The 57,671-nt window shown below is 38.3% G+C and carries 44 protein-coding genes and 1 pseudogene (1 of these 45 running past the window's edge); 38 read left to right on the top strand and 7 right to left on the bottom strand.

What is annotated here, in order from left to right:
• The 5 genes from ABC255_RS17470 to ABC255_RS17450 form a co-directional block, all read left to right on the top strand.
• Positions 1-919, top strand: partial view of a carbohydrate ABC transporter permease gene (locus ABC255_RS17470; protein WP_412995434.1) — the 3' portion only. 32 nt of this gene lie to the left of the window's left edge; the window shows 919 of its 951 coding nt (coding positions 33-951); its start codon lies beyond the left edge, outside the window; the stop codon is at positions 917-919.
• A 14-nt stretch (positions 920-933) separates the two neighbouring features.
• Entirely contained in the window at positions 934-1,767 is an 834-nt protein-coding gene (locus tag ABC255_RS17465) for a carbohydrate ABC transporter permease (RefSeq protein ID WP_412995432.1), read from the top strand.
• Positions 1,768-1,809: 42 nt separating this feature from the next.
• Positions 1,810-2,688 (top strand): sugar phosphate isomerase/epimerase family protein, encoded by an 879-nt coding sequence (locus tag ABC255_RS17460; RefSeq protein ID WP_412995430.1) that lies wholly within the window; start codon positions 1,810-1,812, stop codon positions 2,686-2,688.
• Between the two features lie 21 nt (positions 2,689-2,709).
• Positions 2,710-3,816, top strand: a complete 1,107-nt coding sequence (locus ABC255_RS17455; protein WP_412995428.1) for a Gfo/Idh/MocA family protein — start codon at positions 2,710-2,712, stop codon at positions 3,814-3,816.
• 83 nt (positions 3,817-3,899) lie between these two features.
• Positions 3,900-4,985, top strand: coding sequence for a Gfo/Idh/MocA family protein (locus tag ABC255_RS17450; protein WP_412995426.1), 1,086 nt, complete (start codon positions 3,900-3,902; stop codon positions 4,983-4,985).
• A gap of 223 nt (positions 4,986-5,208) precedes the next feature.
• Here ABC255_RS17450 and ABC255_RS17445 read toward each other — a convergent pair whose 3' ends face one another.
• Positions 5,209-5,499 (bottom strand): hypothetical protein, encoded by a 291-nt coding sequence (locus ABC255_RS17445; RefSeq protein WP_412995424.1) that lies wholly within the window; start codon positions 5,497-5,499, stop codon positions 5,209-5,211.
• A 548-nt stretch (positions 5,500-6,047) separates the two neighbouring features.
• On the opposite strand from ABC255_RS17445, the gene ABC255_RS17440 reads away from it, so the two are divergent.
• The 3 genes from ABC255_RS17440 (at position 6,048) to ABC255_RS17430 (ending at position 13,586) form a co-directional block, all read left to right on the top strand.
• Positions 6,048-8,624: a lipocalin-like domain-containing protein gene (locus tag ABC255_RS17440; RefSeq protein ID WP_412995423.1), complete on the top strand. Its 2,577-nt coding sequence runs from the start codon at positions 6,048-6,050 to the stop codon at positions 8,622-8,624.
• Between the two features lie 48 nt (positions 8,625-8,672).
• A complete protein-coding gene (locus ABC255_RS17435) occupies positions 8,673-8,849 on the top strand; it encodes a hypothetical protein (RefSeq protein ID WP_412995421.1) in 177 nt (58 codons plus the stop codon).
• 567 nt (positions 8,850-9,416) lie between these two features.
• A complete protein-coding gene (locus ABC255_RS17430) occupies positions 9,417-13,586 on the top strand; it encodes a 5'-nucleotidase C-terminal domain-containing protein (RefSeq protein ID WP_412995420.1) in 4,170 nt (1,389 codons plus the stop codon).
• A 60-nt stretch (positions 13,587-13,646) separates the two neighbouring features.
• Here the strand turns inward: ABC255_RS17430 and ABC255_RS17425 are convergent, their stop codons facing one another.
• From ABC255_RS17425 to ABC255_RS17415, 3 genes are read right to left on the bottom strand one after another with little or no spacing between them, the layout of a single operon-like run.
• Positions 13,647-14,729 (bottom strand): Ger(x)C family spore germination protein, encoded by a 1,083-nt coding sequence (locus ABC255_RS17425; RefSeq protein WP_412995419.1) that lies wholly within the window; start codon positions 14,727-14,729, stop codon positions 13,647-13,649.
• Positions 14,719-15,804 carry a GerAB/ArcD/ProY family transporter gene (locus ABC255_RS17420; RefSeq protein WP_412995417.1) on the bottom strand — a complete coding sequence of 362 codons (1,086 nt, stop codon included), beginning with the start codon at positions 15,802-15,804 and terminating at the stop codon, positions 14,719-14,721. The genes ABC255_RS17425 and ABC255_RS17420 overlap by 11 nt, the downstream gene beginning before the upstream one ends.
• A gap of 21 nt (positions 15,805-15,825) precedes the next feature.
• Complete coding sequence (locus ABC255_RS17415) at positions 15,826-17,322, bottom strand: spore germination protein (RefSeq protein ID WP_412995415.1); 1,497 nt, start codon at positions 17,320-17,322, stop codon at positions 15,826-15,828.
• Positions 17,323-17,579: 257 nt separating this feature from the next.
• On the opposite strand from ABC255_RS17415, the gene ABC255_RS17410 reads away from it, so the two are divergent.
• The 12 genes from ABC255_RS17410 (at position 17,580) to ABC255_RS17355 (ending at position 33,904) form a co-directional block, all read left to right on the top strand.
• A complete protein-coding gene (locus ABC255_RS17410) occupies positions 17,580-19,412 on the top strand; it encodes a XylR N-terminal domain-containing protein (protein ID WP_412995414.1) in 1,833 nt (610 codons plus the stop codon).
• A 123-nt stretch (positions 19,413-19,535) separates the two neighbouring features.
• A complete protein-coding gene (locus ABC255_RS17405) occupies positions 19,536-21,113 on the top strand; it encodes a phytoene desaturase family protein (protein WP_412995412.1) in 1,578 nt (525 codons plus the stop codon).
• A 403-nt stretch (positions 21,114-21,516) separates the two neighbouring features.
• Positions 21,517-22,719, top strand: coding sequence for an acyl-CoA dehydrogenase family protein (locus ABC255_RS17400; RefSeq protein WP_412995411.1), 1,203 nt, complete (start codon positions 21,517-21,519; stop codon positions 22,717-22,719).
• A gap of 23 nt (positions 22,720-22,742) precedes the next feature.
• A complete protein-coding gene (locus ABC255_RS17395) occupies positions 22,743-23,720 on the top strand; it encodes a catechol 2,3-dioxygenase (protein ID WP_412995409.1) in 978 nt (325 codons plus the stop codon).
• 134 nt (positions 23,721-23,854) lie between these two features.
• Positions 23,855-24,673, top strand: coding sequence for an alpha/beta fold hydrolase (locus tag ABC255_RS17390; protein ID WP_412995408.1), 819 nt, complete (start codon positions 23,855-23,857; stop codon positions 24,671-24,673).
• 78 nt (positions 24,674-24,751) lie between these two features.
• Positions 24,752-25,219: a flavin reductase family protein gene (locus ABC255_RS17385; protein ID WP_412995406.1), complete on the top strand. Its 468-nt coding sequence runs from the start codon at positions 24,752-24,754 to the stop codon at positions 25,217-25,219.
• Positions 25,220-25,249: 30 nt separating this feature from the next.
• The gene (locus tag ABC255_RS17380; protein ID WP_412995405.1) at positions 25,250-26,104 is read left to right on the top strand and encodes an adenylyltransferase/cytidyltransferase family protein; all 855 of its coding nucleotides are present in this window, start codon (positions 25,250-25,252) and stop codon (positions 26,102-26,104) included.
• Positions 26,105-26,495: 391 nt separating this feature from the next.
• Positions 26,496-29,249, top strand: a complete 2,754-nt coding sequence (locus ABC255_RS17375) for a response regulator (RefSeq protein ID WP_412995404.1) — start codon at positions 26,496-26,498, stop codon at positions 29,247-29,249.
• A gap of 18 nt (positions 29,250-29,267) precedes the next feature.
• Positions 29,268-30,113 (top strand): CheR family methyltransferase, encoded by an 846-nt coding sequence (locus ABC255_RS17370; protein WP_412995403.1) that lies wholly within the window; start codon positions 29,268-29,270, stop codon positions 30,111-30,113.
• Positions 30,055-32,118: a PAS domain S-box protein gene (locus tag ABC255_RS17365; protein ID WP_412995401.1), complete on the top strand. Its 2,064-nt coding sequence runs from the start codon at positions 30,055-30,057 to the stop codon at positions 32,116-32,118. The genes ABC255_RS17370 and ABC255_RS17365 overlap by 59 nt, the downstream gene beginning before the upstream one ends.
• Before the next feature lie 38 nt (positions 32,119-32,156).
• Positions 32,157-33,098 (top strand): sugar ABC transporter substrate-binding protein, encoded by a 942-nt coding sequence (locus tag ABC255_RS17360; protein WP_412995399.1) that lies wholly within the window; start codon positions 32,157-32,159, stop codon positions 33,096-33,098.
• Between the two features lie 104 nt (positions 33,099-33,202).
• Entirely contained in the window at positions 33,203-33,904 is a 702-nt protein-coding gene (locus ABC255_RS17355) for a DUF6241 domain-containing protein (RefSeq protein ID WP_412995398.1), read from the top strand.
• 152 nt (positions 33,905-34,056) lie between these two features.
• On the opposite strand, the pseudogene ABC255_RS17350 reads toward ABC255_RS17355, so the two are convergent.
• Positions 34,057-34,931: pseudogene (locus tag ABC255_RS17350) on the bottom strand (DMT family transporter).
• A 395-nt stretch (positions 34,932-35,326) separates the two neighbouring features.
• Here ABC255_RS17350 and ABC255_RS17345 point away from each other — a divergent pair.
• The 8 genes from ABC255_RS17345 to melA all read left to right on the top strand — a co-directional run bounded on the left by ABC255_RS17345 (position 35,327) and on the right by melA (position 43,104).
• Positions 35,327-35,755: a YhfM domain-containing protein gene (locus ABC255_RS17345; RefSeq protein ID WP_412995397.1), complete on the top strand. Its 429-nt coding sequence runs from the start codon at positions 35,327-35,329 to the stop codon at positions 35,753-35,755.
• Between the two features lie 183 nt (positions 35,756-35,938).
• Positions 35,939-36,484, top strand: coding sequence for a DUF4865 family protein (locus ABC255_RS17340; RefSeq protein WP_412995395.1), 546 nt, complete (start codon positions 35,939-35,941; stop codon positions 36,482-36,484).
• A gap of 75 nt (positions 36,485-36,559) precedes the next feature.
• A complete protein-coding gene (locus ABC255_RS17335) occupies positions 36,560-37,483 on the top strand; it encodes a DMT family transporter (protein ID WP_412995394.1) in 924 nt (307 codons plus the stop codon).
• A 137-nt stretch (positions 37,484-37,620) separates the two neighbouring features.
• Positions 37,621-38,190 (top strand): pyridoxamine 5'-phosphate oxidase family protein, encoded by a 570-nt coding sequence (locus ABC255_RS17330; protein WP_412995392.1) that lies wholly within the window; start codon positions 37,621-37,623, stop codon positions 38,188-38,190.
• Between the two features lie 154 nt (positions 38,191-38,344).
• Positions 38,345-39,499 carry a YecA family protein gene (locus tag ABC255_RS17325; RefSeq protein ID WP_412995391.1) on the top strand — a complete coding sequence of 385 codons (1,155 nt, stop codon included), beginning with the start codon at positions 38,345-38,347 and terminating at the stop codon, positions 39,497-39,499.
• Positions 39,500-39,620: 121 nt separating this feature from the next.
• Positions 39,621-40,088, top strand: coding sequence for a DUF3291 domain-containing protein (locus ABC255_RS17320; protein WP_412995389.1), 468 nt, complete (start codon positions 39,621-39,623; stop codon positions 40,086-40,088).
• A gap of 478 nt (positions 40,089-40,566) precedes the next feature.
• Positions 40,567-41,460 carry an AraC family transcriptional regulator gene (locus tag ABC255_RS17315; RefSeq protein WP_412995388.1) on the top strand — a complete coding sequence of 298 codons (894 nt, stop codon included), beginning with the start codon at positions 40,567-40,569 and terminating at the stop codon, positions 41,458-41,460.
• A 138-nt stretch (positions 41,461-41,598) separates the two neighbouring features.
• Positions 41,599-43,104, top strand: a complete 1,506-nt coding sequence (melA, locus tag ABC255_RS17310) for an alpha-glucosidase/alpha-galactosidase (RefSeq protein ID WP_412995386.1) — start codon at positions 41,599-41,601, stop codon at positions 43,102-43,104.
• A 194-nt stretch (positions 43,105-43,298) separates the two neighbouring features.
• On the opposite strand, the gene ABC255_RS17305 is transcribed toward melA, so the two are convergent.
• Positions 43,299-43,904, bottom strand: coding sequence for a DUF6944 family repetitive protein (locus tag ABC255_RS17305; protein WP_412995384.1), 606 nt, complete (start codon positions 43,902-43,904; stop codon positions 43,299-43,301).
• Positions 43,905-44,338: 434 nt separating this feature from the next.
• On the opposite strand from ABC255_RS17305, the gene ABC255_RS17300 reads away from it, so the two are divergent.
• From ABC255_RS17300 to ABC255_RS17255, 10 genes are all read left to right on the top strand, one after another.
• Positions 44,339-45,643 carry an ABC transporter substrate-binding protein gene (locus ABC255_RS17300; protein ID WP_412995383.1) on the top strand — a complete coding sequence of 435 codons (1,305 nt, stop codon included), beginning with the start codon at positions 44,339-44,341 and terminating at the stop codon, positions 45,641-45,643.
• A gap of 95 nt (positions 45,644-45,738) precedes the next feature.
• Positions 45,739-46,614 carry a carbohydrate ABC transporter permease gene (locus ABC255_RS17295; protein ID WP_412995381.1) on the top strand — a complete coding sequence of 292 codons (876 nt, stop codon included), beginning with the start codon at positions 45,739-45,741 and terminating at the stop codon, positions 46,612-46,614.
• 16 nt (positions 46,615-46,630) lie between these two features.
• Entirely contained in the window at positions 46,631-47,518 is an 888-nt protein-coding gene (locus ABC255_RS17290) for a carbohydrate ABC transporter permease (protein WP_412995379.1), read from the top strand.
• A gap of 47 nt (positions 47,519-47,565) precedes the next feature.
• Positions 47,566-48,924 (top strand): glycoside hydrolase family 172 protein, encoded by a 1,359-nt coding sequence (locus tag ABC255_RS17285; RefSeq protein WP_412995377.1) that lies wholly within the window; start codon positions 47,566-47,568, stop codon positions 48,922-48,924.
• Between the two features lie 10 nt (positions 48,925-48,934).
• Positions 48,935-50,425 carry a glycoside hydrolase family 32 protein gene (locus ABC255_RS17280; protein ID WP_412995376.1) on the top strand — a complete coding sequence of 497 codons (1,491 nt, stop codon included), beginning with the start codon at positions 48,935-48,937 and terminating at the stop codon, positions 50,423-50,425.
• A gap of 76 nt (positions 50,426-50,501) precedes the next feature.
• The gene (locus ABC255_RS17275; protein ID WP_412995374.1) at positions 50,502-51,143 is read left to right on the top strand and encodes a YesL family protein; all 642 of its coding nucleotides are present in this window, start codon (positions 50,502-50,504) and stop codon (positions 51,141-51,143) included.
• Positions 51,140-52,108 (top strand): PfkB family carbohydrate kinase, encoded by a 969-nt coding sequence (locus ABC255_RS17270; protein WP_412995373.1) that lies wholly within the window; start codon positions 51,140-51,142, stop codon positions 52,106-52,108. The genes ABC255_RS17275 and ABC255_RS17270 overlap by 4 nt, the downstream gene beginning before the upstream one ends.
• Positions 52,109-52,310: 202 nt before the next feature.
• A complete protein-coding gene (locus ABC255_RS17265; protein ID WP_412995371.1) occupies positions 52,311-53,609 on the top strand; it encodes an ABC transporter substrate-binding protein in 1,299 nt (432 codons plus the stop codon).
• A gap of 33 nt (positions 53,610-53,642) precedes the next feature.
• Positions 53,643-55,394 (top strand): sensor histidine kinase, encoded by a 1,752-nt coding sequence (locus tag ABC255_RS17260; protein ID WP_412995370.1) that lies wholly within the window; start codon positions 53,643-53,645, stop codon positions 55,392-55,394.
• A gap of 23 nt (positions 55,395-55,417) precedes the next feature.
• Complete coding sequence (locus ABC255_RS17255) at positions 55,418-56,941, top strand: response regulator (RefSeq protein ID WP_412995368.1); 1,524 nt, start codon at positions 55,418-55,420, stop codon at positions 56,939-56,941.
• Between the two features lie 69 nt (positions 56,942-57,010).
• On the opposite strand, the gene ABC255_RS17250 is transcribed toward ABC255_RS17255, so the two are convergent.
• Positions 57,011-57,631, bottom strand: coding sequence for an NAD(P)-dependent oxidoreductase (locus ABC255_RS17250; protein ID WP_412995366.1), 621 nt, complete (start codon positions 57,629-57,631; stop codon positions 57,011-57,013).
• Positions 57,632-57,671: the final 40 nt, after the last annotated feature.

Raw genomic sequence — 57,671 nt, 5'->3', positions numbered from 1 at the left:
GCCTAACAATCAAATAAACATCACTGCTAAGAAAAGGCTGGGTAAATGGGGGGAATACAAAACTGGCTTTTTATTTGCATCACCTTGGATTATTGGTTTACTGGTCTTTTACGCAATTCCTTTGTTTTCATCCATTTATTTTAGCTTCACATCCTACAGTATCCTTCAGCCAGGTGAATTCATAGGCTTGGAGAATTACAAAAATTTAATGAATGATGAGTTATTTTGGAAATCCGTTTATAACACCGTTTACTTTGCTGTGTTTTATGTCCCATTAGGAATCATCTTTGGTGTGGCACTTGCTATGATGCTGAACATGAAAGTAAAAGGGATGGCCGTGTACCGAACCATTTTCTTCCTGCCAACTCTGGTTCCACATGTAGCATTGGCAGTTTTATGGATGTGGCTGTTAAATCCAGGGTTTGGGCTGGTAAACGGAATTTTAAGCTCGATCGGAATTGAAGGACCATCATGGCTTGGAAGTGAGACATGGTCGAAGCCCTCATTAATTCTCATGTCATTGTGGGGAATAGGGCAGGCAGTGGTCATCTATTTAGCGGGGCTGGGAGATATTCCGGAAGATTATTATGATGCAGCAGATGTTGACGGGGCGAACTGGTTCCAAAAAACCTTACATATTACTCTGCCTCTGTTAACACCGGTTATCTTTTTTAATTTGGTAATGGGAATTATTGGCGCCTTCCAGCAATTTACCCTGCCATACACATTGACACAAGGGAAAGGGACACCAGCCAATTCATTAACATTTTATGTCATGTATTTATATGATAACGGCTTTAAATTCTTTAAAATGGGCTATGCATCGGCCATGGCATGGGTTTTATTTGTGATTATTATGGCATTAACGGCCTTTGTATTTATTACATCAAAGCGATGGGTTCACTATCAAGGCAAATAAGGGAGGAGAAAAAAATGGATGGAACCAGGAAAAAGAAAGTAACCCGTTTTTCAGCACATTTGGTACTAATCATCGCATCATTTTTCTTTATGATTCCATTTATCTGGATGGTATCAACGTCATTAAAACCATTGACACAAGTATTTACGTTTCCGCCTGAATGGATTCCGAAACCTGTTAAGTGGAGCAATTATATTGATGCCATGAATTATATCCCATTTTTCACGTATTTAAAAAACACTATCATTATTACCCTGGTCAGTACCATTGGAGCAGTATTATCATGTCCGATTGTCGCCTATAGCTTTGCGAAACTAAAGTGGCCAGGAAGGAATATACTTTTTATCATTACCATTGGCGTCATGATGATTCCAGGGCAAGTAACGATGATTCCATTATTTTTACTGTTTGAAAAATTAGGGTTGGTGGGTACGCCTTATCCTTTAATCATCCCGGCATTTTTCGGAATCCCTTTTTACATCTTCCTGTTAAGGCAATTTTTTATGGGATTACCTGATAGTTTAAGAGAGGCTGCGAAGATAGATGGTGCCAGCGAGTTTAGAATCTATTGGCAAATCATGCTGCCGCTAGCAAAACCAGCGGTATTAGCCGTAGGACTATTTCAATTTATGGCTAGTTGGACAGACTTTATCGGTCCATTACTCTATTTAACCGATTCCGTTCAATACACTTTATCTCTAGGTTTGCAGCAATTCCAAAGTCAGAAGGGTTCTGAGTGGGGGCTCATGATGGCTGTCTCAACGATGATGACAGTTCCTGTTATTCTCCTATTCTTCTTTTTGCAAAAAACATTTATTAAAGGAATCACTTTTAGTGGAATTAAATAGGAATCTATTAATATCAATATAAATTAGTAGGAGGTTGTTTATATGAATAGAAAAATAGGAATGAGAATCTCGCCCAAAATCGGTGCGGAAGGAATGGAGTCTGTCGCAAGATTCGCGGCTAGTATTGGCCTGGATATTATCGATGTTCCCTTCTATAACCAAGAAGTGAAAGCTGTATTAGAAAATGCTGGGCTGGAAGTCGGATCCATTGATGGTGTTGGAGCCGTTGGCCGCACAAAACTCTTAAGCGAAGATGAGAAAAGTCGTGAAGAAGCAGTGAACGCTCTAAAAACTCAAATGACAGAAATTTCTGAGCTTGGCGGAAAAGTCATGTTTATGTGTCTGGTTCCGGACGATATTACGATGCCGAGAAAGAAAGCGTTTGAAATCTGGAAAGAAACCTTTCCTGCTATCGTGAAGCATGCGGAACAAGAAAACATTTATATTGCCTTAGAAGGGTGGCCGGGGCCAGCTCCGTATTATCCAACTTTAGGATGCACGCCAGAAATGCTTAGAGCGATGTTCAACGTAATTCCTTCTAAACATTTCGGGATCAATTATGATCCTTCCCACTTAGTAAGGCTAGGGATTGACCATTTAAGAGTATTGAGTGAATTTGGTGACAGAATTAATTATTGTCATGGTAAAGACACAGAAATTTTACATGATGAACAATATGAGTGCGGCAACATTGCTGCTACTTTTGGAGCAAACTATGATTTTTCTGAAGGACCATGGAGATACACCATTCCTGGGCAAGGAGATGTGGATTGGGCAAAGGTAGCGGTGCGTTTAGAAAAGGTCGGTTATCAGGGACCAATCAGCATAGAACTGGAAGATCATCGCTATTGGGGGTCTTTAGAGAAGGAGCAGCAAGGAATTATCAAAGCTAAAGAACATTTGGCTATTTATTTTAATTAAACACACAAGGAGGAATTGAAGATGACAAGAAAAGTGAAAGTAGCGATTGTTGGTTGTGGCGGTATCGCAAATGGAAAACATTTGCCAAGTTTATCTAAACTGAAGCATGTTGAATTAGTTGCCTTTTGTGACGTACTGATTGAAAGAGCTGAAAAAGCAGCGGCTGAATACGGAATTCCTGATGCAAAGGTTTATGAGGATTTTCGTGAGCTTATCCAGGACGAAACGATTGAGGTGGTTCATGTCCTTACTCCAAATGATTCCCATGCGGAAATATCTGTGGCTGCACTGGACTCAGGAAAGCATGTGATGTGTGAAAAGCCTATGGCAAAGACATCTGCTGAAGCGCGAACCATGGTTGAGGCGGCAAAGCGATCTGGTAAAAAGCTGACAATCGGCTATAACAATCGTTTCCGACCTGATAGCCAGCATTTACATCAAGTATGTGAACGCGGGGATTTAGGGGAGATTTATTTTGCGAAGGCGCATGCCATTCGCCGCCGTGCCGTTCCAACATGGGGTGTGTTTTTGGATGAAGATAAACAAGGCGGCGGCCCGTTAATTGATATTGGTACCCATGCCCTCGATTTAACATTATGGATGATGGATAACTATAAACCTAAATCTGTTATGGGTAACACTTATCATAAATTAAGCCAAAAGAAAAATGCGGCAAATGCATGGGGACCGTGGGATCCTGAAAAATTTACCGTTGAGGATTCTGCCTTTGGATTTATTACGATGGAAAATGGCGCTACCATTGTGCTCGAAGCAAGCTGGGCTTTAAACTCTCTAGATGAGGATGAGGCAAAATGCTCGCTTAGCGGAACAGATGGCGGAGCCGATATGAAGGATGGACTTAGAATCAACGGCGAAAGCTTTGGAAAGCTTTTTACTTCCAATATTGAACTCGGTGCTGGGGGAGTAGCCTTTTATGATGGAGATTCAGAATCAGATGCGGATCTAGAAGCAAGGCTTTGGATTGATACTATTCTCAATGACACAGAGCCTGTGGTAAAGCCAGAACAAGCATTTGTGGTGACGCAAATATTAGAGGCAATCTATGAATCTGCTAAAACAGGAAAAGCTGTTTACTTCCAAGAGAAATCTTCCTTTGTTACGAATTAAAGAAGTCGTCGCACTTACTGAACAATTTTATAAAGCGGCAGGCTATCAAGCTTATACTTCAGTAAAATAATGGAGGAAAGAAGATGCCAAATACTGTGAAGGTAGGAATTATTGGCAGCGGCGGAATTGCAGCTGCCCATGCTAGAGCCTATAAGCAAATGCCGGAAGTAAGGATTGTGGCTGTGGCCGATGTGATTCCAGGCAAGGCTAAGCGATTTATTGAAATGCTCGAATTAAAAGAGGCAATAGCTTTTGATGACCATCTCGAGCTGTTACATATGGATCTCGATGGTGTCAGTATATGTACTCCGAATGTTGCCCATCATAGCACAAGCATTGATTCCCTTAATGCGGGCAAACATGTGCTTGTGGAAAAGCCGATGGCTGTTACATTAAGACAGACGATAGAAATGGTGGAAGCATCCAAAAAGGCAGATAAAATCCTGACAGTTGGATTTCAACCAAGATATGATCCGAATATGAAAGCGGTAAAAGAAATCGTTCAATCGGGTGAATTGGGAAATGTCTACTATGTTCAAACAGGAGGAGGACGCCGGCGGGGAATGCCAGGAGGAACCTTTATCAATAAAGAATTAGCAGGTGCGGGTGCAATGGCGGATATCGGATGTTATTCGTTAGACCTGGCTTTAAATGCGCTTAGCTATCCTAAGCCCTTAACGGTATCTGCCTATACGTCTAATCATTTCGGAACAAATCCGCTATATCACAAGGAAGCGGATAAGTTTGAAGTAGAGGATTTTGGGGTGGCGATGATCCGATTAGAAGGCAGTATTGTTTTGAACTTTAAAATATCATGGGCCATGCATATGGACTCTCTGGGTCCAACTATCTTCCTTGGCACGAATGCCGGTTTGAAATTAACGCCAGCAGGCAGCGGACCAAAGAGCGGTGTATGGGACGGGGGAATCGGCTCGATCAGCTTATTCCATGATATTAAAGGCCACCATGTAGAATCTGCTATTCCTGTGCAAAATCATCAGTTAAATATTTTTTATGAAAAGGTACGCGACTTTGTTTTGGCGATTCAGAATGGTAACCCTGCGCCAATTCCTGGTGAACAAATTGTCATCAATCAAGCGATCATTGATGGGATTTTACGTTCGGCGGAACAGGGTTCTGAAGTGAAAATCTCCATTCCAGAATTTTAGTGAGCGGGCGCAAGAGCGGGCACAAGAGGGACGGTTCTCATGGTTCAACTGTGATTAACACAGGGTTAAAAAACCATTAGAACCGTCCCCTTTGCTCGCGTAAAAGAATAACAAGAGTAAACCCGGCATCTTTTTCGGTGCCGGGTTTGCCTTTATTGAAGAGAGCGCAAGAGGGACGGTTCTGATGGTTCAACTGTGATTAACACAGGGTCAAAAAAAACCATTAGAACCGTCCCCTTTGCTCCTGTTTTCTAAATGCCAATAGTGTTGTTTTCAATGAAGCGTAAGAACCAATCGCAGCATATCCATAGAACCACCCCATAAAAAGACCAGCTATAAGGTGGTGGCGATGGCTTATAAATACTGAAATGCTTAACCCGATAATAAGAGCGATTGTTGGAACATACTTTTTCTTCACTTTAAATAAAACTTTTATTAGTTGTGTAATCAACATCACGATAGGAACTGCGATCACTGCGTCCCAAAAGTTCGTATGGATTGTAGGAAAGTCCACACTAATACACCTACTCACCTTAGTATTTTGCTAAAACAATGAAAAACATATGACTCCAAAAAAAATTGTATAACATTAATATTTACAAGATTAGATTTTTTTATAAACGAATTTATTTTCAAGACAGGCAAAAAAACAACAACTTGTACGTTCATGTTTAATGATTAGTTCATAAAAGTTGTTCAACAAGTGCGTAGTTGACTATTGAGAATTTAATAGATTTATAGTATTGTTTAATAAGCAGTTAGTTTATTTGCTGCTATATGTAAGCGGTTTACTAATTGTAAGTACAACTTTTTTCTTAGAATGGAGGGGAGATAAGTATAAGTTAAGGAATTGGGGATAATTGGTCCGTATATTTGTGCAGCTTTGAAATTACATAAAAGATATTTTTCACTATAATATCTTAAAAACTAGGAAAGGATTACCTTTTGTATTCAGAATATTAGGTAAATTGAACTATAACTAATTGTATGTACTCTAGTATAAAAGTTTGGTAGAAGGGAATTTAATTATGATTGCGCTACCAAAGGAGGAGAAAGAACGAAATGAAGATTCAATTTAAAAGATTAATATTTATTTCTCTAGTATTGCTGTTGTTAATACCAAGCGGTGTCCTAGGGAAGAAGCAAGCAAGTAACACTAGTAATTCTGAGCCACTTGAGTTTAGAAATGCGTCTGTTCACGACCCTTCCATCATTAAAGATCCCAAAACAGGTACCTACTATGTGTATGGTTCACATATTGACGGTGCAAAATCAACAGACTTAGTAAATTGGGACAGATTTACGAATGGCTATACAACGCCAGATAATAAAGTTTATGGCGATTTGTCAGCAAACCTTGCTGAGTCCTTTAAGTGGGCTGGAGAAAATGATTCAGACAGCCGAGGCGGCTATGCCGTCTGGGCTCCGGATGTTTTTTGGAATAAACATTATGTAAATGATGATGGTACAAAGGGTGCCTATATGATTTACTATAGTGTGTCTTCTACTTATATCCGCTCTGCAATTGGGATAGCTGTGTCAAAAAATATTGAAGGTCCATTTAAATATGTCGACACCATTATGTATTCAGGATTTACCAACAAAGAAGCTTATGACCGAAATAGCGCTGTAAACAAGCACTGGGAGAATACGAATATCGCTGATCTTATTGAAGATGGTGTGATTGATGAAGTAAATCCAGATTGGTTTACAGCAAATGGAGACTACAATAATAAACTGTACACCAACGCAATTGACGCCAACATTCTTCAGGCTAAAAATAATAAGTTATATATGACATATGGCTCCTGGTCTGGCGGTACCTATATTTTAGAATTAGATAAGAAAACAGGGCTGCCAAAGTATCCAGGTAAAGATGGAAAAACAGAAGATGGCCGAATGGTTGATAGATATTTCGGCACAAAAATCGCTTCTGGCTACGGAAGATCGGCTGAAGGAACTTACGCTGTATATGATAAGGAAACTGGCTATTATTATCTATACATTACTTATGGCGGTTTAGCATCTGATGGCGGTTATCAGATGAGACAATTTAGATCAGAGAGTCCTGATGGTCCATATGTAGATGCTGAAGGTAATCCTGCAGTATTCCCAGAGACCTTTGATATCGGTGTAGGTAACTTCCCAAGTAGAGACGATCATAAAGATATCGGTAATAAAATGATTGGGAACTTCTTATTTAAAAGAGATCTTGGTGAAGCGGGCACTGGAATTGGTACAGGCTACCTTTCTCCAGGGCATAACTCATATCTAATTGACGAAGAATTAGGCAAGGAATTTATTGTTACTCATACTCGTTTCCCGCAGCAAGGGGAAATGCACGAAGTTCGTGTACACCAGACATTTAAGAACAGTGATCAATGGCCGGTGCCAACACCGTACCGTTATGCTGGTGAAACAATCGAAAAGGTGCCCGAGGTGGATGTAACTGGAGACTACAAATACATTAACCATGGTGAAGAAATTACAGGTAAACTAACTGAATCAACATGGGTAAAGTTGAACGAAGATCACACCATTTCTGGTGCTGTTACAGGTACATGGAAACTTTATGACAATTACCGAGCAGAATTAACAATTGATGATGAAGGTACTTATGATGGCGTCTTTATCCGCCAATATGACCCTACGTCTCAAAAGTGGGTGATGACGTTTAGTGCGATGTCAGATGAAGGAATTGTCATTTGGGGAAGCCATGTGAAAGCGTCCTCTAACGCAGAATTAGTAAATGCTATTAAACAAGAGTTGACTACGAGTTTCCCAGCTACTGTAATTAGTGATTTGACGCTGCCAACCGTTGCTACAAGGGGAGCGCAAATTAGATGGGAATCTTCTAATCCAGAGGCAGTTTCTGTTGATGGAAAGGTTACACGACCAAGTTCCGATTCGGAAAATGCGGTGGTTGATTTAACCGCGACGATTACATTAGGTGAAGCAACCGAAACATTACAAATAACTGTTACCGTGCAGAAAAAGGAACAAGGCGGCTTAGCAGCTTTCTACGACTTTAACGATGGATTGAAAGACACTTCTGGAAAAAAAGCGGACGCAACCGTAACAGGAGACCGGATAAATAACACAGGCGGACAAATTACGTTTGCCGAAGGTATTGCTGGACAAGCCGCTAAATTCGATGGAAATTCTGGACTTCGTTTAGATAAAGGTTTAATTACTGGTGATACGTACACTGTGTCATTATGGTTAAAGCCTGAACAAATCACTGAATTTACAACCTCTTTCTTTGGTGCAGAAACAGGGAACAATTGGATTAGTGTCGTACCAAAAACCGGATGGGGTAATACGATGGTTTGGTCACACAACGGTGACCAGTGGTATGATGCCGTAACGAATACAACCATACCTTTAAATCAGTGGTCACACCTTGCTTTTACGGTCAATGAAGGACAGGCTGTATTTTATATCAATGGTGTAGCCAAATATACAGGGACCAACTTCCCGAATGTATTTACCTCCATTGATGCGGAATTTGGTTTAGGTGTGAACTACTGGGATACACCTTTTAAAGGATTAATGGATGAAGTACGTGTGTATGATGGATTAGCCCTTCCGTCAGATCAAGTACAATCTCTTTACGAAAATCCTAGTCAAGCTGAATAGAATTTTGACCTATTAAAGGTGATACAATTTCTGTATCACCTTTTTGGATTGGATAAATTGGAAGACATAACAATCGAGGAGCATGAATATCCAGATTATAAGGTAAGTTTGATTGAGGTAACACCAGGGCAGGAGCAGAGGCATCTTACGGAGAGAATTAAGGCAGCAATTGAAAATCTTGTCAGGACCAGCCAATCCATATTGGAGATATTGGTCAATCGTTAGTTTATAGGTTATTAAGTAGGACTTTCTTATGAAGGTCCTTTTTTCTGTGAACATAAATAATGGTTGCTGCATGGGCATATTTACAATTTCATCAGCGAACCATACAGCTTCTACAAAAAAGTGTACAGTTTCTACACAAAAGCGTACAGTTTCTACAAAAAAGTGTACAGCTTCTACGTAAAACCATATAGTTTCTACAAAAAAGCGTACAGCTCCTACAAAAACCATAAAGTTTATTAAAAAAGCATACTGCCTCTAGCAAAATACTTATCTATAGTAGTATGGATGCAGGTAATTGTTCTTATTTAGGAATTATTGGAAAAATTGTATGATAGTAGTGTAATTAATATCTTTTCTTGTGTAAAGTTTATTGAGGTTTTGTATAGAAAGAGTGAAGATTTCGTTAAATAGAACGAATTTACTTAGGTAAATGGTATCTTAATTGTATATTTGTAGTACTTCCCAACATAAGAAAGGAGGAAAATTTCATAGATTTATAAAATATAGGAAGTTCTACTTTTTTTAGAGGTTTACTTTAATAGATTTATGGATTTAGGAGGGAAACTTATGAAGAGGCTTAGAAAACAGATACTTGCTTTAACGACAATGTTTGTCATGTTGATAGGTATGGTTATCCCATATCGGGCGCAAGCTGCTGAACCTATTACAGTTGCGCAGGCAATTGCCAATAATACAGGATCAGCAACAGTTGTAGGGTATATAGTAGGTTATACAACAAGTGGCAGTGGCGGGAAAGCTACATATGATTTTGAGGCGCCATTTGGAGCAGATACAAACTTCGCCATTGCAGATAGCCCTACAGAAAGAGACGCAACAAAAATATTACCTGTTCAACTGCCTACTAGCTTCCGTCCAACCTTTGGATTATTAACGAATCCCTCGATAGTAGGTAAACAGGTTTATGTTACTGGTTCACTTGAAGCTTATTTTTCAGTACCAGGTATAAAATCTCTAACTGCCATGTCGTTTGATGGCACAACGCCTCCTCCAGAAGAACCTCCTGTAACAGGCGAAACAGGATTGAAAATCCATGACATCCAAGGTCAATCTCATACCTCACCTTATAAAGATAAAAATGTAGTAGATGTCCCTGGGGTTGTTACTCAGGTAGTTGATAGCAGCAATTTCTACATGCAAGCCCCTAATCCAGATGACAATTCTAATACATCGGAAGGCATTCTCGTATACAAGCCAACTCACAATGTGGCTGTCGGGGATAATGTAACCGTATCGGGACTTGTAAAAGAGTGGGTACTAGATGGTTATGCCGAGAAGCTCCAAACAGATTTAGCGATGACAGAAATTAATGCCCAATCAGGTAAGGTTACAAAGGTTTCTAGTGGAAATGAACTTCCGAGTCCTTTGGTAATCGGTAAGGATGTAAATCCTCCGACTTCGGTCATTGACAACGATCAATTCGGAACATTCGACCCAGCGGAAGATGGCATTGATTTTTATGAAAGTCTTGAAGGAATGCTTGTTTCTATTGAAAATCCAACAGTAACAGGACCACAGAAATTTGGAGAGGTACCTGTAATTACGGGTAAAGTGGATAGTAAAGCATATACAAAAGAAGGAATTCCTCTTTTAACAAAAGAAAATCAAAATCCTGAGAAAATGCTTCTTCAGCTTGATGATCGCAGCTTTGTAACGAAAGCGGGTGACTCTTATGCTGGAACTGTCACAGGAGTGGTCAGCTATACGTTTAGTAACTTTAAGATTCTCACAAAAGCAGCTGATCTACCTGAACTTGTAGAAAGTGAAAGAACCAATGAAGTAACGACCATTCAAAAAGAGGAAGATAAACTATCAATTGCAGGATATAATATCGAAAACTTTGTAGCAACAGACACTGCTAAACGCGATAAGCTGGCGAAATCAATGGTAGAGAACTTAGGCTCTCCAGATATCATTGGTCTAGTTGAAGTGCTTGACGATAGCGGGGAAACGAATAATGGTATCGTCAAAGCGGATGCAAACTATAAGGCATTAAGTGAAGCAATCCAAGGTTTTGGCGGACCAACCTATGCTTGGACAGAAATCGCTCCAGTTGATGGAGAAGATGGTGGCGTACCAGGCGGAAATATCCGTGTTGGTTATCTTTACAATCCTGATAGAGTGACTCTAAACGAGGCACCTGAGGGAGATGCCACAACGGGTGTTGCTTATGAAAATGGTTCTCTTACCTTAAACCCTGGACGCATTGACCCGACGAATGCTGCATTCAACAGCAGCCGAAAGCCACTTGCAGCTGAGTTTACTTTCCAGGGCGAAGAAGTTATTGTCATTAACAACCACTTCAACTCAAAAGGTGGAGATGAGCCTTTATTTGGAAAAAATCAACCGCCGTACCTTGAAAGTGAAGCACAACGTGTGCAAATCGCAACTATCGTTAATAACTTTGTCTCTGACATCAAAGTAAAGAACGAAGACGCCAATGTCGTGGTATTAGGTGACTTAAACGATTTTGAGTTTTCTGCCCCACTAGCGGCATTAAAAGGGGATGATTTAACGAATTTAGTTGAAACCTTGCCTGCTTCTGAAAGATACACATACAACTATCAAGGAAATGCACAAGTATTAGATCATATTCTAGTATCCAATAACTTAGCTGAAGCGGCAAAACTCGATATCGTGAACTTTAACTCTCCATATATGGAAGAGCATGGACGCGCTAGTGATCACGATGCACTTTTGGCTCAATTAGATCTAGCCGTAGAAGAGGGCCCATTTACATTGTCCGTTCTTCATACAAACGATACACATGCATATGTGGAGCAATTCCCTAAGTTGATTACAGCTGTAAATGAAATGCGTTCTCAGAAGGAAAATAGCCTGTTGTTAAACGCAGGGGACGTGTTCTCGGGAACATTATATTTCAGACAATATTCAGGTCTAGCAGACTTGTATTTTATGAATCAATTAGGCTTTGATGCCATGACACTTGGAAATCATGAGTTTGATAAGGATTCGGCGACGCTAGCGAACTTCATCAGGCAAGCGAAATTTCCAGTTGTGTCTTCCAACGTAAATATGGCAGATGATGCTGACCTAGGGCCACTATTCAATACCTCAATCGGAGGAGGGAATGAACAAGGTGAAATTTTCCCAGCCATCATTAAAGAAGTGGATGGAGAAGAGGTAGGTATCTTTGGTTTAACAACAGAAGATACAGCGTTTCTAGCGAATCCAGGAGATAACATAGGTTTTGAAAATGCTGTTGAAAAAGCCATTCAAACAATTGAGATGCTTGAATCACAAGGTGTAGACAAAATTATTGCATTATCCCACTTAGGTTATCAACCAGATTTGGATTTAGCCGAACAGGTAGACGGCATTGATGTAATTGTAGGAGGACACTCCCATACAAAACTGGATGCACCAGTTGTTGTAGAAAAAGAAGAACCGACATTAATCGTCCAAGCAAATGAGTATTTAAAATACCTTGGTGTACTTGATGTAACATTCGACAAAAATGGTGTAATCGCGGATTACACCGGTGAACTAAAGGATGTAAATACGTATACAGAGGATGCAGCTGCCAAAGAGAAGGTGGCTGAGTATAAAGCTCCTTTAACAGAACTGCAAAAACAGGTGGTTGGAAATACATCCGTTGCGTTAAATGGAGTCCGTGAAGATGTTCGCAGCAAGGAGACCAATCTAGGAAACTTAATTGCAGATGGAATGGCAGCTAAAGCTAATGAGTTCATTCCAACGTATATTGCCATGCAAAATGGCGGTGGAATCCGTGCTTCCATTGATCAAGGAGATATCACGTTAGGAGAAGTGTTAACGGTTCTGCCATTCGGTAATAACCTAGTTACTCTTGACCTAACAGGTGAAGAAATACTTGCTGCATTAGAACATAGTGTGAGCGCACCTGGTGCAGGTGGTTTCATGCAGGTATCAGGATTAAAGTTCAAGTACGATCAAGCGAAACCTGTTGGTGATCGCGTCTGGCATGTCGAGGCTCTAACAGCTGATGGTTATGAAGAACTCCAACTCGACAAAATATATAGAGTAGCAACTAATGCCTTCACTGCGGACGGCGGCGATGGGTACGGCATGTTTAAAACAGCAAAGGATGAGGGACGTATTTCTGAGTTATACATTGTAGACTTTGAAGTGTTTACTTCCTATTTAGAAAAGGTAAATCCTGTTTCACCGGTAGTTGAAGGTAGAATCGTACAAGAAGTTGCGGACAGTACAGCTCCAGAAGCTCCATCTGTAAACGAAGTAACGGACCAATCGACACAGGTTACCGGAACGACAGAACCAGGTGCAAGTGTTGAAGTGTCTATTGATGGAACCCTTATAGGGTCAGCTCCTGCATTAGAAGATGGCAGCTTTGCAATCGAAATCGCTAAGCAGGATGCTGGAACACAACTTGCAGTTACTGCAACAGATAATGCAGGCAATGTTAGTAAAGAGACAGTGGTAACGGTTAAGGATGTCACAGCACCAAATGTCCTTCTTGTCGATGCTGTCATTCACAATGATACCTATATCACAGGCATAACAGAAGCCGGTGCAACGGTTAAGGTAATGCTGGGCAAAGTGGAACTAGGTACAGAAGTAGCAGATGCGTACGGTAAGTTTAAGGTATCTGTGCCGAAGCAAAAACACAAAAATATTTTAACCGTAACAGTTGCAGATGCTGCTGGAAATGTTAGTAAGGCAACGATTGTTGAGGTTTTAAAGAAAAACGAGAAGTAAGAAAGAGGCAGATTGCAGTTTGTGCAATCTGCTTTTTTAATAAGCAGCATTTCCAGATTGCTAATCTATGGATCCGGTTTGTACGATTTCCACATTTGCATTTACATGAATTTTCACGTTGGGATAATCCTCATTCCATTGTTTTTCATTAAATCCACGAAAATGTTCTTTATATTTTGCCCCTAAACCTAAAGGATCCACTTTATGCTTTTGAAATTGAGAGATGATACTTAATGCACTTTTTTCTATTTCTTTTTCAACCTGCTTTTGATATTTTTTTTTATCAAAAGCCTGCCTTTTCTTTTCTGAGGGAGCAAACTCTTGTAATTTTGTTTTCAATTTTAAGTTAATCGTAAATTCTGGTCTCCCATCTAGAATTTTCACTTTATATTTTGCATTTGAATCTAGTGTTTCAAGAACGACCTTATCACGATTAGCTAAGATAAATTGACGTAATCCAATATTGTTTATATCAACCAGTGCTTTAAAAATAAAAAAATCTTTCATTGGAAAAGATGTTACATAACGATCATCCTTAAAAATTGCGATGCCGGTAATCCTAATGTTATCGGCTTCCTTCTTAATTAATGGTAAATAAGGATCTTGTCCTATTTGAAAATATTGAAATAAAAAGGATTGTAAATTAGTTTGAGGAAGTAATCCCATTTTCATATTGTGCTCTAGCAATTCTTGGATATGAATGGAAACATTCTCATTTTTATATTTCTTCATTTTATATAATTGATTTGCATCGCCATCAACAATTGCCATTTGAACAAGGCTCCCAATGGCCGGATCACGATGTAAGGTATCTACAAAATCATTTATCCCTGTCTTTGCAATTTTTTTGCCATAAAGAGCTACACGAATCTGACCACTTACCAATGGATAGCGAGTTTCGTTATTTAAGATTGAACGAATCTCTTTACTGGATTTCCCTATAGCTGTTCTGACTTCTGTAGTAGAAGTTTTGTCTTTTTTAAAAATAGGAAATACAATCGTTCCCTTTATGTTCGATTTTTCACTCAGATCATACCCTACCCCCTGAGACATATCGATTTCATTGACAATGTTGGTAGGGAGAAAGGTGCACCCTGACAATAATAAAATAAGAAACAAACAAAACGCTGACCTATTCATCATGTTGCTTACCCCTTTTTAAAAAAGTTAAAACGAGTAAGAGTAGGGGGATATAGCCGTAAAACACCCATAAATTCATTTGAATGATTAATTTATTCAACATTTCTTTGAAGGAACCATTTAAATGACAAAGGATAACACTTAAAAGGCAAAGAAGGAGCAACGTATGCTTTTGCTTCCTGTTAAAAATTATCTTTAAACCTCTGCTGGAGCACCATAAAAAAAGTGCGATTAAAACACTAACGATAATCAAATACATGGATATATACAGGTATTCAAATCGTTCCAAGAAAGACAACGTAACTGTTTTTGTTAACGAAAGTTCTGGCCAAATTGTCGCTTTTAACTGATTTTCACTAAAAAAGGTAAAGGAAACAATAGCAGACATAGTATACAGTAAAGTAGTAAATAAACCACCTAAATGAGCAAATTTTTTTGAAGCTTCAGGATTTCTTATAAATGGATAGTACATCAACAATGCTTCGGTTCCCGCTAGTGTGTACATCGAGTTTTTGAGGGAATCTACCATATCCATGAAGGAATGATTCATAATCGGCAGCAAATTTGAAAAGTGTGCAATTTTTAACGGGAAGATAAAAAGTACAATAAGTAATATTTGTGGGAAAATAAACGATAGAAAAGACATGCCGACAATAACCCGAAATCCTCCAGAAACACAATAATATACTGAAAGTAAAATAATAGTCGAAAGTATCCATGAAGGCATGGTAGGAAACATCCATACTTGAATGATTTCAATAAACCCAATTAAAACAGAAACACTTGCCAACCAATAATAAATCATGAAAATTAAGCTAAGAAATTTGCCTAGTCCATTTCCAAAAATAGTGGTATGAACATTGATAATATCTCCATTGGTTTTTCCTAAAAGTTTGTACATAACCCAGATAAACGCTTGCACTAAACACCCGGCAGCTAATACACCAATCCAGGCATCATATCCTGCTTTCGCGGCAATGGTCCTTTGAAAACTTAAAATGCCAACACCAACCTGGGAATTGTAAATGATAAAGAAGACTAAATAGGGAGAAACTTGATGTCTAATATTAGCTTGCAAATTGTTTTTCCCCTTTACGATTTATTCATAAAAATCGTTCGCCGGCCCCGATTTTTTTCCTTTACCTGTTGATTTCCACTTCTTTTGAGGTCTCAAGGTTTTGGGGTTTTCTTTTTGCATGGAAAAAGGGAGCCTTATCCATAAATCCTGAAAGGAAGTATTCCGTATTGGATACTGGCTTAAATAAGGCCGACCAAGTGACGTTAACCGGAGTAAATGGATTTGTGTAAGCAGGAAGGCTAAAAACACCCCAAGCAAACCAAACCATTGGGCAAGAAAAATGACCGGAAACTTGATAAACCGAATCGTATTACTGAATTTATATACAGGTGACGTGTAGGAAGCCAAGGAGCCGAGTCCTACTAAAATAAGCAAAACATTGCTAGTTAATCCGGCTTCCACAACAGCTTGCCCGATTACTATGCCACCTACAACACCGAGGGATTGACCAATTTTAAGCGGCAGACGGATTCCTGCTTCTTTTACCATTTCAATCATTAATTCTAAAAAAAGAGCCTCTAAGAATGGTGCAAAAGGAACGGCTGCCCTTGAGCCTACAAGTGTTTCTAGTAAACGCGCCGGAATTAATTCATAGTGATAAGTCATAATGGCCACATACATAGGACTTATCATTGTCGAGATGAACATAGCTGCTAGTCGCAATAACCGAAAGAAATTTGAAAGGATCCAGGAATAGTTATAATCTTCCATGGCTATAAAAGATTCCATTAAGGTAACGGGGAGGATGACAAGATTCGGTGATCCATCTACTACTATAATAATTTTTCCCTCCGTGAGACCGGCAGCGACTCGATCTACCCTTTCCGTTGATATCGATTGTGGAAACAAGGAATTAGAATTGTCTTCAATCATCGATGCGATATAAGAGCTGTCCTGGATATGATCATATTGGATATCTGTTATTCTTTGGATGACCGTGTTTACATTTTCAGGATCAGCAATTCCATCTATGTAAAGTACTGCTACTTTTGTTTTGGATAGCTCTCCAACCTTCATTTCTTTGACTTGCAGTTCAGGAACAGGCAATCTTTTTCGAACCAGATTGATGTTAGTGTCTAATTCTTCAATAAATCCAACCTGCGGTCCTAGGGCCGAGGATTCCATTGTCGGTACGCCGACATCGCGAAATTTACTATTCGCAATATTGATTAATAAGCATTCTTCATCAAAACGGTGTTTTTGAATGGCCATATGTCCATTCAATATATTTTGGATGATTTCATTTGTATCCTTCGATAAAATAATTTCTTGAACAGGGATTCTACTTTTTAACTCATCTAATGGAATGTGTTCCTGTAAATAGGGCAGAACATCTTTATGTAAAATGTCTGATGAAATAAGGGTGCGATAGTATGAAATCCAAAAAGGCGCATCTTCTCTGAAAGAAGTATGTTCATGAATGAAATCATTCGATTGTGATAATCGTTCAAGCCAATTTGAATCGTTCCTTCTGTCGGAGCCCTCACCTTTGTCCTTTTCACTATTTTTTAAGTTCATCTTAATCCCTCAAAAATGTTTTTTCTAATTATGTGTAAAATGGGAAAATTTATTCTTACTTTCATTATTTTGGTAAAGGACCATAGAAAAAATACTCTATAAGACTCGTGATTTCTAAATATTCAAAAGAGTATGCTAGAATAAAAATAGAGTAAAAATCACTCAGATGTAAAAGTAAAAATATTGAAAATACACAGTGGTATGTGATAACTGTTCATTGTCCTAGTAAGCACAGACTAAGGGGTTGAGTAAAAATAATGAGTCTTAAGCAAATGCACATAAAGAATGCTTTTGAATTACCCAAAGAAAAAGTTGTAAATGAATTCTATGAACGAATTATTACCATCCCGATTGAAGCAAGAACAAATTTGAAGAATGAGCTCATTACGATGATTGGCGAGGAACGAACGAGAGGCGTGTTTATTCGCTACGGCTGGCATTGCGGTGTGAGTGACGCAGAAAAAGCAATGTCGCTGGAATGGGACGATCAGATAGATTTGGCATTAGCAGGTCCTAAATTTCACATGCTTCATGGATATTTAGATAAAGTGGAAATTTTAGATATGAGCTTTGATGAGCAAAAGAAATGCAATTTTATTAAAGTGCTTTGGATTAATACGTTTGAAGCCACTCAATATTTAAAAGCCAAAGGTCTAAGTCAAGAGCCTGTTTGTCATAACTTGTGTGGTTATGCAAGCGGTTACCTCTCAAAAGTTTTACAGCAGCCTATCCTTGTTAAGGAAGTTGAATGCCGTGCGATGGGCCACGAGCAATGCAAGTGTATTTGTATGCCAATTGAAAAATGGGGAGAACAAATTACGAGTGACCTAAGTTATTATCAAAACACTAGCATGATCAAGGAACTCGATGAAATAACAGCAAAATTAAAAATGGAGCGGGACCATTTAAGTAAAGCGAGTGATATACACCGGCAATTAATTGAGGAACTACTGTCAAACCAAGGTATACAAAAAGTGGTTGATATTTTATTTGAAACGACTGGATTAAACGTCTTTATTGAAGATGAATATAATCAAATTATTGTAAAATCAGGAAACCTTCCGGAGCAGCTTACTTTAAATAAATTTAGAGATTCGAACACTACATTTGTACGTTATTCCGAAAAGCTTTCATTGTTACGGACACCCATTTATTATGGACAACAAATTAAAGGCTATTGTTCTTTCGTTTACTCAGGTGACAATCACCCTAATGAGCTTGATTATATGATTATTGAAAATGCGGCCATAACGTCTTCGCTGATCTTATTCAATGAAAGTATTAAGGTTAATACGGAGCAAACGATTAAACGGAGCTTTTTAAATGATATCTTAGAAGGGCGATTAGCAAAGGAAGAAATGTATAAAATCGCCTATTATTTAGATTTCAATCCTTCTTCGACTTATTGGATGCTAACGTTGGAAGGATTTGTAAAGGAATCAAGTATTGAAAATGAATTAGCGTTTAATGAAGAAATGATTGGTCATATTCATCTGTTTTTGAAAGAACGCTCTATCAACTCGATCGTTTCACAAAAACTTAACAAAATCATCATACTAATTGAGTACCCAACTTTTGAAAAATTACATATAACACAGTCCTCATTTATAGATCAATTGTTAAGACATTGTTCACGGCGCTTCCCAAAATATAGGATCTCTGTTGGTGTCAGCTCAGTCATCCAGGAGTTTTCACAAACTGTCACGCTATACAATGAAACATTGGCAGCATTGCGTACCACAAACAATCGAAAAAATGTTTATTACTTCGAAGACCTGGGAATTGAAAGCGTTTTATTCCAATTGCAAGATGATGTGCTGATTGAGCGGTTCGTGAATCAACATATTGGCAGATTGTTAGAAGCAGATAGTAGTGAATTTGAGTTAATCAAAACGTTATACACTTATATAGATAATGGAAGCAGTATTAATAATACGGCAAAGGAATTATCGATGTCGATTAGCGGATTACGCTATCGCCTGACCAAAATTAGCGAGATTTTAAATCATGATCTTAATGACACACAATATGCCTTCACACTTTATCTAGCAATTAATATTTTAAAAGCTAAAGGGAAAATTGAGATTTAACCTGAAGGGCCTTCCCTAATGGTAGAGACGTCCTAAAATATTTTTATAATGTCCTGGATTTAGTACTTATTATCTAAAAACCATAATATCTTTTTACGTAGATATCGTAAAAGGAGAGATATGATGGATCAATTTGATGTAATTATTATTGGCAGCGGCCATAATGCGTTAATAACAGCTGCCTATTTAACACGGGCCGGGAGAAGTGTATTAGTATTAGAAAAAAATGATCGTCCAGGAGGATTTCTGCGTACAGAAGAGTTGACACTGCCAGGTTTCAAACATGATGTCTATGCTGCTGCTCATCCGCTTTTTACAACCGGACCAGCGTACGCAGACTTAAGAGAGGACTTAGAAGCACGCGGGCTTCGCTATTTAAATACAGACCTGCCGACGGGCGTTTCCATGGAAGACGGACGAACAGCGGTCCTTCCTTCTTCTTTTGAGGAGCTCATATCTGAGGCGGAACGGTTGGCACCTGGTGACGGTACAGCGCTGGCAGGAATGTTTGAACAGCTGAATCCTTATGTAAACGATGTTTTTGGGTTATTTAACATGGATCTTTCCAGCCCGGAAGCTGCACCTATCATCAAGCGTCTACTTCATCAAGATGGCGGCGTGGGTTATTCACCATTTGCAGCATCGCTCGTATCAACAGCCCGTAATACGGTTAGTTCGCTTAAGTCACCTGTGACGAGGGCGATGCTTGCTTCCTGGGTTACACACCTTGGCCGCACACCAGATGAGGTGGGAAGTGGAATATGGGTGCCGCTCACCGTGATGGCATTAATGGGCGGCGGAATGCCAACGCCGGAGGGTGGCAGTGAGAAGTTAGTTCATGCATTAGCTCAGCTGATCAAGGACCAAGGCGGGGAAATTCTTACAGAGATTCAGGCCGAGCGGATTTTAGTGGAAAATGGTCGGGCAGTTGGCGTTAGGACCACAAAGGGGAAAAAGTACCGTGCCAAACAGGCGGTGGTGGCCTCAACCACACCTGATCAGCTGTATCTCTCGCTATTGGCCGATACCGAAATATCACCACCACTGCGTGCGCAAGCAAAACAGTATCGATACGGCAGAGGATGTGTGCAAATTCATTTAGCTCTGAGTGAGCCGCCAAACTGGCCGGATAAGCGGTTTAACCGTGTCGGTCAGCCACATCTAACTGATGGGCTAGACGGATTTACCTTAGCCATTGCCCAAGGCGCAGCTAATCTGCTTCCGTCAAATCCGACCTTTACCGTTGACTGTTCGACAAACCTTGATCCTACGAGGGCACCTGCAGGGAAAGCCATTATGCGTATTCAAGTGCTGGAAGTACCAATAAGGCCAAGCGGGGATGCTGCAAATCTCATCGATGTGGGGGATGGGAAATGGTCGCATGATTTGACAGAGCGTTTTACAGAACGCGTGCTAAACGTTGTCAGCAAGCATATTCCAAACATCCCAAGTGCGGTCATCGGAAAATACGTGGTCACACCAGACACAATTGCGAAGTATAACCCGAATGCTGGTCCGGGGGATCCGTATGGTGGTGCACATGATTTAGGTCAGAGTTATCTTTTGAGACCATTACCAGGGCAGCCGGGCCATCAGACAGCAATAGCTAATCTGTATATGCTCGGGGCCGCAACTTGGCCAGGACATGGGGTAAATGGTGGATCGGGGTATATAGTGGCTCAGAAACTATTAACACAATAAAATTACAAATTATAGAATACAATCAAGAGTAAATGACTAGTAATCAATCCATCTTTTAATTTTTTTTAAAAAAGGCGTGTTGAATAATTGAATCGTACCAATTTTATTGTGGCCTTGCCCATTAACTTGTTAATGGACAAGGTTTTTTTGTTGTTAAAGATGAAAAAGGTTCATTTGCTTCATCCTTTTACAATAACAATTTAGCTAACATCCTTTAATTTAAAACGGATATACGCTATCCAATTAACTATACAAAGAAAATATTTAATAGGAAACGTGTTAAAAACAATCTAAATTCAATATTTTTCGTAGGTATATTTCAAATATTCTAAATATTATAATTCAAAACAGAAGCAGGTGCTTTATAAGAATTGAAAACGTTTACTTAAGAGGAGGAAGGTATATGGCAGTTAATCTTTTAGAAGTTAAAAAGACTCCTAACAAAGAGGAACTTCTTAAAAGGGCAAAGGAAGTTGGATTATTAGCTGAAAAATATGCTTTAAAGGCAGATCAAGATTCAAAGCTTCCAGATGAAGTGATTGAAAAAATTAAAGAAGCTGGTTTTCATAAGCTTATGCGGCCGAAAGCTTATGGCGGTCAATATTTGGATTACTTTACATTTGGTGAAATTATCCGCACAATCGCCAATCATAGTGTCGCTGCTGCCTGGTTAAGTTACTTCTTTGTGATTCATGAAACCTGGGTTGCCTTTTTGCCAAAAGAAAGCCGTGATGAATTATACAATCATGGTGGATTAATGGCAGACGTTTTTGCTCCTGTCGGGAAAGTTACAGATGATGGCGAAGGCTATCGCCTATCAGGTCAATGGAACTTCTGCAGCGGCGTGCTTTGGAGTGATTGGATTGGTTTAGGTGCAATTGCTAAGTTAAAAGATGGCACAGAGCCGGAATATTGTATGTTTATTGTGAATAAAGAGGAAGCGGAAATTATCCATAACTGGGATGCAATGGGCTTGCGAGGCTCAGGAAGTAACGCGGTAAAAGTTGATAACGTTTACATACGGCCGGATCGTATTTTCCATGCAACTCGAGTGATTAATGGTGCAGCTGCGGTAGATGGCAATTATGATAAGGACTATCAAATTTTCAATGTCCCATACATCCCATGGTTTTTGATGGGGTTCCAATTTATTCAGATTGGCGGCGTTGAACGATTAATTGAAATCTTCCAAGAAAAAACAGAAAACAGGATTCGCGTTTTCAACAATAATGCAAATGAAAAAGAAGCAGCTAGCAGCCAGCGCGTACTAGCGGAATTAAAACTTCAATTAAGCTCTTTAAAAGGCTTAGCAAATGAATATTGTGAGAAATTAACGTATTTCGAGCAAAATGGCATGACAACATTGGATGAAGAAGAACGTGAAAAATTGTTCGGGATCCGTGGGCACATAGCGAAGACGTCTTCAGAAATGGCTCTCCGTATTTTGCTCACTTTAGGTGGAAACTCCGTATTTAAAGGGCAGCCTACTGAATTATTTGTACGTGACCTAATGACAGCGGCTTCTCATCCGACGCACCATTACGAAGATGCAATGGCTTCATACGGCAAATCAATCTTTGGATTTAAAGGAAACCCAATTTGGTAAATTAAACTTTGGAGGGAATGGAAATGATGAAAGAACCTATTTTTGATGTCGCACATTTAGCACATATTGAAATTTATAGTCCGAAAGTAGAAGAGTCTGTGTGGTTTTTTAAAGAAATTTTAGGGATGGAAGAATCGCACCGACAAGGTGATTCTGTTTATATGCGTGCATATGAGGATTTTTATCATCATACATTGATCATTACAAAAAATGAGGAAGCGGGTCTTGGGCATGTTGCCTGGCGTGCCACTTCTCCGCAGGCGCTAGAACGTCGTGTACGAGAAATTGAAGCGACAGGTTATGGAACCGAGTGGATTCAAGGCGATATTGGTCATGGACCAGCGTATCAATTTACAACGCCAGATGGTCATAAAATGGAAATTCTTTGGGAGGTTGACTATTTCAAACCGACAGAAGAGCAAGCAACGCCACTTTTGAATCGTCCGCAAAAACGTCCGCGTCGCGGTGTACCAGTACGTCGCTTAGACCATGTGAATGTACTGGCGAAGGAAACAAATAAAAACGTTGAGTTTTTAGAAAATGCACTTGGATTTAAAGTGCGCGAACGGATTCTAAATGATGATAATACAGATGTTGCAGCATGGTTAAGTTCAAACTCATTAGTGCATGAAGTGGCGATCATGGGAGACGCGTTAGCTGAAAAGGGAAGACTGCACCATATTTGCTACTGGTACGGGTACCCTCAACATTTAATGGACGTGAGCGAATTATTGGTGGAACACGGCTATAAAATTGAAGCCGGCCCTGGTAAGCACGGTGTATCTCAGGCCTATTTCCTATATGTGATTGAACCTGGGGGCAATCGTGTCGAATTATTCGGAGACACAGGTTATCAAGTTTTTGACCCAGACTGGAAAACAGTTGAATGGAAAGGGAAGGATTTAGAGCATGCAATTATTTGGTACGGCTCTAACTTACCACAAGAGTTCTTTGAGTATGGAACACCAGTGAAGAAAAAGGAAGCTGCACCAATAAAATAATCGGTGTTTAGATTAGAAGGTGAGCCTTGGCTGTCAACGTACGTACAAGCCCACAATGAATGGAAACAAAAAGCGGGAGGAAGCTTTAATAGTTTCCTCTATCTTTTTTTAATAGATGGAAGGAGCAATCCGTTATGACGATTAGTTCAAAATATATGGATATTAGTGGAATCAACACCCACTATCATGAAGAAGGGGCAGGAGAAGAAAAAATTATTTTAATACATGGATCAGGGCCTGGTGTATCTGCCTTTGCAAACTGGCGCTTAATTTTTCCTCGATTAAGTGATTCCTACCATGTATTTGCACCAGATATTATCGGTTTTGGTAAAACTGATAAACTCCCTGATCACCAATATACCGTTGATTTATGGGTACAACATTTAATTAGCTTTATAGAATCTGTGTCTGATGAGCCTGTTCACTTAGTCGGCAACTCCATGGGCGGGGCATTAGCACTCCATGTTGCCTACCAAAGACCTGACCTTGTGAAAAAATTAATTTTAATGGGCAGTGTCGGCATCAAGCACCAAATTTCAGAAGGGTTAGAACGTGTTTGGGGGTATGAGCCAAGTTTGCAATCAATGCGAGAATTGATTGAATTATTTTCTTACGATGAAAAAGCAGCAAAGAATGAAGAATTAGTCCGTCTTCGCTATGAAGCTAGTATAGAACCTGAGGGGAAAGAGGCATTTTCGGCCATGTTCCCAGCGCCCCGCCAACAAAAACTGGACGAATTGGCGTTAAGTGATGAACAAATTCAAAGTATTAACGTCCACACACTATTATTCCATGGCTTGAATGATAGAGTTATACCAATTAAAGATACAAGCTACCGTCTAATTGAATTGCTTCCGCATGCAGAACTACACGTATTTAATGAGTGCGGGCATTGGACACAAATCGAAAAAACCGAGCCGTTCTTGGAGAATATTTTAAGATTTATTAAATGAAAAAATTTAATAAATCATTAGGCAGCTGGTAATTTCTATATGTCTACTATTATTAAATAATCTTAGGAGGTCACAGAGATGGATGATCGTCAATTTCGGACGGCAATGGGAAAATTCGCAACAGGGGTAACCGTGATTACCACAGAACTTGATGGAGATATACATGGGATGACGGCAAATGCCTTCATGTCAGTATCCCTTGATCCCAAGCTTGTTGTCATCTCAATTGGAGAAAAAGCGAAAATTTTAAATAAAATCAAGGAAAGCCGGATCTTTTCCGTGAACATTTTGGCTGCTGATCAACAAGAGCTATCAATGATTTTTGCGGGACAAATCAAGGAACCTCGCGATGTTGTTTTTGATCGTCTGGATGGAAAACCAGTGTTAGCAGGCGCGTGTGCACAGGTGGCTTGCGAAGTATCTACAGCACATCTTGAAGGAGATCATACACTGTTTATTGGAAAAGTAACCGATATTCGCCTTGAGGAAAAGGAACCTCTTGTTTTCTTTAACGGGAAATATCGTGAACTGGCTGGTATAAGCTGACCTTATCATTGGAACATGAAAGGAGACTGTATGAAAACCATCTATTTAAATAAGGGGAATTTGGCAGCTTATCAGGAGAGTGCAAGCTCAAATGTGATGGCACTTGGATGTTTTGACGGTCTCCATCTTGGCCATGTAAAAGTGATTCAATCTGCATTGCGGGAAGCAAAGGAAAGAAACGTACGACTTTCAGTTATGAGTTTCTTTCCTCACCCGAAAACGGTCATTGGGGAGAAGGCTTGTTTTCACTATTTAATGCCGCAGTCTGAAAAAGAAAAAAGGCTTAGTGAACTTGGTGTTGATATTTTTTATCTTGTGGAATTTGATAAAGACTTTGCTGGGTTGTCACCTCAAGCATTTGTTCAGGAATACCTCATCAAACTGGGTGTTATTCATGCAATAGCAGGATATGACTTTTCGTATGGTAGTCGCGGTGCAGGGAATATGAAAACATTGAAACAAGATTCCGGGGATCGGCTTGAAGTAACTACCGTCGGCAAGGTCGAATATAAAGGAGAAAAAATCAGTTCGACTCGTATCAGACAACAACTATTACATGGGCATGTCGAGGAGCTGCCAAATCTTATCGGAAAGTCTTACGAGATAAAATGTGTATGCGCCGGAACGGTATTAACACCCTATTCGAATTATACACTCCCTGCTCCAGGACGCTATGAAGTTACAGTGTATAATAACCGAAACTCTTTACGAACCGAAGTGGATGTAAACGAGAAAAGCATAATGATGACGAGAGAAAAGCAGATTCCATCATGGCTTGAAGGAAACATAACCATAATATGGAATCGGTTGGTGAAAGCTGAAAGGATCAATCGGGGGAGTTTTATTATAAATATACAAAGATCGAATCAAGTGCTTGAAGCCTAAGATCATTTACTTCAGGCAGAAAAAACAATAATTCTGTTGCCTCACTTACTGATTTGTATCCTGATTAAATGATGTGGATGCAAAACATCATAATAATAAGATCAATTAACGTTCCTACAATTTGTAAGGAACGTTTTATATTTCAAATTCAATCGAGTTTCATAATCATATTATGTTAACTAAAAACGCAGGAGGGACGGTTCTGATGGTTCCATTTTGTTTAACACTAGACAAAAAAAGCCAAGAGAACCGTCCCCATTGTTCGGTTTCCCTAAAATATCATATAGACGATAATAAGGATTTTAAGTATGATTAAAATTGAGAAAATTTTCACTAGTTTATTAATCTAAATAATTGTATCCATTGAATATTTGACAAATGAGGAGGATATATGAGATTTCGTACGAAGCTCTATACGAGCATAGGATCATTACTTTTGTTTATTACGATTATTGTGATGATCTTAATGAACATGCTTGAACAATCAACCGTTAAGATGAATGTTGTGATTAATGATTTAAATGAAAGAATCGAAATTGCTTCCACGATTAAAGATGAAACGTCCTTATCGTCAAATGTGTTAAATGCCTTGTTGAACAATCGTGAAGCAGCAATCAATTTGGACTTGACGAATGCTTGGGAAAATTCAAATGCAAGTTTACAAATTGCGATTGAATCACTGGAGAAAAAGGACACACAAGAGAAGTCTCAAGAACTCATTAGTAAATTTAAAAGCTTACATGAATCCTATCGAAATATGGGCGAGCAAGCGTTGATGGAAAGAAAAATCAATCCTAACGCTGAACTTACTCCTGCTTTTTTGACTGATTTGGAACGAACCAGTCAGAGGATGACTCAAATGACCGAACTGCTTCATGGTATACAAGAGCAAGGGTTGAAGAACGAACTGTTACGTTCAAAAGATACCTATAATTGGGCTGTTGAAAATATTTACATATACCTAGTCATTGGCTTAATCATCGGAATAAGTTTTGCCATTTGGATCATAAGAAGCATCAGCAATAACCTTAACAAAGTAACAGAAGTAATGAAACAAGCAGCGGCCAGTGATTTTGATACAATACCGCGTATTGAGATCTCCTCAAAAGGTGAACTGAGTGAAATTGCGGTAGCCTTTAATAAAATGGCCAAAGCACTTGAGGAACATAGTAGAATCGAGAAACAAGTAAAAGAAGATGCAGAAGAGCTGAGCTGGCTGAATAGACAAATTGCTAAAATTGCAACACTATATACGGAAGTAGAAAATGTGCAGATGTTAGCAGATATGCTTATCACAAAGCTAGTACCTATGGTGGGAGCGAGCTACGGGGTCTTTTATTTAAAAGAAGTTAACAAAAGTGACCAGTATTTAACAAGGATGTCGTCCTATGCCTCCTTGAGTACGGAGCAAGAACGAAAGCAATTTCGTTTAGGTGAGGGATTAATTGGGCAATGTGCACTTTTAAAACGCCCCATCCATCTAAACCAAGTTCCGGACGATTATCTAAAAATCGGTTCAGGCCTGGGAGAAGCTTCTCCTAAAACAATAATGATTTTACCAGTATTATTTGAAGAACAAGTACTTGCAGTGATTGAAATTGCTTCCTTTGAGACGTTAACCCCAATACAAATAAAGCTGCTTGAAAAAGTGAATAACAATTTAGGGATTAAAATTAACAGTATTATCAACCACATGAAGGTAGAACAATTATTGCAAGAGTCACAAGCCCTGACAGAAGAGCTGCAGGCCCAATCAGAGGAACTCCAGATGCAGCAAGAAGAGTTAAGGACTACAAATGAGAAACTAGAGGAACAGTACGAAGCGTCTAAACAACAGAACTTCGAAATACAAGAGGTCAGTGCGGCGCTTGAAGAAAAAGCACAGCAGTTGGAGCTAAGTTCTAAATATAAATCTGAGTTTCTAGCAAATATGTCACATGAACTAAGAACACCTCTAAATAGTTTGCTCATTCTAGCACAAATCCTCTCTGAAAATGGAGAAGGAAATCTGACATATAAACAGCAGGAATACATTAAAACCATTAACACTTCCGGAAATGATTTATTGAATTTAATCAATGATATATTAGATTTGGCCAAAGTAGAGTCTGGTAAACTAGATGTGATAGCAAAGGAAGTAGAATTGAATCAGTTGAGAGATATCATCTATCGTCAATTCTCACACATTGCAAATAAGAAGAAAGTTCATTTTTCAATTGAATTGGACAAAGCATTGCCAATGACGTTCTTCACGGATGAGCAAAGACTGCTGCAAATTCTAAAAAATCTGCTAGCCAATGCGTTTAAATTTACGGAAAGTGGCAGTGTCTCCTTACAAATCCATAGTGTCATGAAAAACATCACCAGGAATCAAGGAGAAGAACAACAACTAGAGCGAGTGTTCGCTTTTTCTGTGATCGATACGGGTATTGGAATTGAGAAAGAAAAGCAAAAGACGATTTTTGATGCATTCAAACAAGCAGATGGGACGACAAGCAGGAAATATGGAGGTACGGGATTAGGTCTTTCAATCTGCAGGGAACTTGCTCAGTTATTGGGCGGGTTTATAGAAGTTACAAGTGAAATTCGGAATGGAAGCACATTTACGTTATATTTGCCAAACCTTCAAATGAATAACAAGATCATAGATATCTCTGCGGCTCGAGCGGAAGCAGCGGTGAGTTTGGAATCGAACTATCTTGTAAACAGTAATGATCAAATTTTAAAGGAAGAGTCCATGATTAAACATGGGAAGTCGATTCTGAAAAACAAGAAAATTCTTATCGTCGATGATGATATTCGTAATGTATATGCCTTAACGATTGCGTTAGAAAATTATGATATGGAGATCTTGGTGGCAGAAAACGGCAGGGAAGCGTTGGAAGTTTTAAAGGAGCATCCGAAAACCGACCTGATATTAATGGATATTATGATGCCTGAGATGGATGGGTTTGAAGCCATCCAACATATTCGTAAAATAAGCAAATTTGAAACGATACCAATCATCGCCCTTACAGCAAAGGCGATGAAACACAGCAGAGAAGAATGCCTGGAGGCTGGGGCTACCGACTATATTAGTAAGCCGATTAACTTAGAACAACTGTTCTCGTTAATGCAAGTTTGGCTGTTTACGAAGGAGGGCTAGAAAATCGCACAGGAAAAATTGCATGAAACTAGTAGTCTAGCTCAGACTGAAGAAATCGAGAGGATTGAAATCGATTTATTACTTGAGGCAATGTTTCGTCATTATGGCTATGATTTTAGAAACTATGCCTATCCTTTTATCCAAAGGAGAATTAACCATCGCGTTCAGATTGAGAGACTATCAAGTATATCAGCGCTTCAGGAAAAAATTCTTCGTGAACCTAGTGTGATGGCAAGATTACTTTCCGATTTCTCCATCAATGTGACGGAGATGTTTCGAGATCCATCCTTTTTTAAGAGTATCCGGACAAAGGTGATTCCTTTACTAAAGGATTATCCGTCGATTAAAATTTGGCATGTTGGCTGTTCTTCAGGTGAGGAAGTGTATTCCATGGCGATACTCCTGCATGAAGAAGGAATCTACGATAAAACAAGAATTTATGCAACCGATATAAATAAGAATATTCTCGAAAAAGCAAAACAAGGTACCTTCCCGTTGGAAGAGATGAAGCTCTATACCAAAAACTATATTGAAGCAGGAGGGAAACAGGCCTTTTCTGAATACTATAAAGCCATTGACGATAAGGTTTGTTTCCACCCATTTCTTCAGAAAAACATGATATTTGCCCAGCATAATGTGGTATCAGACCATTCTTTTAACGAGTTTGATATTATTATATGCCGAAATGTTCTCATCTATTTTAATAAGAATCTTCAAAATGATGTGCATCAATTACTATATGAAAGCCTGGGTAATTCAGGTTTTCTTGGCTTAGGAAAAAGAGAGGGGGTTAAATTTACACGTTATGAAGACTGTTACGGAGAATTTGATGGACCAGAAAGGATCTATCGAAAAATTAAATAATACACCTCCTCAAAAGGTGAATATTTTAATGGTGGATGATCATCCAGAAAACCTTCTGGCATTAGAAGCAGTGCTCACTTCACCAAACTACAATCTTATTAGCGCGAATTCGGGAAAAGAAGCATTAAAATGCATGCTTCAATATGATTTTACTGTGATTTTATTAGATGTTCAAATGCCGGGAATGAATGGCTTTGATACAGCCAAACTGATTAAGGCGAGGGAAAAAACAAAACATATTCCTATTATTTTTATTACAGCGATTAGTCAAGATATGGATCATGTTCATCAAGGATATTCTGTAGGAGCAATCGATTATATTTTTAAACCCTTTCAACCAGAAACATTGAAAAAGAAAATAGAACAAATTGTTGGGATTCATCAACATCATCAAGAAAATATCATTCAGACCGATCTAAATCGTTTAGTTGAACTGAATGAAGTCAACAAAAAGCTTGATAGAACCACACTAAACCTACGACGAACGGAAGCCTTATCAAAAGCAATAAGCGATACGATAACCGATTCCATTGTCACGTTTGATAATCAAGGTTGTATTCTTTCGGTAAATCCTGCCGTCACCAGCATGTTTGGCTACCATGCACAGGAATTAATGGAAAAACACGTTTTAAAGCTTTTTCCTCAATGTGTGACTGAAATGCCAGTTAACCCATCGACATTCCTTTCTACGATTAGACAATCCTTAGGAAGAATTATAGAAGTCGTTGCTTGTAAAAAGGATAAGAACCTGTTCTATGCCGATCTATTAATTGCATCCACAATTATTGAGGATGAACCGATTTTTGTTTGTACCATACGTGATGTAACAGAAAGAAAGGAAATTGAAGAAGTTAAAAAGCAGCGATTTCATAATTTGGAACATGTCGTAGAAGCGCGGACGCTTGAGCTGACCAAGTCAAATCAGAAACTGCAAAAAGAAATTGAAGAACGAAAAAGAATGGCCGACCATCTGTTCCGTTCCCAAGAAAGGTTTCGAAAAATCTTTGATTCCAGCCCCTTATTAAAGGCGATTTTATCACAGAAGGACCTGACATTTATCGACATCAATGCCAGTTGGACAAAATTCACCGGGTATAGCGGTGACGAGTTGCTTCATCAAAAAATTAATCGCAAGAATTTTATCGATGAAGCATCAGGGAAGTCTATTGATCTAACTAAAAAGATCCGAAATAAGAAAATCAGGTATGAGACGAAAAACGGGGAAGTCCGCTCAGGATTATTGTCCACGGAAATGCTTGATATCGATTCCGAACCATGTACCCTCGTAGTATTGAATGATATTACAGAAAGGGTCCATCTCGAGAATGAAATGTATCGGCTGGACCGATTGAATTTAATCGGTGAAATGGCAGCAGGTATTGCCCATGAGATTAGAAACCCGATGACAACTGTTCAAGGATTTTTACAATTATCAAGGAATAGAGCCGACAATTTATCTACTGAATTCATCGATTTAATGTTAGAGGAATTGAACAGGGCAAACTCGATTATCACAGAATTTTTGAATCTAGCTAAAAATAAAATCAGTGTCAAAAAGAAGCAGAACTTGAACGCTATTATTGAAGCTTTATCTCCTTTGATACAAGCTGAAGCGTTCCGTTCGAATAAACAGCTTAAGCTTGACTTAGGAGAATGTCCTGACATCTCCCTTGACGAAAAAGAAATCCGCCAGCTTATCTTAAATATTGCATTAAATGGTTTGGATGCCATGACTTCTAATGGTAATTTGACAATTAAAACCTTTCAGGACAATGAGACAGTGGTTCTGCAAATAAAAGATCAAGGTCAGGGTATCAACCCAGAGGTATTATCAAAATTAGGTACACCTTTCTTTACGACAAAAGAAACAGGAACAGGTTTGGGGTTAGCCATTTGTTACAGTGTAGCCAAACGACATGAGGCCAATATTGATATCGAAACTGGTGAAAATGGGACCACCTTCTCTGTTCAATTTCAGCTTATTCCCAGCTTAAGTAGCGTCTAGATAGATTCTTTAAATAAGAGGAGAGGGGGTAGGCTGTTGTGGTAAAGAAATGGAAAATTATTTTAGTTATGGGTGCTGTAATTTCTGTTATGGTACTAGGTTTTATGTCTGTAACACTAGCTAATAAAAAGCCGACTGTGATCGTAGTTTTAAAAGCTATGGACTCAGAATATTGGAAAATTATGAAGGCTGGCATCGAAAAAGGATTTAAAGACTTTGGAATCAATGGAAAAGTGTTGGTACCAAGTGATGCAACACCAAATGCACAGGTGGAATTATTAAGTAAAACATACAAGGAAAAGCCAGATATTCTCATAACGGCTCCATACAGTTCATCTGTTGGGCCGACATTAGAAAACTTCACGGCTGTTCCTATTTTGCTAATAGATACAGACCTTGCCGTAAAAAACAAAACAGCTTATATTGGAACCGATAATGACGACTTAGGTCTAAAGGCAGGAGCTTTTTTAGCCTCCCAGCTACAACCAGGCGATAAGGTGGCAATTATCGGTGGTGATATATCTTTCTCCGTGTTTAGAGAGCGTGTGGACGGTGCTACACTATCTTTACAAAATGCGGGAATCGAAGTTGCCTATACCAAAACAGGTGTATCAGATGATCCTAAAGCAATTCAAAAGGCAATTTCAATCGCTTTGCGAGACCATCCGGATATTAAGGGAGTGGTGACCTCACACGACACCATCGCATTACCGGTAATCAAGGAATTAGAGAAGCAGGGGCTCTTGATACCTGTCATTGGGCCAGATGGTCTTACCGAGATGCTTGAGTTAATTGCAGACGAAACCCTCCCCGGTACCATGGCACAAAACCCATATGATATGGGCTATTTAAGCGTCGAAACCGCCATGAAGGTGATTCAAGGGAAAAATGTCGAACCATTCGTCGACAGTGGAGTAGATATAATAATAAAAGAAAACGCGCAGCAAAGATTGAATTTTTATGAGAAATTAGTGAAATAAAGACAAGAGGGACGGTTCTCTTGGTTCACTTCAGGCAAAAAGTGGACCAAGAGAAACGTCCCCTTTGGTTGTGGAGGGATTCAGCATGAGTAAACAAAAGCATATTGTCATTCATTGTTCTAGCAGGTGTGGTATTAGCTAGCGCAGGAATGATAGGTTTTAACTTTTATCAAGAAACAGAGAATGAAGCTGTGGTCGAAACTCAACGACAGGTAGAAAAAGAAGAAACCAAAGATGCAAGTGGAGTTGTTGAAACAAAGGTCATTAGTGCAGAAATGAATCCGACCCAAGAGAATATAGAAGCCGCACAAGAAGCAGTCGATTCATTGACTGAAAGCGAAGAAAAACGAAAGCTATCACATAGGATCACTATTGTGATAGAAGAGTTTATTCGAAACCTTAAGGCAAAAGAAGAAACACGATTGGCAGAGTTACAAGGCGACATCAATCAAGCAAAAGTTGCATTAGGTATAGATCAAGCGCCATCAGAAAAAGACGTTTTAGAAATTCTACATAATATGACCCACCAGAAAGTCCGTTCAGAAGAAAAATGGGGATTTGTTCATATCAACGAAGTAAATCTTTTAGCAGTGAAAAATGTTCTGCTGGAGAATCCTTCATTTAACCAAAATATTGATATGCTTTCTATAGTAACTGATTGGTTAAATAACGATTTTAGTAATATTGTAGCTGAACATAACTCAATATGGAAAATGAAAAATGGTTCTGTAGGAAAGGCGTATGGAATCTTGAGCCCGAGCGAAGAAGCGACGCTAGTAAAGGAACAATTTGGAGTTCAGCAATAACAAGTAACAATGAGTAACAATGGGTAACAATGGGGACGGTTCTCATGGTCTCATTAATACCACAGGAACCGTCCCTACGGTTCTCCCAATTTTATGATATTTGCTGTTAACAAAGCAGAACCCCTCAAATCAATTGAAGGGGTTCTCAAATTCTATTTTTTTTCAATCAAAGTAAATAAAACACCAGTAAGAATGAGGATAGAGCCGATCCAAAAGGTTACACCTATTTTCTCTCCTAGAATAAGCCAACCAAGTAATGTCCCAACCACAGGTTGAAAGAAGAAGAATATCCCTCCACTTGGGCGTTAAGCATTTGTAAACCTCGATTCCAAAGTAGGAATCCACCTGCTGTCGAGACAATCCCTAAATACAAGAGTCCTCCCCAAATTACTGGGTGAGTCAACTCAGAAAACTTAATGGCGTGTAATCGTGGCAAAACAAATGGTGTCAAAACGATTAGGGCTACCAGGATGGAATAGGTGGTTACGACAATTTGCGAGTAGTCACTCGGCAAACGTTTTACTAGAACAGACATAAGTGCCCATGTTAATGCAGCAATAAGTAGTGCTATACCACCAAGTTTACTCGATATATCCACATCTCCGATTCCGACAATGAGAAAGACCCCAACCGTCGCCAGACAAACGGAAAGTGACTTTTTTAACGTCAATGGTTCTTTAAGTAATAAGCGAGCAAAAATAACCATAAACGCCGGTGTTGATGAAGTTATTATCGCTCCCAACTGTGCTGTGGATAGCATTGTACCCGTTTCCTGAGCAACAATTGAAATGGCGTTACCAATAACTCCGATGGCAATGATTAATAAAAAATAACGTTTCTCGATTCGCCATTTTTGCCGGGTCATGAATCCGATGATTAGAAGTGCGGCAATAGCCACTAAATAGCGCATCCATACAAGTTCCAGTGGAGGTATGACCGCTACTACCACTTTCACAACAACGTACATACCACCCCAAATACTGGCGGCTAATGTTAAATATATAGAACCTAATAAAGTGTTTTTCATTTTAATACCCTCCGTATTTTAATTAGGTAAAATTGACCCTAACGGAGAGATGTAGTCACCTTCACTCCATTAAGAGCAGAAGTGTGCTACTGGTACATCATTTTCATATAATGGAGTCCAAAACATTTCGATCACCTCAAGTTTCCAAATTTTCTATGTTTTATTATAACAAACTATAGTAAATAACCTATGTATTTATTATAAATAAGAGAAATAATAAAAGAGTTTACTATATATATATGTACAGAAAGTATTCGTATAGATTTATAGTAACCGAGACCTATTAGTTTTTCTTTCTCTTGATGAAGGAAAATTTATCCAAGTAATGAAGATACCTGAAGAAACACGTTGTAACTTTACTTAATACAATTCGTCCTATAATAAGGGGGATTTTTTTGAAAAAATTGATAATTGTTTTTATCGGAATCATTTTAATGTTTATCGTAAGTTGTTCAAAGGAAATAGAGAATGAGGAACAAATAATAAAATTCCAAAAGTATATGGGGAATGAAGATAATTATGAGGAATTCAAAGAAATTAATAACAATGAGCGAGTTAAACAAGTGAAAGATATAGTAGATAATATTGATTGGGAAGATGCCAAAGTTTCTATGGTGCGACCTCCTGATTATAGATTTGGATTCCAATATAAAAATTCTAAATTTGAAGCGAAAGCAGCATTATATGAGCTTTGGGTAAGCCCAAAAAAGGACAAAGTGGAACTGGTTATTGACGCTGAAAGTAAATATGTCCAATTAGACAAAAAGAAATCGGCGGTCCTATACGAATTGATTACGGAAGAAAAATTATCTGACTTAAAATAATGGTATGACCTCAGAGTAGAGTGTTAAATGAAAGAGGAGATATTTTAATTGTTGAATCTGAAGGAGCAGTTTTGAAATACCTTGCTATTGTTGAGGGATAAAAAATGTTCAGGGTAAGTTGGGTGTGAAAAGAGAATTTAAAAATAAATTTCAAATATACTAGATGAAAATAGGAGGGGCAAGATGATTACGACACAATACAAAATCACCTTACCAAGTGATTATGACATGAACATTATCAAAGATCGGGTCAGAAATAATGGGCATAAAACAGATGGATTTGATGATTTGATTTTCAAACTATATCTAATTACTGAAAAAGGAGAACATCATAACCTGCAAAACAGTTATTGCCCGCTATATCTTTGGAAGAATTATAACGGCCTTAACAAATTCTTATTTGAGGGCTATTATGACAACATTCTTTCCTCGTTTGGATGGCAGCAAGTTCAGGTGGGGATTCCTTTGATGGATCCTCCTGGAAATATCAAACCATATAAATACGTGCTACATGTTCATGATCGAATTCAGCCACAGGGAAGTCTCCGTCAAACAAAAGAGGAAATAATCAAGAAGATATCACAGTTTCAACATGCTGAATATATTCTTACCTATAATCCGGATAAGTGGGAATATGATGTTTTTTACTTATTTAGTGAAATAAGTAATATAATAGAAGAAAAACATGGAGTGGTTTATACGATTCTGCATATTTCACAAGGAAACTAGTTTCCTTGGGGACGGTTCTCATGGCTCAAAATTGGTTAGATATCAAGGAGTTACCTTGGTCTGGAAGGAGAAAACATGGCGTCAAATACTTTTTATTATTTAGGTTTGATCCTTGTATCAATTATTTGGGGAATTAATTTTGGGATTTCGCGTTGGGCAATGGAAGTCTTCCCCGCAGAGGTGTTTGTTTTTCTTAGATTTGGACTTGCATTGCCGATATTATTCCTTATGTTAAAGGTGACAGAAGGCAGCGTAAAAGTGGAGAAACGGGATTTACTAAAACTAGCATTTATTGGCTTTATTGGCATCACAGCGTTAGAAATTATGGTTATGTATTCTATCAAATATACAACACTAGCGAATGCTTCACTATTAAATGTCGCTCCATGGCCAATTTTTGCGGCACTTTTTTCACCGTTATTTACTCGTGAGAAAATAACTTCCAGAGTAGCAGTGGGGGGATTAATCGCACTTATGGGGGTAACAATGATCATCCTTGGCGGAAAGGATGGCTTTGACCTTGGATCTGAGTACATGATAGGAAATTACATAGCTCTAGCCATTAGTTTAATCGGTGCATTATTTAATTTAGCCACCATGCCGTTGATGGAAAAATACTCTCCTCTACGGGTAACCACTTGGTTTATTTTTTTCGGTTCACTTTTTATATTTCCAATTACATTCGATAAATGGAGCACGATTCAATGGGAAAACCTATCATTCGCCACTTGGGGAGCGGTTGCTTATAATGTGCTGATGTGTACCGTCATTGCCATTGTTGTTTGGAATGTATCAATGAAGCATGTTGGTGCGGCAAAAGCGAACTTCTTCCGTTATTTCGTTCCAGCGGCAGCCACAGTGGCAGGTGCGTTTTTCTTTAATGAACCTATTTGGGCAGCACAGATTGTTGGTGGAGTCGTCATTGTTTTTGGTTTAGTTTGGATTGGAACGGAGAGAAAACAGCAAATTCCCCCCAAATTCTCCAACACCAATCGATAACTAATAAATAATGTAGTATTTTTAGAAGGTTTGATGTTTGAAGGTGTTTATAAAAGATAACAAAGGTGCAATTTTTGGTCCAGTTTCACGAGTCATTTTATTTGATCGGCCTACAAAGGTATTAGGAGGAATTTATTTTGGGAACAGTTTATTCATCAATACTTCCAAAACACGAAGAATTTATAAGAAAACAACGGATTTTTTTCGTTGGTTCAGCACCGCTAACAGCAGACGGTCATGTTAACATTTCACCAAAAGGTCATGATGTATTAAGAATTTTATCCTCAAATGAAGTAGCTTATCTAGACTTAACGGGTAGTGGAAATGAAACAAGTGCACATTTAAAAGATAACGGTAGAATTACTTTTATGTTCCTAGCTTTTGAAGGACCTCCTATGATTTTAAGGCTTTATGGTAGCGGTAATGTGATATTACCTGGTACACCGGAATGGACTGACATGGCGAAACATTTTGACATACTTCCTGGTGCTCGACAAATTATTCACGCAAAGATTGAAACAGTAAAAACATCATGTGGTTTTAGTGTACCGTTCTATTCATACGATGGTGAACGGGATACTCTTCAACAATGGGCTACCAATAAAAGTGAACAAGACTTAGAGGAATATCATAAAAAGAAGAATTCTATAAGCATGGATGGGATAGTAACACCGATTGGAGAAAGTTTAGCTAAATTTAAAATGTAAAATAATCCTTGTTGCACTAACAGGGGCGCACACATATTGAATTGGCGATTTGCTTGGGTTCAATAATATTCGGCTACTTAGGTAGCCTTTATTTGTTGTTTCACTATCGGTGATATATAGTAGTAGCACCAATGAAAGAATGAGAGGATACCTAATGACATTTTTAGAAAAATTGAAACCACACTTGATTAGCGATGATATTTTAATCCAAGAGGTAGTTCTGCATGCTCTGCATGATTATCCAAATGTCCCAGAAGAATGGACCAATGAATTATTGAAAGAAGCATTTAGAAATAAAGACAAACAATCATCGATCTTTATTTATGTAGAAAATCAAACCTTCAATGAAGAGTCTGTTAAAATATTATCTGAAAATATTCCATTAATGGACCCGTCCGAACGCCATTTGGCGGTGAACCTCGTCCAACGGATCGAACCAGAGCTTGCTCTTAAATATAAGAATCAGCTTCAAGCATATATTCCGAAGAGTACATGGGCTTTATATGAGTTATTGTTACATGGTACGGAAGAAGAAGTGTACTCGGAATATGGTCAAATCTTAAATGATCTTGAGCGGGCCGGTTCCGATCAGCATCATTTGTACATAACAGCAAAAAAACTAGCAGCCTGTTTGGTGAAAAAGGGCTGGGTTACAGAAACTGAAATAGACTTAATACTAGAAGAAGAAATAAAGGGAAGATGGTTTTCATTTAATGGAATTCTGAACATCTATATGATTGGGTTGTTAAAATTAGAAAAATACATTCCTTTATTGGTTCGCTTATTGGAGCGCGATGAAGACAGTTTGTTAGAAGAACTGTCCGCAACGTTAATAAGTTTCCAAAGTGATCAGGTGATAAAGGAAGTAGCACCTTATCTTAGGAAAGAAAATTCCATTATTTATGCCGCTTCAATCGTTGAAAACATGAAAACAGACTTCGCAGTACAGGTTTTAAGAGAAGCCTACACTTCTGCAAGAGAACTGGATCAACAAGATATACTATTCGAAGCACTTTGTCACCAATTTTCCGAAAAGGCTCTACCTGAAATAAACAAACATATGGAGCTAGATTATTCTTCAGGCCTTGTAGATATTGAACAGACTGCCTATAGCTACTTTTCGATTCTAGGGATAAAGCATCGAGAATTAGCTCTATGGAGACAAGTAGCACTAGAAAGAGAACTCGACTTTAGACAAAAGGGGAATGACCTCCCGAGTGCTCCAGTACGAAACGAAATTAGGGTTGGAAGAAATGATCCATGCCCTTGTGGAAGCGGCAAAAAATATAAAAAATGCTGCGGGAAATAGATAATCTTATATCCAATGTGTGTTTTATCAGAGAATAGCTTTTTTACTTGTAACTAGAAGGTCATAAGTTTGTTCCTTATTTGAATATACCTAGGTATAGACCATTAATGGAGGGATAAATATGGCATTCGTTTCTATTTATACGGTGGGTAGACTAAATCACCCCTATGACCATCCTACTTCTCGTGAATTTTTTGAAGCAGGATACGAAGTAATGCGACAGGCAACTAGAACAGGGCAACTAATAAAGGAATTTTCACCTTTTGGAGTCCCTATCCCCGAGGAAGCTACCAAAGGGGATGGTTTCCCGGTTCTTACACTTACAGTATGGAAAAGCCTTCAGGGCTTATATAGTTTTACCTACTCAGGTAAGCACAGACAAGCAATGAGAGACAGGAGCAAATGGATGGAGCCTTATCAAGAGAAACACCTTTCATATGTCGTCTGGTGGACGGGAACGGTGAAGGATGTTTCTTGGCTGGAGGCATTCAAAAGATATAACTATTATTTACAGCACGGTCCCACATCTTTTGCGTTTGATTTTAAGCATGCATTTGATGAAAAAGGGGAGACTTGTGTGGTTAAGTAGCTGACGAGAAAAGTGTCTGACACCTTCCATATTTTTGGTTGGTGCCTGTCACTTTTTTTCTTTTTCTGTTGATTACAAAATGGCAGTAAACTTCGAGGATAAGCGGAATTAAATTAACTAACTGTCATCCCTTATGAAGCTGGGGTTAATAATAAAAGTTAGGATTTTATACTCGATTTAAAATAATAGGTTAGGATTCTGTATTGTATTACTATGTAAAGTGACTATATAATAAACCTAATTATATTAATCTGATTTTTCTGAACACATCGGTATAACCAGTGTTTAATATGGGGGAATGACTACATAACAGTTATTTTAAAACCTAAGGTATATGTGTGGTCTAAGAGATTAAAAGGTAAATTACATCTGTCATTGATACTTAGAAGTTAGAAATGAAGTATATAAATGATTTAGCAGGTTAGGATTTTTTAAACTATAAGTTATAAGGAAATTTTAAATATATTCGGAGGTTGTTTTGAACTATATCAGTTTATACCAACGTGAATTAGTAACCAACCATTATCATCCTAAAGTTTTTGCCTATTATTTTAAGCAGTGGGAAAGTTATAATATGCCATTTCATGCACATAAAGAAGTAGAAATTATGTATGTAATTAATGGAAGATGTACCGTTGATACGGAGGATGAATCAATTTCGATGAAAAAAGGTGACTTTATTTTACTAGATTCCAATGTGTATCACCGATTAATTGTAGAAAAAGATTCTCCCTGCAGGATGTTAAACGTTGAATTTTCCTTTATTCCAAAAGAAGGATGCTTCCCATCAATCAAGGATTTAGCTATGGAGAACAGTAACTTAGCTGAATTTCTTTTACTTGGTCGTCCCTATGCTGTATTGAAGGATCCTAATGATATCTACTATACTTTAAAAAATTTAGTTCTCGAATTAGATAAGAAGGAAAAGGACAAAGAAATAGTGATTCAACTCCATTTAGCACAACTACTCATTCAAATTTCAAGAATGGTCATGGAGGAAAGGAAGAATGAAAGGGATTACCAACAGGCAAATGTTTATGTAAAAAAGACAATTGAGTATCTTCATCAAAACTACGACTGTAATATTCAAGTGAAAGATATTGGTGACACGGTAAATATCCATCCTGGATACCTTCACCGAATTTTTAAAAAACAGACAGGATTTACTATCATGGAATATCTGACTTCATTAAGAATGGAAAAAGCAAAAATGTTATTGGCAGATACCGATATTCCAGTGATTGAAATATCTTATTATGTTGGGATTAATAGTCGTCAATATTTCAGTAATCTCTTTAAAAAACACTCAAATATGACGCCTATTGAATACAGAAAGTCTGTCAGTCAAGATATTGTGAAATTTAGTAGTTAATCACCGCCAGCAGTCAGATTTCGTTATTAAAAGGTTATGATTTTATACATTTTTTTACTAGAAAGGTTAGAAATTTGGAAACGTTTTCTAACTTATGGTGATAGGATTAATATATGAAATAGTAAAGGGGATGCTAATATGACTTTTAAAATTGCTTTTATTGGCGCTGGCAGTATCGGGTTTACAAGGGGACTTTTACGAGATCTTCTTGCTGTACCAGAATTCAAGAACATTGAAGTGGCTTTTACGGACATTAGTTCTCAAAATCTGGATATGGTTACAGAGCTATGCCAACGAGATATTGATGAAAATGGGCTGGATATAAAAATTCAAGCGACACAAAATCGCAGAGAGGCTTTAAGAGATGCAAGATACATATTTTCCGTCGTTCGAATCGGCGGTCTTGAAGCCTTTCAATATGATGTTGATATTCCACTTAAATATGGGATTGATCAGTGTGTAGGGGATACACTTTGTGCGGGCGGTATTATGTACGGGCAACGTGGGATTCCTGAAATGTTAAATATTTGCAAAGATATTCGTGAAGTGGCAGAACCTGACGCATTACTTTTAAATTACGCGAATCCAATGGCTATATTAACATGGGCTTGTAACAAATATGGCGGTGTAAGAACGATTGGTCTTTGTCACGGCGTACAAGGGGGACACAGACAAATTGCCAATGCATTTGGATTAAAAAAGGAAGAGGTCGACATCATTTGTGCAGGAATTAATCACCAAACTTGGTATGTTAGTATCAAACATAAAGGGGAAGATCTCACTGGGAAAGTCCTGGAAGCGTTTGAGAATCATCCAGAGTTTTCCGTAACCGAAAAAGTCAGAATTGATATGCTAAGACGATTTGGCTACTACAGTACAGAATCAAACGGTCATTTAAGTGAATACGTCCCGTGGTACCGGAAACGACCTGAGGAAATTAATGAGTGGATTGATCTAGGTACTTGGATTAATGGTGAAACAGGTGGATATTTACGAGTCTGTACAGAAGGCAGAAACTGGTTCAAAACTGATTTCCCGAATTGGCTAAAAGAACCAGCCATGGAATACAAACAAGAAAATCGTGGCGAAGAACATGGATCATACATTATTGAAGCACTAGAAACTGGTCGAGTATACAGAGGCCACTTCAATGTGGTTAACAATGGTGTGATTTCAAATCTTCCAAATGACGCGATTATTGAGGCCCCTGGCTATGTAGACCGCAATGGTATCAACATGCCACATATAGGCGATTTACCACTTGGACCTGCGGCTGTATGTAATGTGAGCATTTCCGTCCAAAGACTTTCTGTAGAAGCTGCGGTAACAGGAAATGACTTCTTACTACGTCAGGCAATGATGATGGATCCACTTGTTGGAGCTGTGTGTAATCCGAAAGAAATTTGGCAGCTTGTTGATGAAATGTTGGTTGCCCAGGAACAATGGCTGCCGCAGTATACTGAAGCAATTGAAAAAGCGGAAGAGAACTTATCCACCGGATCATTAATTCCAACGAGGGATTGTAAAGGGGCAGCTCGATTGAAGGTTAAATCAGTCGAAGAAATGGCCCAAGACAAAGAAGCAGCTCGTAAAAGTGCCGGTGAATCGGATAAAGCGATTGAGCGTCCATCAGCGGTACATTAATGTTATTCTTATTACTAAAGGCTGTGGAAAACAGCCTTTTTTTTTCATATCATTGCTGGGAAATTCCATATCAGCCCAGCTTATTTAATATAAGCAAACTAACGACTTCCATCTTTAGGTATGGGCAGCACTAAAGTTGTTAGTAAAAGAATAATTATTATAAGAATAGGGATAAGAATCGCCGTTTTCATTTTTTAATTTTCCGCGTGTTCCATGTGTTCAACCTCTTGGGTAATGGCATTAATTAATATCAATGCACCAAAAAATTGAATCCAGCTACTTACTAAAAGAATCTGTTCTCCAATTACATTTTTTTCGTTTATAACATAAATATTACCGATTGCTCCTAAAAAAGAGCCTAAAGAAATAAAGCTATTTCCTGTAATAGCAAGGGTCCTATAGGATGAATCCTCTTCAAGGGAAGCACCAATGGCTTCAAAGGCTGCACCAAGACCTTGGACTCCACTGCCAAGGGTATCTATTTTTATTCCCTCTTCCTCAGCCCCATTCATGTCAATACTTACTCCAACTGAATTTGTAGTATTACCGGCCGCCTCAAGCCAATTACCGAAGATGGTAAACAGTTGAGATAGATCCCTCTCTGATTTTAACAGCTTAGATCTCCCAATAGCTTGTAACGAATTTCCGAAAGCTTCAATCCCATTTCCTTTTATAATTAAATCTTTCCCCAATTCGCTGTGGGTGAAGGTTTGCTGGGTCTGCCCGATTGTATCTATAAGTGAACCAACAGCTAGTAACCATGTACCTGAAATAAGAAGGTCTTCTCCGCGAATCGTCATAATCTCAAACACTCCTTAAAGGGGGTATCTTATAGTATTCATAACCCATCGTAAATTTACATGATCCTTCAAAACAACGTTTTTAGATTGAATGTGAGCACATCGTTTCTAATTATTTGGATTTGTTAAAAATCCAAACTCTAGAGGCAGAGGGAAGGTTCTCATGGTCTAGGAAAATGGACCACGAGAACCGTCCCTTTGGTGTTCCTATTCAATGTTCTAAAAATATATAACACTATCAAAAGAAGTTGGAATTTTCAACTTCTTCAATTCGCTTTACTATTAAAAGTGTAAGGAGCACATTTGAAAAGCCATAATGAAAGCGCTGTCTAACATAAGGAGGTAGATGGAAGGTAAATCGTAATAGGGGGTAGGAATTCCAGGAAGTTGGAAAAACATTATTTTATAAAAACAGTAAAGGGAGGTTTTCGAGGATGAATAAAAGATTAGTAAGTCTTTCTATCCTAGTATTTCTATTAATGGTAACAGTCTTGGGATGTAGTTCCAAAACGGAAAGTACGAACACAAAGGATGGCTCAAAGGAAGTTACCATTGACTTTGCCATACACGTAGCAAATCCAAAAGACCAGGAACCAGCATTCTATCAAATGGTGGAAAAATTCAAGGAGAAAAATCCAGAGATAAAGATTAATTTAATCGGTACAGACCAAAAAGAGCATATCAAAAATATGAAACTAAAAGCACAATCCAATACGCTCCCTGATATTTTTTGGATTTTGCCAGCCTCTGCAAAAGAACTGGAAGAAGCAGGAATGCTGCTGGATTTATCACCATTACTCAAAGACAAGAAAGTCGACCCTGATAAATTCCATGCAAGTATGATTGACACATATAATCTTGATGGAAAACAATATGGCTTACCTTATCAAGCATTAGTTACAGGCTTTTGGTACAATAAGGCACTATTTGACAAATACAACCTTGAATTGCCAGAAACCTATGAAGATCTAAAGGAAGTGACAAAAGTATTTAAAGAGAACAATGTGACTACGATTGCAAAGGGTGCAAAGGATCCATATTCCGTTTGGGCATTCCTAACCATGTTCTCACGTTTTGGATATTTTGATGAAATTGATCAGATTCTTGCTGGAAAAGAAAGCTTCAATAATGATAACTTCTTAAAACTATATGAAAAGATTGATGAATTGGCAAAATTAGGTGCTTTTCCAGCGAACGTATCAACACTTAGCTATTTTCAGGCCGTTGAAATGTTCCTTAATGGAGAAGCAGCATTATTAGATGCTGGTGTTTGGGAAACACAAAAAATTCAAGAAAGTGCGCTAGCAAAGGACGCAGGTCTTTGGTGGGGACCAACCTTCTCTGATGGTGTAGGAAATCAAAACCTTTCCTCCGTCGTACCGGCTGCACCATTAGTAGTCAATAAGAAAGTGAAAGAAGATAAAGGAAAATACGCTGCAATTGAGAAATTTATGGAATTCTATTACAGCGAAGAAGGCGCGCAAATTATGTTAGATAATCAAGTTCCTCCTATTATTAAATATGCAGGTGAGATTGATAAAGCAGCTAACCCTGTGTTTGCAAAGGTAGTAGAAGCAATGAACGATCCCCAATGGGAGAGTCAGCCAAACCAACCAGATTTAATAGTATCCGAAGCAGTTGGGAATGCCATTTACGACAGTATATATGGTGTCATTAACGGGATCTATTCTCCAAAAGAGGCTTTAGATGTAGTAGATAAAAAAATTTCATCTCAGTAATGTGAGTAACCAGGCTTTCCCTCATCTCATCTGAGGGAAGCCTGAAAAGAATTTCGCTAGAATCCTTGGCGTATAACAAGGAGGGAGATAACGATATGATTTGGCTAAGTAAGAAACGCTATAAAATTTTGATGATTCTACCTTCACTATTACTGTATAGCACGTACATCATTCTTCCAATTGTGATTGCGTTTTACTACAGTCTCACAAAATTTACTGGCATTGGAACCCCGGAGTTCGTGGGACTTAGTAACTATCAGTTATTATTTGAAGATCCATTGTTCTGGAAGTCATTAAAAAATACTATTATCGTCTTGGGCTTTACCATTGTAGTCTTATTACCAAGTTCGTTTTTATTAGCACTCTTACTTAATAAGAAAATGAAGGGTGGTAATGTAGTAAAGGCTTTAAACTTTGCCCCGGCCGTTATTGCACCCATTCTTGTTGGTTTAATATGGGTCTTTATTCTCGATCCGGAAATCGGATTTATAAATGTCTTCCTAACAAAAATTGGTTTAGAAGAACTGGCGCTCAAGTGGATTGGGGGAGAAACGTTAACACCCTACTCCGTTGGGCTGGTAGAGAGTTGGAGAATAGTAGGTTTTATCGCCACCATCTTCCTAGCGGGATTAACGACCATCCCTCGTGAAATCTATGAGGCTTGTGAAATGGATGGAGCAACTAGTTTACAAAAACTGTTTTTTATCATCATTCCGATGTTAAATGAAACCTTCAAAATTAATACAGTGTTAATTATTACGTTCTGTTTTAAAATCTTCGAAACCGTCATTCAATTGACGAACGGCGGGCCAAACCATCTTTCTGAAGTACTCGTCACCTATATGTACAACATTACCTTTATTTCAAGTGAATATGGCTATGGAATGGCGATTGCGGTCGTGACATTTGTGATAACGATTCTATTTACTGGAATTTATCTAATGTTCACCAAAAAAGAAATTGAGAGTTAAGGAAGGAGGGAGAGTTATGGCTCATGTTGAAGTTCAACCGCAGTCGAATGTAACCCTTAAGCATTTAAAAAGCAAAAAAAGGCGGAGTCACCTTGGGGGGTATATACTCATTTATTTGATTACCTTCGTTGTCATGATTCCCTTTTTGTGGATGTTGTTATTGTCATTTAAAACCAATAGTGAAATATTAAATAGTCCATTTTCACTGCCGGAAACCTTAAGTTTCCAAAACTATCAGAAAGCCATCGAAACCCTGGATATTCTCTTGATGTATAAAAATACTTTTATCATTGCAGGAATCACAATCGTAGGTCAAATTATCATTACGTTTATGAGTTCCTTTGCGTTAAGTCGTATGGTATTTAAGTCCAAAAAATTAAAAAGCGGACTAAATTTTTATTTTCTATTAGGTTTAGCCATCCCACCTTTTATTCTTTTGTTCCCTGTATACAGGCTAACAATCGAATTAGGATTGATGAATACACATGCATCATTAGTTTTACCATACATTGCCACATCTATATCCTTTAACAGTTTATTGTTTATTGGATTTTTAAAAGGATTCCCAAAGGAAATAGAAGAAGCAGCAATTATTGATGGCTGTAATCTATTTTCCTTATGCAGAAAAGTAGTGTTGCCCATGATTATGCCAGTGGTTGCTACGATATTCATCTTCAATATTCTATACGTGTGGAATGAGTTTCCATTTGCCGTCACCTTAATCAGCGATGAATCCTTAAGTACCATTCCCCTCGGTATTTCTGAATTCAAAGGGCGATGGAGTATAGATTACGGCGGGATTATCGCGGCTAGTATTCTAATCATGATTCCGCAGCTCGTATTCTTTGGTTTTTTCCAAAAATACATTATCGAAGGCATGACAGCAGGGGCAGTAAAAGGGTAAACAATGTAGTACTAATGATCAAATATAAAAAATTGGAGGAATTGTAAATGAACATACATTCAAATGGAATCATGCAGAACTTAACCACACATAAGGACGTTAGAGCCGCGAGAATTTCAAGTTCTGATCAAACAGGCAGAAATCAAGATTATTGGTTGATTCCACCAAATGAAACCGTTGTATTAGGAGAAATTGAAGGACCAGGGTGCTTAACACATATGTGGATGACCTCTTTCTGCCGAAAAATTATGGGTCCAAGTATTGTAGATCCTGCATTAGGAAGTAATGTTGCACCGGTCAATGAAATCCATAATGCACTAGGGGTAACATGGGAAGAGCAAGATCCATTTTATTATCGTAAAGCACTTTTTAAGATTACGTGGGACGATCAAGAGACACCTAGTGTATTAGCACCATTCGGAGACTTCTTCTGTGTTGGCCATTCCTTACCAGGTAATTTTCAATCCATGCCGTTTAACGTATCAGTAAAGCCGGAGGAAGCCAATAAATTTGGAGCTCCAGCGGCATTAAATTGCTATTTTCCAATGCCTTTTAATAAAAAAGCAAAGATTGAAATAGTGAATGAAAATGATTTGCCATTTGGCCTATATTTCTACATCGATTATGAACTGTACAAACAACCACTGCCTGCGGATACAGTTTACTTCCATACGAGCTGGCACCGGGAAAACCCATGTGAAGGCTGGGGCAACGACCTTCAGGTAAATAGCCCGGCGATTCAAAGTGTCTCAAACGTAACAGGGGAAGACAACTATGTAATTTTGGATACAAAAGGAAAAGGGCATTATGTAGGCTGTAATCTATCTGTGAATCACTTCCAAGGAAGTTGGTGGGGTGAGGGTGACGATATGATTTTTATCGATGGTGAAGAAGAACCAAGTATTAATGGAACAGGCAGTGAAGATTACTTCGGTCATGCATGGGGCATGCAAAAGAATGGATTTTTATATAATGGGTCAATCATTCATGAAAGTGACAAGCCTGGGTATCAGGTATCTTATCGGTTCCATATTGCCGATCCCATTCACTTCAACGAGAGCATTAAGGTATCACTGGAGCATGGACATGCGAACCATTTGTCAGATGATTGGTCATCAACGGCTTACTGGTATCAAACGCTGCCGTCTCCTAAGATTGATATTTTGCCAGTGGAAGACCGACTCCCACATGTAGCGATAATGCCGGAAGTCAAACAAAAGGCTAAGAAGCCATTAACAGAAGAACAGCAAAGAGCGTATGAAGCAGCCAAAGGAAGAGAGATTGCTTATAGAAATGAGAAGTTGAACCAAATGGAGCTTAAATATGAAAAGACAAGGAATTCAACGTTAGGAAATATCGAACATGCGAAACGTGTAAAATCAAGTATTCTTCCATCAGATAGGTAGGAGTGTGCATATGTCCGACACTGTAAAAGCAATCAACCTAAAGCACGAAGAAGCAAAAAATATAGCAAATCAAGAAATAAATCGGAGAAAAGAATCCATCAAGAAAAGCCGTTATCGGTTACACTATCACTTTATGGCTCCGGTCGGCTGGATCAATGACCCGAATGGACTTGTTCAGTATAAAGGCGAATATCACTTGTTTTATCAGTTTTATCCGTATGATGCAAAATGGGGTCCCATGCACTGGGGGCATGGGAAAAGTACAGATCTTGTCCATTGGGAACACCTCTCTGTAGCGTTAGCCCCTTCGGAAGATTATGATTCCGGAGAAGTAACTGGGTATGGCTGTTTTTCCGGAAGTGGTGTCGTGAATGGGGAAGAATTAGTCCTCATCTATACGGGGCATGTTGACAACAAAGAGCCGATGCAGGTTCAATGTATAGCGACAAGTAAAGACGGTATTCAATTTGAAAAATACCCTCAAAACCCAGTTATTGATGTTTATCCAGAAGATGGTTCACCGGATTTCAGGGACCCCAAAGTTTGGAGTCATGATGGAAAATGGTTTATGGTAGTGGGTTCACATAAGAATGGGAAAGGAAAAGCCTTACTCTATGTTTCTAATAATCTCAAAGATTGGGCTTACGTTGGAGTGGCTGCTGAAAGTGATGGAACACAAGGTGATATGTGGGAGTGTCCAGATTTATTCCCACTTCAAGATTACCATGTCCTGCTTGTCTCACCTATGTACGGGAAGCAAAATGAAAAGCCTTTCTATGTGATTGGAGATATGGATTACGAAACGGGTGTATTTACCCAGCAGCTCGCAAGAACTTTGGATTATGGCTATGACTTCTATGCTCCACAAACCTTTGAAGATGATAAAGGACGAAGAATTATGATTGGCTGGATGGAAAAATGGCTGACCAAAATGCCATCACAAGAGCATGGCTGGGCAGGTGCCATGACGATTCCTAGAGAGCTAATACTAGAGGGTAGTACCATTGTTAAACAAAAGCCTGTAACGGAATTGGAGAATCTCCGAACAAATGAAAAACACTATGATTCCCTGGTCGTGGAAAATGAATGGATGATAAATGATATGGATGTTTCCACTGAAATCATGATCAATTTTGATTTACATGAGACAACCGCCTCGTTATTTGGCATCCAACTTAGATGTTCAACGGATGGGAATGAGCGAACTGACATTATTCTCGATGCTGCCAGACAGGAAATCATCCTAGACCGTAATAAAGCAGGAGTGGGTGAAAAGGGCATTAGTAAAGCACCGTTTACCATAAACGAAGATGGTACCGTTCAAATCCGGATTTTTATGGATACAACCTCGGTAGAAGTTTTTGTGAATGATGGAGAACAAGTCATTACAAATCGAATTTTCCCTGATGAAGGCAGCAAGTTATTTAAGCTATTTTCGAAAGATGGAAAAGTATGTGTATCAAGAATGTCGTCATGGACTTTAAACACTGTTTGGGATTAGGATTTTTAGTGGGACCTTTCACTTTTGGTCCCACTCTTATAAGAAGAAAGGGAAATACATTTAGGAGTGGAAGCTTATGCAAACTGGATTAACTGGAGCGATCGTTCGAATATGTGATTGGATAGCAAGACTTGCCTTTCTTAATATACTATGGATTGCCTTTACATTAGTGGGCTTTGTATTCCTTGGATTCTTTCCTGCTACGATAGCCATGTTTTCTGTTTGTAGAAGATGGGTGATGGGAGAACAGGATGTTCCCGTTTATAAAACCTTTTTTCAGTCTTATAGAACAGAATTTAGGAAAGGGAACCTAATTGGGATATGTTTAATGGCAATCGTCTATATCCTCTGGGTCGATTATCGAATCCTACAAACATCAGCGAGTAGTAATCTCCAAAGTTTAGCCTATGTGTTTTTCCTGCTTTTTGTATTTTATGGGATCTTTCTTTTATTTCTGTTCCCAATGTACGTCCATTATGAACTGAAAGGCAGACAACTGATAAAAAACACCTTGCTCCTTGCTATCGCTAGTCCCTTAACAGCCATTGTCATGGTTACGGGAGTATTACTCGTGTATTATCTCTCATTGTCGATTTCAGGCGTGGTGTTTTTTTTCAGCGGAAGCATACTTGCACTGTTTATCATGTGGTTCTCGTATCGCGTGTTTCAAAAGCATAAAGGAATAGAACTTACTCATGAAAAGGATGTTTCAATATGATGTTTGATGTATGTGCATTAGGTGAATTATTGATAGATTTTACGCCCATTGGCTCATCGAAAAATGGGAACCCATTATTTGAGAGAAATCCTGGTGGCGCACCAGCCAATGTGTTAGCAGCGCTAGCCAAACTTAATAAAAAGACAGCTTTTGTTGGGAAGGTAGGCGATGACCAATTTGGTCATTTCCTAGAAGGTGTCCTTAACGAACAGGGAATTAAGACCGCTGGACTCAGATTTTCAAAGGATGTACCAACAACGTTAGCATTTGTTCATTTAGATGAAAGTGGAGATCGATCCTTTAGCTTTTATCGAAACCCTGGTGCGGATATCACCCTTACAAGTGAAGAACTAAAGAAAGATATCATTACCCAATCTCGTATTTTTCATTTTGGTTCCCTATCATTAACCCATGAACCCGTAAGAAGTGCCACATTAGAGGCCTTGAGGGTTGCCAAAGAAAACCAAATCCTTGTCTCCTTTGATCCTAACTTACGACCTGCATTATGGAATTCGTTAGAGGAAGCCAAAGAACAGATTCTAAAAGGAATGGAATTTGCAGATCTTGTGAAAATATCAGAAGAAGAGTTCGAATTCTTAACACAATCTGGAAATTTAGAAGAAGGTACAGAACGTCTTTGTGAGAAATACAATGTTTCCATGCTCCTGGTTACAATGGGAGAAAAAGGCTGTTTTTATCGAGTCGGAGAGGAGACAGGCTATCAGAAAGGATTTAAGGCAGCGACAATCGATACAACCGGTGCAGGGGATGCCTTTTTGGGCGGTATTTTATATAAAGTAATAGAACTGGGACTTCATCCGCATGAACTAACTCTTAATGATATGGAGCAAGTAACCACCTTTGCAAATGGTTTGGCAGCTCTTTCGACGACTCGTCTGGGTGGAATACCCAGTATGCCGACCTTAAAAGAAGTAGAAGAATTTTTACTTAAAAATCATATTTAAAAAAAGTAGAAGAAAAGTTCTTCTACTTTTTTTCAGTACTGAGCAAATCAAAAAATACATAACATTTTTTAAAAATATTTGCATTTATATATCCTTCAACCTCCTCTATAATAGGTAGAAAAAGATGATTAAAAATTCACAAAAATGAAAGCGTAACCAAAAAATAAATATACTACATACTTATTAATAGGGGAGAAAAGTGATGAGAAAATATGTGAATGTATCGATTGTTCTATTGATTTTCTTTGTAACTATAGGGTGTAGTAGTAAAGAAATAGAAAAAACGGTAAATGATAAGGCATCAGAGAATATTACGTTAGACGTCGCCATACATGTGGCGAATCCAAAAGGGCAAGAACCTGCTTTTTATTCAATTGTGGAGCGGTTTATGGAGAAATACCCAGATATAAAAATTGAACTGAAAGGTACGGAACAAAAAGCTCATATTAAAAAAATTAAAATGATGGCGCAATCGGATTCATTACCAGATATTTTTTGGGTATTACCCTCCTCAGCAAAAGAATTAGCCGAAGCAGGTTTACTTCTTGACCTAAGACCATTTCTAATAGAAAATCCCGAAATGGTGGAAAAACTCCATCCCAATATGTTAGATACCTATAGCCTTGACGGACTGCAATTTGGGCTGCCTTATCAATCATTAGTAACAGGAATATGGTACAACAAGGCAATTTTTGAGAAGTATCATCTTAAACTGCCAGAAACGTATGATGATCTAAAAACAGCCGTTAAGACCTTACATGCAAATAATATTATTCCTATTGCGAAAGGTGCAAATGATCCTTACTCTGTTTGGGCTTTTTTAACGATGCTATCTAGATATGGCTATTTCGAAAAGATCGATTCGATTCTATCAGGGGATGAAAGCTACAACAATGAAGATTTCTTAAATTATTATCAAAAAATTGCTGAATTGAGAGAATTAGGGGCATTTCCAAAAAATGTAGCCACTCAGAGCTATTTTCAGGCTGTCCAAATGTTTTTAAATGGAGAGGCAGCCATGCTTGATGCAGGTATATGGGAAACAAAGAAAATCGAAGAAAGTCAGATTGCAGGTGATGTCGGCTTTTGGTGGGGACCCACTTTTGCCGATGGTGTCGGAAACCAGAAAATCTCCTCGATCGTCCCGGCTGCACCTCTTGTAGTCAATAAGCATGTCGAAAAAGATAAAGCAAAATATGAGGCTGCGATGAAGTTTTTAGGTTTCTATTTTAGTGAAGAGGGTGCTGCGATAATGATTGATAATCAAGTTGCGCCTATTATCAAGTTTGATGGGGAAATTGATTCGGATTTACATCCGGTATTTGCAAATGTCATGAATGTTATGAACGATCCTAGTTGGAAAAGTAAGCCAAACCAACCAGATCTCATTGTTTCAGAGGGAATCGCAAATGCCATGTATGATAGTATCTATGGAGTCATTAATGGTATCTATACACCTGAAGAGGCGATTAAAATAGTAGATAGTAAGATTGCGAGATAATGAAAAGGCATAAAAGAAATTGAGGGTTGTACAATGAACTTTATTACCAGGATTAGAAAAAGACTATCAATCAAACGAAAAATTATCCTGCTCGCGATGCTATCAACACTCATTCCATTACTTATCGTCGGAACTTTTTCTTACGTTTATATGAATAAGGCAATCGAGAATAAAATTTCGGAAACAACCACCAACCTTTTAAGCCTTATCAATTGGAATATTAATACATTCGTGAACGATATTCAAAGTAATGGCGAGATTCTTTATGCTTCAAACGATGCGCAGGATTTTTTAAAACAGAAAGATTTAACGAAGGAATCCTATGTCACACAAGGTGAAACAAGGGATCTCCTCATTACGATCAGTAGTAATAACCAATATATTAACGCAGTCTACCTGGGCAATGAGAATAACGAGTATCTCCAATTATCCCAAGGACAAAGTGTTTACTATGGAAATATCTATGAACATATATGGGGATCAGAATGGTTCAAAGAAATCATGAAGAAAGATTTATACGGAACTTGGTTCCATGATGATGTGACGTTTATCGAAAACTCCAATCTTTTAACGTATGGAAGGCCGATTAAAGATTTACAAACGTTAGATGTCATCGGGATGATGATCTTTAGTATTGATAAAGCGATATTTAAGGATATGTTTAAAGATATCGATCAGGACGGTGAAATTATCATCCTTGATAAGGGGGAAATGATCTACTCTAACTCTGAGGATCAAGTGAAAAGCAGAAAAATGGTAGAACTTATTAATGCTTCAGTAGGAAAGGATTCTGAACTGGTTACTTTTAATGATGATAAATACATTGTTAATTTTGATGTAAATAAAATCACCGATTGGAAAATTGTTAGTATCATGCCTTATAAAAGTATCGTGAAGGAATTCGATTTTATCCGGAAGGTTTCGATTCTTCTGCTGATTATTACGCTGTTCATTGCTACATTTAGTGCATTACTTATCTCAAATAAAATTACCAAGCAACTCTCATTATTACGGGATGTTATTAAAAATATGAGGAAGAGAGAGAAACTGGACTCGATCTCCTTTGACCCAGAGGATGAAGTAGGAAACATTGGGTTTCAATTTATCAACTTATATAATCGGAATAATGAGTTAATGGTTGAATTATATGAGTCTCAACTAAAGGAGAAGGAAGCGGAGTTAAGAACCCTGCAAAGTCATATTAATCCACACTTTTTATACAATACGTTAAATTCGATTTTTTGGATGGCAGAAAAAGCAAAAATGAAACCGATCGCCAAAATGGCCATTCACTTAGCAAATATTTTCAAATTAACTTTGAACGATGGAGAATACATCACAAGCGTGAGAAATGAGATCGACCAAGTAAAAAGCTATCTAGACATCCAAAATATTCGGTATGACAACCGAATTCAATATCAAATACATGTGGATGAAGATCTGTACGACAAAAGGATGATTAAACTATTGTTGCAGCCACTAGTGGAGAATTCTGTCTATCACGGACTGGAGATGAAACCAGGAATCTGGGAAATTATCATCAATGGGAAGAAAGAAGATCATAGCTTAGTATTCGAAGTAAGTGATAATGGAATTGGATTTGATCTTGATAAGGTGCTAAAGCAAAAGACGGGGTACGCCATTAGGAATATTAACGAACGACTTCGATTGCAATATGGACCTGGTTACGGGCTCACCATTCATAGCGAAGAGGGAAAAGGTACTACTGTTTCTCTTAGAATAGGGCTGGATATCAGTGAAAAAAGAGCTAATGCAGGAGCTTAAGATACAAGAAAGTGGTGATACAGATGTATAAGCTTTTCATTGTAGATGATGAAAAAGTGGTCATTGATGGGCTATTATCGGTTGTCGATTGGCATGAGCACCAAGTTGAAGTGGTAGGCACCGCGATGGATGGAAATAGTGCCTATGACTTGATTGTGGAAGCGGAACCGAATATCGTCATGGCTGACATTCGCATGCCTGGATTAAACGGTTTGGACTTAATCCAAAAGGTGAAAAGTGTAATACCAGATACTATTTTCATCATTATCAGCGGCTACACTCAGTTTTCTTATGCAAAAAGAGCAATTGAATTGGAAGCTATCGATTATTTAACAAAGCCCATTGAACTAGATGAAATTATTGCAACGGTTAAAAGGGCGATTGGAAAATATGACCAAATCCGAGAACGAAAAGAGGCAGCTAGTAAGTTAGAACAATACCGATCTCAAGTAGAGGATAAGCATATATTGCATTCCTTGTTTGGTTATCCATTGGATCAGATACTAGAGGGATATACGAGCTGTAGTGTCCTTGTTACAGATTGTAAGAGTCAAAGTACGGATAAGCTAATAGATATGGTTAAATTACATTGCAGCCAAGGAGAACATCAACGTATATTCTCATATGGGATGGATGATCAACTTGTTACAATTTATTTTTCATATGAAACTAGTGAACTAGACTCAGGTTTTTTAAGTGATTTAAAGTCGTTGTACAGAAATATATTGGCTCATCCCATCACAGGTATTAGTAGTACTAATAAAGAAATAACGAACTTACAGCAGCTTTATAAGGAAGCGCTGGAAGCTTTCCATGTTGGACTTTACTTACATCAGGAAGTGACCCAGTATCGAGATTTAGTAAACATGAATGGTACGATTGGATCAAGTATTATAAAAAGAATAGATGAGTATTTTCTTGAACAAGAAATTGATCTTTCATCCAGTGAGAGTTTGATAGATGAACTTTTATCATATTCAATCCAAGAGAAACTTACACCAATGAAATCGCAATATTTATGTTTTAAACTGATTAATCATGTTTTTGAGTATCTACATCAAGAATTTGATATCAATGCGGAAACCGTTCTTCAAGAAGAAAAATACTTAATCTTTAAACAGCTGAATCAATTAAGAACAATGGAAGAACATAAGGTTTGGCTACTTGAAAAAATCGGAAAACTTGCAGATTATTTATCTGACAACCAAATGTCACAAAAAGAAAAATTACTGCATGAGGTTAAAAATTATCTTAAAGAAAATTACACTCAAACGATTGGCCTTGATGAAATTGCTGGAAAATTCCATATAAGCCCAGCTTATTTAAGCAGTCTCTTCTCCAAAAATACGGGTGTGACCCTGTTTGAATACATCATCAACATGAGAATGGAAAAAGCTAAGGAACTATTAAGGACAACTAATAAAAAAATCTCTGATATATGCCAGCAAGTCGGTTATGAAAACCAACGGTACTTTAATCAGGTCTTCAAAAAAAATATTGGTACCACACCAGGGAATTATCGTGCTAATCACTTAGTTAAGCAGTGAATTCAAATGAAATTCACTGTTTTTTTGTTGGACAAAAGGGCAGGGTGATTTGCTGTAATAAGAATATTATTAGTAGGCGATCCCTACACGCGATTTTATATAATCGCTTGCATTTATCTGTTTAAAAGTAAATTCTGCTGTATCCGGTACGGATATTTTAGCTCCACCCTCTGGCAAAAAGTTTCGCTCTATTCGATATTTTCCTACCTTTTCTCCATCCGGCAAGTACGTAGGACAGACAATCGTCCAATCGAGGTTTGATTGTTTGAGAATATCGTACACTTTATGATGTTCTTCCGCTGCACGGGTTGACTTACGCTTGGATTCACTTGATTGATAACGCAGAGTATTTGACGTAGTTCTACTCTGCAGAATACCCGCAGTTCCTATAGTTATTATTCGTATTATTCCTTCGTTTACCATTGCTTCGATAATAAGTGGCATACTTTCTGATAGAGTATTTGTGCCATCCGTATTTAGTGCACTTATAACTACATCAATCCCACGCATTGCAAGTGCTATATCATTTTTATTTAAAACATTCCCTTGAATAATGGTTAAATTTTCATTATGTATTTGAATCTTCTCTGGAGTACGGACTAATACAGTAACATGATGTCTGTCATGAAGGGAATAAGTAACTATTTGACTTCCAACTCGTCCAGTTGCACCTAAAACTAAAATATTCATAAGAATGAGGCTCCTTTTGTAAATAATAATATTTTACTAT

Source organism: Neobacillus canaveralius, assembly GCF_047237705.1.
Lineage (GTDB): Bacteria > Bacillota > Bacilli > Bacillales > Cytobacillaceae > Neobacillus > Neobacillus niacini_K.
This window is presented reverse-complemented; position numbering and strand designations above follow the sequence as displayed.

Bases quoted from the DNA above. Each gene is read 5' to 3' on its own strand.
- ABC255_RS17465 (WP_412995432.1), top strand. From the start codon at position 934: ATGGATGGAACCAGGAAAAAGAAAGTAACCCGTTTTTCAGCACATTTG.
- ABC255_RS17460 (WP_412995430.1), top strand. From the start codon at position 1,810: ATGAATAGAAAAATAGGAATGAGAATCTCGCCCAAAATCGGTGCGGAA.
- ABC255_RS17455 (WP_412995428.1), top strand. From the start codon at position 2,710: ATGACAAGAAAAGTGAAAGTAGCGATTGTTGGTTGTGGCGGTATCGCA.
- ABC255_RS17450 (WP_412995426.1), top strand. From the start codon at position 3,900: ATGCCAAATACTGTGAAGGTAGGAATTATTGGCAGCGGCGGAATTGCA.
- ABC255_RS17440 (WP_412995423.1), top strand. From the start codon at position 6,048: ATGAAGATTCAATTTAAAAGATTAATATTTATTTCTCTAGTATTGCTG.
- ABC255_RS17430 (WP_412995420.1), top strand. From the start codon at position 9,417: ATGAAGAGGCTTAGAAAACAGATACTTGCTTTAACGACAATGTTTGTC.
- ABC255_RS17425 (WP_412995419.1), bottom strand. From the start codon at position 14,729: ATGATGAATAGGTCAGCGTTTTGTTTGTTTCTTATTTTATTATTGTCA.
- ABC255_RS17415 (WP_412995415.1), bottom strand. From the start codon at position 17,322: ATGAACTTAAAAAATAGTGAAAAGGACAAAGGTGAGGGCTCCGACAGA.
- ABC255_RS17410 (WP_412995414.1), top strand. From the start codon at position 17,580: ATGAGTCTTAAGCAAATGCACATAAAGAATGCTTTTGAATTACCCAAA.
- ABC255_RS17405 (WP_412995412.1), top strand. From the start codon at position 19,536: ATGGATCAATTTGATGTAATTATTATTGGCAGCGGCCATAATGCGTTA.
- ABC255_RS17400 (WP_412995411.1), top strand. From the start codon at position 21,517: ATGGCAGTTAATCTTTTAGAAGTTAAAAAGACTCCTAACAAAGAGGAA.
- ABC255_RS17395 (WP_412995409.1), top strand. From the start codon at position 22,743: ATGATGAAAGAACCTATTTTTGATGTCGCACATTTAGCACATATTGAA.
- ABC255_RS17390 (WP_412995408.1), top strand. From the start codon at position 23,855: ATGACGATTAGTTCAAAATATATGGATATTAGTGGAATCAACACCCAC.
- ABC255_RS17385 (WP_412995406.1), top strand. From the start codon at position 24,752: ATGGATGATCGTCAATTTCGGACGGCAATGGGAAAATTCGCAACAGGG.
- ABC255_RS17380 (WP_412995405.1), top strand. From the start codon at position 25,250: ATGAAAACCATCTATTTAAATAAGGGGAATTTGGCAGCTTATCAGGAG.
- ABC255_RS17375 (WP_412995404.1), top strand. From the start codon at position 26,496: ATGAGATTTCGTACGAAGCTCTATACGAGCATAGGATCATTACTTTTG.
- ABC255_RS17365 (WP_412995401.1), top strand. From the start codon at position 30,055: ATGAAGACTGTTACGGAGAATTTGATGGACCAGAAAGGATCTATCGAA.
- ABC255_RS17340 (WP_412995395.1), top strand. From the start codon at position 35,939: ATGATTACGACACAATACAAAATCACCTTACCAAGTGATTATGACATG.
- ABC255_RS17335 (WP_412995394.1), top strand. From the start codon at position 36,560: ATGGCGTCAAATACTTTTTATTATTTAGGTTTGATCCTTGTATCAATT.
- ABC255_RS17325 (WP_412995391.1), top strand. From the start codon at position 38,345: ATGACATTTTTAGAAAAATTGAAACCACACTTGATTAGCGATGATATT.
- ABC255_RS17320 (WP_412995389.1), top strand. From the start codon at position 39,621: ATGGCATTCGTTTCTATTTATACGGTGGGTAGACTAAATCACCCCTAT.
- melA (WP_412995386.1), top strand. From the start codon at position 41,599: ATGACTTTTAAAATTGCTTTTATTGGCGCTGGCAGTATCGGGTTTACA.
- ABC255_RS17305 (WP_412995384.1), bottom strand. From the start codon at position 43,904: ATGACGATTCGCGGAGAAGACCTTCTTATTTCAGGTACATGGTTACTA.
- ABC255_RS17300 (WP_412995383.1), top strand. From the start codon at position 44,339: ATGAATAAAAGATTAGTAAGTCTTTCTATCCTAGTATTTCTATTAATG.
- ABC255_RS17295 (WP_412995381.1), top strand. From the start codon at position 45,739: ATGATTTGGCTAAGTAAGAAACGCTATAAAATTTTGATGATTCTACCT.
- ABC255_RS17290 (WP_412995379.1), top strand. From the start codon at position 46,631: ATGGCTCATGTTGAAGTTCAACCGCAGTCGAATGTAACCCTTAAGCAT.
- ABC255_RS17285 (WP_412995377.1), top strand. From the start codon at position 47,566: ATGAACATACATTCAAATGGAATCATGCAGAACTTAACCACACATAAG.
- ABC255_RS17280 (WP_412995376.1), top strand. From the start codon at position 48,935: ATGTCCGACACTGTAAAAGCAATCAACCTAAAGCACGAAGAAGCAAAA.
- ABC255_RS17275 (WP_412995374.1), top strand. From the start codon at position 50,502: ATGCAAACTGGATTAACTGGAGCGATCGTTCGAATATGTGATTGGATA.
- ABC255_RS17270 (WP_412995373.1), top strand. From the start codon at position 51,140: ATGATGTTTGATGTATGTGCATTAGGTGAATTATTGATAGATTTTACG.
- ABC255_RS17265 (WP_412995371.1), top strand. From the start codon at position 52,311: ATGAGAAAATATGTGAATGTATCGATTGTTCTATTGATTTTCTTTGTA.
- ABC255_RS17260 (WP_412995370.1), top strand. From the start codon at position 53,643: ATGAACTTTATTACCAGGATTAGAAAAAGACTATCAATCAAACGAAAA.
- ABC255_RS17255 (WP_412995368.1), top strand. From the start codon at position 55,418: ATGTATAAGCTTTTCATTGTAGATGATGAAAAAGTGGTCATTGATGGG.
- ABC255_RS17250 (WP_412995366.1), bottom strand. From the start codon at position 57,631: ATGAATATTTTAGTTTTAGGTGCAACTGGACGAGTTGGAAGTCAAATA.